The 57671-nt window shown below is 37.3% G+C and carries 57 protein-coding genes (2 of these 57 cut by a window edge); 39 read left to right on the top strand and 18 right to left on the bottom strand.

Going from position 1 to position 57671, the window contains the following annotated elements; all coding sequences use genetic code 11:
* The 21 genes from AC23ME_RS10345 to AC23ME_RS10245 all read left to right on the top strand — a co-directional run.
* Positions 1-647, top strand: partial view of an ankyrin repeat domain-containing protein gene (locus AC23ME_RS10345; protein ID WP_487727679.1) — the 3' end only. Its footprint begins 937 nt before the window's first position; only the last 647 of its 1584 coding nucleotides appear in the window; its start codon lies beyond the left edge, outside the window; it ends in the stop codon at positions 645-647.
* A gap of 31 nt (positions 648-678) precedes the next feature.
* Entirely contained in the window at positions 679-1650 is a 972-nt protein-coding gene (locus AC23ME_RS10340; RefSeq protein ID WP_487727678.1) for an ankyrin repeat domain-containing protein, read from the top strand.
* Between the two features lie 43 nt (positions 1651-1693).
* Positions 1694-2179 carry a hypothetical protein gene (locus AC23ME_RS10335; RefSeq protein ID WP_487727677.1) on the top strand — a complete coding sequence of 162 codons (486 nt, stop codon included), beginning with the start codon at positions 1694-1696 and terminating at the stop codon, positions 2177-2179.
* A 29-nt stretch (positions 2180-2208) separates the two neighbouring features.
* On the top strand, positions 2209-3201 hold the full coding sequence (locus AC23ME_RS10330; protein ID WP_487727676.1) for a hypothetical protein: 993 nt from the start codon (positions 2209-2211) through the stop codon (positions 3199-3201).
* Between the two features lie 224 nt (positions 3202-3425).
* Positions 3426-3878 carry an IS200/IS605 family transposase gene (gene tnpA / locus AC23ME_RS10325; RefSeq protein ID WP_487727675.1) on the top strand — a complete coding sequence of 151 codons (453 nt, stop codon included), beginning with the start codon at positions 3426-3428 and terminating at the stop codon, positions 3876-3878.
* 191 nt (positions 3879-4069) lie between these two features.
* Entirely contained in the window at positions 4070-4219 is a 150-nt protein-coding gene (locus AC23ME_RS10320) for a hypothetical protein (RefSeq protein WP_487727674.1), read from the top strand.
* Between the two features lie 11 nt (positions 4220-4230).
* Positions 4231-4557, top strand: a complete 327-nt coding sequence (locus AC23ME_RS10315; protein ID WP_487727673.1) for a hypothetical protein — start codon at positions 4231-4233, stop codon at positions 4555-4557.
* 93 nt (positions 4558-4650) lie between these two features.
* On the top strand, positions 4651-5307 hold the full coding sequence (locus tag AC23ME_RS10310; RefSeq protein WP_487727672.1) for a hypothetical protein: 657 nt from the start codon (positions 4651-4653) through the stop codon (positions 5305-5307).
* 23 nt (positions 5308-5330) lie between these two features.
* Positions 5331-6230: a hypothetical protein gene (locus tag AC23ME_RS10305; protein WP_487727671.1), complete on the top strand. Its 900-nt coding sequence runs from the start codon at positions 5331-5333 to the stop codon at positions 6228-6230.
* A 51-nt stretch (positions 6231-6281) separates the two neighbouring features.
* Positions 6282-6842, top strand: coding sequence for a hypothetical protein (locus AC23ME_RS10300; RefSeq protein WP_487727670.1), 561 nt, complete (start codon positions 6282-6284; stop codon positions 6840-6842).
* Positions 6843-6930: 88 nt separating this feature from the next.
* Positions 6931-7992 carry an ankyrin repeat domain-containing protein gene (locus AC23ME_RS10295; RefSeq protein WP_487727669.1) on the top strand — a complete coding sequence of 354 codons (1062 nt, stop codon included), beginning with the start codon at positions 6931-6933 and terminating at the stop codon, positions 7990-7992.
* Between the two features lie 23 nt (positions 7993-8015).
* On the top strand, positions 8016-9221 hold the full coding sequence (locus AC23ME_RS10290) for an immunity 26/phosphotriesterase HocA family protein (protein WP_487727668.1): 1206 nt from the start codon (positions 8016-8018) through the stop codon (positions 9219-9221).
* 32 nt (positions 9222-9253) lie between these two features.
* Positions 9254-9865 carry a hypothetical protein gene (locus AC23ME_RS10285; protein WP_487727667.1) on the top strand — a complete coding sequence of 204 codons (612 nt, stop codon included), beginning with the start codon at positions 9254-9256 and terminating at the stop codon, positions 9863-9865.
* Positions 9866-9915: 50 nt separating this feature from the next.
* Positions 9916-10290: an aldehyde dehydrogenase gene (locus tag AC23ME_RS10280; protein WP_487727666.1), complete on the top strand. Its 375-nt coding sequence runs from the start codon at positions 9916-9918 to the stop codon at positions 10288-10290.
* Positions 10291-10331: 41 nt separating this feature from the next.
* On the top strand, positions 10332-10934 hold the full coding sequence (locus AC23ME_RS10275; protein WP_487727665.1) for a hypothetical protein: 603 nt from the start codon (positions 10332-10334) through the stop codon (positions 10932-10934).
* Positions 10935-11199: 265 nt separating this feature from the next.
* On the top strand, positions 11200-11886 hold the full coding sequence (locus AC23ME_RS10270) for a hypothetical protein (protein ID WP_487727664.1): 687 nt from the start codon (positions 11200-11202) through the stop codon (positions 11884-11886).
* A gap of 13 nt (positions 11887-11899) precedes the next feature.
* A complete protein-coding gene (locus AC23ME_RS10265) occupies positions 11900-12481 on the top strand; it encodes a hypothetical protein (RefSeq protein WP_487727663.1) in 582 nt (193 codons plus the stop codon).
* Positions 12482-12563: 82 nt separating this feature from the next.
* Positions 12564-12998 (top strand): hypothetical protein, encoded by a 435-nt coding sequence (locus AC23ME_RS10260; RefSeq protein ID WP_487727662.1) that lies wholly within the window; start codon positions 12564-12566, stop codon positions 12996-12998.
* Between the two features lie 60 nt (positions 12999-13058).
* Entirely contained in the window at positions 13059-13790 is a 732-nt protein-coding gene (locus tag AC23ME_RS10255) for a DUF1266 domain-containing protein (protein WP_487727661.1), read from the top strand.
* A 36-nt stretch (positions 13791-13826) separates the two neighbouring features.
* On the top strand, positions 13827-14351 hold the full coding sequence (locus AC23ME_RS10250) for a hypothetical protein (protein ID WP_487727660.1): 525 nt from the start codon (positions 13827-13829) through the stop codon (positions 14349-14351).
* A gap of 90 nt (positions 14352-14441) precedes the next feature.
* Positions 14442-14849, top strand: coding sequence for a hypothetical protein (locus AC23ME_RS10245; protein ID WP_487727659.1), 408 nt, complete (start codon positions 14442-14444; stop codon positions 14847-14849).
* Positions 14850-14901: 52 nt separating this feature from the next.
* Here the strand turns inward: AC23ME_RS10245 and AC23ME_RS10240 are convergent, their stop codons facing one another.
* Complete coding sequence (locus AC23ME_RS10240; RefSeq protein ID WP_487727658.1) at positions 14902-15603, bottom strand: 4'-phosphopantetheinyl transferase family protein; 702 nt, start codon at positions 15601-15603, stop codon at positions 14902-14904.
* A gap of 157 nt (positions 15604-15760) precedes the next feature.
* Here AC23ME_RS10240 and AC23ME_RS10235 point away from each other — a divergent pair, with 157 nt between their 5' ends.
* From AC23ME_RS10235 to AC23ME_RS10200, 8 genes are all read left to right on the top strand, one after another.
* Positions 15761-16333, top strand: a complete 573-nt coding sequence (locus AC23ME_RS10235) for an RNA polymerase sigma-70 factor (protein ID WP_487727657.1) — start codon at positions 15761-15763, stop codon at positions 16331-16333.
* 66 nt (positions 16334-16399) lie between these two features.
* Positions 16400-17533 (top strand): FecR family protein, encoded by a 1134-nt coding sequence (locus AC23ME_RS10230; RefSeq protein WP_487727656.1) that lies wholly within the window; start codon positions 16400-16402, stop codon positions 17531-17533.
* 187 nt (positions 17534-17720) lie between these two features.
* The gene (locus AC23ME_RS10225; protein ID WP_487727655.1) at positions 17721-21026 is read left to right on the top strand and encodes a SusC/RagA family TonB-linked outer membrane protein; all 3306 of its coding nucleotides are present in this window, start codon (positions 17721-17723) and stop codon (positions 21024-21026) included.
* A gap of 18 nt (positions 21027-21044) precedes the next feature.
* Positions 21045-22502: a RagB/SusD family nutrient uptake outer membrane protein gene (locus AC23ME_RS10220; RefSeq protein ID WP_487727654.1), complete on the top strand. Its 1458-nt coding sequence runs from the start codon at positions 21045-21047 to the stop codon at positions 22500-22502.
* Between the two features lie 9 nt (positions 22503-22511).
* Entirely contained in the window at positions 22512-23615 is a 1104-nt protein-coding gene (locus tag AC23ME_RS10215) for a metallophosphoesterase (RefSeq protein ID WP_487727653.1), read from the top strand.
* A gap of 213 nt (positions 23616-23828) precedes the next feature.
* Positions 23829-24701 (top strand): succinate--CoA ligase subunit alpha, encoded by an 873-nt coding sequence (gene sucD / locus AC23ME_RS10210; RefSeq protein ID WP_487727652.1) that lies wholly within the window; start codon positions 23829-23831, stop codon positions 24699-24701.
* Between the two features lie 277 nt (positions 24702-24978).
* Positions 24979-25158 (top strand): hypothetical protein, encoded by a 180-nt coding sequence (locus AC23ME_RS10205; RefSeq protein WP_487727651.1) that lies wholly within the window; start codon positions 24979-24981, stop codon positions 25156-25158.
* Between the two features lie 129 nt (positions 25159-25287).
* Complete coding sequence (locus AC23ME_RS10200; RefSeq protein ID WP_487727650.1) at positions 25288-25791, top strand: methionine-R-sulfoxide reductase; 504 nt, start codon at positions 25288-25290, stop codon at positions 25789-25791.
* Between the two features lie 164 nt (positions 25792-25955).
* Here the strand turns inward: AC23ME_RS10200 and AC23ME_RS10195 are convergent, their stop codons facing one another.
* The 3 genes from AC23ME_RS10195 to AC23ME_RS10185 all read right to left on the bottom strand — a co-directional run bounded on the left by AC23ME_RS10195 (position 25956) and on the right by AC23ME_RS10185 (position 28206).
* Positions 25956-27143 carry an MFS transporter gene (locus AC23ME_RS10195; RefSeq protein ID WP_487727649.1) on the bottom strand — a complete coding sequence of 396 codons (1188 nt, stop codon included), beginning with the start codon at positions 27141-27143 and terminating at the stop codon, positions 25956-25958.
* A gap of 118 nt (positions 27144-27261) precedes the next feature.
* The gene (locus tag AC23ME_RS10190) at positions 27262-27441 is read right to left on the bottom strand and encodes a hypothetical protein (protein ID WP_487727648.1); all 180 of its coding nucleotides are present in this window, start codon (positions 27439-27441) and stop codon (positions 27262-27264) included.
* 177 nt (positions 27442-27618) lie between these two features.
* Complete coding sequence (locus AC23ME_RS10185) at positions 27619-28206, bottom strand: RNA polymerase sigma factor (protein ID WP_487727647.1); 588 nt, start codon at positions 28204-28206, stop codon at positions 27619-27621.
* Between the two features lie 387 nt (positions 28207-28593).
* Here AC23ME_RS10185 and uvrA point away from each other — a divergent pair, with 387 nt between their 5' ends.
* Positions 28594-31395, top strand: a complete 2802-nt coding sequence (gene uvrA / locus AC23ME_RS10180) for an excinuclease ABC subunit UvrA (protein WP_487727646.1) — start codon at positions 28594-28596, stop codon at positions 31393-31395.
* Between the two features lie 83 nt (positions 31396-31478).
* Positions 31479-32135 carry a LysE family transporter gene (locus AC23ME_RS10175; RefSeq protein WP_487727645.1) on the top strand — a complete coding sequence of 219 codons (657 nt, stop codon included), beginning with the start codon at positions 31479-31481 and terminating at the stop codon, positions 32133-32135.
* Between the two features lie 320 nt (positions 32136-32455).
* On the opposite strand, the gene AC23ME_RS10170 is transcribed toward AC23ME_RS10175, so the two are convergent.
* The 10 genes from AC23ME_RS10170 to AC23ME_RS10125 form a co-directional block, all read right to left on the bottom strand.
* Complete coding sequence (locus tag AC23ME_RS10170; protein WP_487727644.1) at positions 32456-32896, bottom strand: hypothetical protein; 441 nt, start codon at positions 32894-32896, stop codon at positions 32456-32458.
* Between the two features lie 55 nt (positions 32897-32951).
* On the bottom strand, positions 32952-33344 hold the full coding sequence (locus AC23ME_RS10165) for a group III truncated hemoglobin (RefSeq protein WP_487727643.1): 393 nt from the start codon (positions 33342-33344) through the stop codon (positions 32952-32954).
* 216 nt (positions 33345-33560) lie between these two features.
* Positions 33561-34601: a DUF2157 domain-containing protein gene (locus AC23ME_RS10160; RefSeq protein WP_487727642.1), complete on the bottom strand. Its 1041-nt coding sequence runs from the start codon at positions 34599-34601 to the stop codon at positions 33561-33563.
* A 36-nt stretch (positions 34602-34637) separates the two neighbouring features.
* The gene (locus AC23ME_RS10155) at positions 34638-36863 is read right to left on the bottom strand and encodes a monovalent cation:proton antiporter family protein (protein ID WP_487727641.1); all 2226 of its coding nucleotides are present in this window, start codon (positions 36861-36863) and stop codon (positions 34638-34640) included.
* A 486-nt stretch (positions 36864-37349) separates the two neighbouring features.
* Positions 37350-38294 (bottom strand): bifunctional riboflavin kinase/FAD synthetase, encoded by a 945-nt coding sequence (locus AC23ME_RS10150; RefSeq protein ID WP_487727640.1) that lies wholly within the window; start codon positions 38292-38294, stop codon positions 37350-37352.
* Between the two features lie 11 nt (positions 38295-38305).
* Positions 38306-39169: a YitT family protein gene (locus tag AC23ME_RS10145; protein ID WP_487727639.1), complete on the bottom strand. Its 864-nt coding sequence runs from the start codon at positions 39167-39169 to the stop codon at positions 38306-38308.
* Complete coding sequence (gene truB, locus AC23ME_RS10140; RefSeq protein ID WP_487727638.1) at positions 39153-39896, bottom strand: tRNA pseudouridine(55) synthase TruB; 744 nt, start codon at positions 39894-39896, stop codon at positions 39153-39155. Before truB ends, AC23ME_RS10145 begins: the two co-directional genes overlap by 17 nt.
* Before the next feature lie 31 nt (positions 39897-39927).
* Complete coding sequence (locus AC23ME_RS10135) at positions 39928-40722, bottom strand: undecaprenyl-diphosphate phosphatase (protein WP_487727637.1); 795 nt, start codon at positions 40720-40722, stop codon at positions 39928-39930.
* Positions 40723-40802: 80 nt separating this feature from the next.
* Complete coding sequence (locus AC23ME_RS10130) at positions 40803-41030, bottom strand: DUF3098 domain-containing protein (RefSeq protein ID WP_487727636.1); 228 nt, start codon at positions 41028-41030, stop codon at positions 40803-40805.
* Positions 41030-41908, bottom strand: a complete 879-nt coding sequence (locus AC23ME_RS10125; RefSeq protein WP_487727635.1) for a cell division protein FtsX — start codon at positions 41906-41908, stop codon at positions 41030-41032. Before AC23ME_RS10125 ends, AC23ME_RS10130 begins: the two co-directional genes overlap by 1 nt.
* Before the next feature lie 399 nt (positions 41909-42307).
* Between AC23ME_RS10125 and leuS the strand changes: the two genes are divergently transcribed.
* Both leuS and AC23ME_RS10115 read left to right on the top strand, forming a co-directional pair.
* Positions 42308-45088 carry a leucine--tRNA ligase gene (leuS, locus tag AC23ME_RS10120; RefSeq protein WP_487727634.1) on the top strand — a complete coding sequence of 927 codons (2781 nt, stop codon included), beginning with the start codon at positions 42308-42310 and terminating at the stop codon, positions 45086-45088.
* Positions 45089-45297: 209 nt separating this feature from the next.
* Positions 45298-47733: a TonB-dependent receptor gene (locus AC23ME_RS10115; protein ID WP_487727633.1), complete on the top strand. Its 2436-nt coding sequence runs from the start codon at positions 45298-45300 to the stop codon at positions 47731-47733.
* Between the two features lie 170 nt (positions 47734-47903).
* Here AC23ME_RS10115 and AC23ME_RS10110 read toward each other — a convergent pair whose 3' ends face one another.
* From AC23ME_RS10110 to AC23ME_RS10100, 3 genes are all read right to left on the bottom strand, one after another.
* On the bottom strand, positions 47904-49250 hold the full coding sequence (locus AC23ME_RS10110) for a deoxyguanosinetriphosphate triphosphohydrolase (RefSeq protein ID WP_487727749.1): 1347 nt from the start codon (positions 49248-49250) through the stop codon (positions 47904-47906).
* Positions 49251-49311: 61 nt separating this feature from the next.
* On the bottom strand, positions 49312-49767 hold the full coding sequence (locus AC23ME_RS10105; protein WP_487727632.1) for an SRPBCC family protein: 456 nt from the start codon (positions 49765-49767) through the stop codon (positions 49312-49314).
* A gap of 1 nt (position 49768) precedes the next feature.
* Positions 49769-50752 (bottom strand): alpha/beta hydrolase, encoded by a 984-nt coding sequence (locus AC23ME_RS10100; RefSeq protein ID WP_487727631.1) that lies wholly within the window; start codon positions 50750-50752, stop codon positions 49769-49771.
* A gap of 69 nt (positions 50753-50821) precedes the next feature.
* On the opposite strand from AC23ME_RS10100, the gene AC23ME_RS10095 reads away from it, so the two are divergent.
* Both AC23ME_RS10095 and AC23ME_RS10090 read left to right on the top strand, forming a co-directional pair.
* Positions 50822-51793, top strand: coding sequence for a polyprenyl synthetase family protein (locus AC23ME_RS10095; RefSeq protein WP_487727630.1), 972 nt, complete (start codon positions 50822-50824; stop codon positions 51791-51793).
* Complete coding sequence (locus AC23ME_RS10090; protein WP_487727629.1) at positions 51793-52842, top strand: TerC family protein; 1050 nt, start codon at positions 51793-51795, stop codon at positions 52840-52842. Before AC23ME_RS10095 ends, AC23ME_RS10090 begins: the two co-directional genes overlap by 1 nt.
* A gap of 78 nt (positions 52843-52920) precedes the next feature.
* On the opposite strand, the gene ruvC is transcribed toward AC23ME_RS10090, so the two are convergent.
* On the bottom strand, positions 52921-53487 hold the full coding sequence (ruvC, locus tag AC23ME_RS10085) for a crossover junction endodeoxyribonuclease RuvC (protein WP_487727628.1): 567 nt from the start codon (positions 53485-53487) through the stop codon (positions 52921-52923).
* Between the two features lie 109 nt (positions 53488-53596).
* Here ruvC and AC23ME_RS10080 point away from each other — a divergent pair, with 109 nt between their 5' ends.
* From AC23ME_RS10080 to rnhB, 4 genes are all read left to right on the top strand, one after another.
* Positions 53597-54574: a hypothetical protein gene (locus AC23ME_RS10080; RefSeq protein ID WP_487727627.1), complete on the top strand. Its 978-nt coding sequence runs from the start codon at positions 53597-53599 to the stop codon at positions 54572-54574.
* Positions 54552-55685 (top strand): glycosyltransferase family 2 protein, encoded by a 1134-nt coding sequence (locus AC23ME_RS10075; RefSeq protein ID WP_487727626.1) that lies wholly within the window; start codon positions 54552-54554, stop codon positions 55683-55685. The genes AC23ME_RS10080 and AC23ME_RS10075 overlap by 23 nt, the downstream gene beginning before the upstream one ends.
* A gap of 1 nt (position 55686) precedes the next feature.
* The gene (locus AC23ME_RS10070; RefSeq protein ID WP_487727625.1) at positions 55687-56832 is read left to right on the top strand and encodes an ABC transporter permease; all 1146 of its coding nucleotides are present in this window, start codon (positions 55687-55689) and stop codon (positions 56830-56832) included.
* 310 nt (positions 56833-57142) lie between these two features.
* A protein-coding gene (gene rnhB / locus AC23ME_RS10065; RefSeq protein WP_487727624.1) for a ribonuclease HII crosses the window boundary here: on the top strand, positions 57143-57671 show its 5' portion. Its footprint extends 77 nt past the window's final position; 529 of the gene's 606 nt are visible here — the first part of the coding sequence; the start codon lies at positions 57143-57145; its stop codon lies off the right edge, out of view.

Below are 57671 nucleotides of genomic sequence, written 5' to 3'. Positions count from 1 at the left end.
TGATGGAACATCGTTTCGAAATCACTGATTTATTATTGAAAAATGGCGCTGATGCCACACTTCGAGATAGCAAATCATGGCATCCTTTTAGGTATTTGTACACGCCACATTCTAGCGTAAATACCAATTTCGAACGCTTTAAAGAGAAAACTTTTCAAAAGATTTTGAAGGCTTATTTGGCATCAGGTTTCGATATTAATTCACTTGTAGATGACGAAGAAAATACCTTTTTGACCATTTCTGCCAGCTATGGAGACCGTTTAATGCTTTATAATAGCAATACAATTTCTTCCGTAATGGTTGACGAAGCTATTTATTCAGGTGCTGATGTAAATCAAACCAATCGCGACGGCGTTTCGGCATTAATGTACTTATGCTTAGTTGGCTCAGAAAGAGCTGAAAAGAACTTAATTACACTATTAGAACAAGGCGCATCGACCGAGTTACGAGATAAAAATGGTAAAACAGCATTGATGTATGCCATAAATAATTCTGATAAATCTACTGCTAAAACTTATTGCGAGTTAATGGCTGAGTTTGGAAATCTACACATCGATGCGAAAGATAACGACGAAAAATCTGCTTTGGATTACGCCGGAGAACGTGACAACGAAACCTTGGTGGCTTGGTTGTTAGAGAAAATGTAAATCAAATTAATCATACAAAAACCTACATAAAATGGATGCTATTTTTTTAAATGCCTGTAAAAATAACCAGAAAGCAATTGTGCAAACTTTGCTTAAAAAGGGCGGAATAAACCTCGATAAACGTGATGCAATGGGCAATACGGCCTTATATTATTCTTGCCAAAAAGGTGCGAGAGATATTGTGAAGATTTTGGTAGAAGGCGGTGCCGATATCAACTTAGCAAATAACCAAAGTACCACGCCTTTGCACATGGTTTCGCAAAGCGGAAATAAAGAAATTGTGACGGTGTTGTTGGATAACGGCGCTGATATTAACGCTACCGACAAGGAAGGTAAAACAGCTTTGATTTATTCGCTGGCCGAAGGTAGAACAGAATTTACTAAGTTTTTGTTATCCAAAGGTGCCGATAAAAGCATTAAAGATAACGATGGTCATAGTGCGTTGGATTATGCGACCAGCCGTGGCTTACGTGATACCGTAGCCTTATTGGTTGGCGAGGCCGATGAGAAAAACAGTACCGGAAATACGCCATTACATCAGGCGGTTTGGAACAACGAAGCAGAAGTTGTGGGAGAGTTATTGAAAGTGAGTTCGATAAACATCAACGCTGTTAACGATAACGGAGATAGTGCTTTGGTGTTGGCTTGTATGCAAAATAACTTGAGGGTTGCGCAGCAATTTCTTAACGCAGAGGCTGATATGACTTTAAAACGCTTAGATGGAAATTCGGTTTTGCACTACAGCAGTGGTCGAGGTAACAAAGAAATCGTAAAGCTTTTGGTAGAAAAAGGAATGGACATCAACAGTAAAAATAATGAAGGCGAAACACCATTAATTGTAGCTGCTATTTGCGGTTTTAATGAAGTGAGTGGATTGTTAATCGATAATGGCGCTGATGTAAACGAAAAAGATAACGATGAATATTCTGCATTACATTATGCATCTGAAAAAGGATACAATGAGATTGTTGAGCAGTTGATTATGGCTGGAGCGAACTCATAATTAAACTGAACCAAACTATCTATGAACAAACCAAAAACAAACTATGAGTATTAAGGATTTTTTTTCTGGCATTATCAAACCAAACCCAACACAAAATGAGGAGACAAAAAAACGGCTAAAAGAAACTTTTTTAAAAGCCACTAACAAAAGCGAGCTTGGCGATATCATTATCCTTTATGGTTATTTCGAAGGGGATGCAAAAGTTCCATTTGTTAGGTTTAGCTGGGCAAATAGCTACATTATAGGCTTTAACAAAATTGGTACTTATTTAAGTCTTGTCCCTTTTAAAAACGACTTTTCTCAATTTGGCGAACCAATCAACCTGCTTCCCAACAATTTGCAAAGCTTTAAAAAATCTTTCGTGGCACAAGGCTATGTTTTTGTAGATAACGACGATAATAGCTTTACCATGAATGTTGCCAAGTTTACAGGAAACCTCACAGCTTTGCTCAGTCAGAACCAAATCGCAATAGCGCAAGAAAAGGAAGTTGAAATGTTTGCTGACTTCTACAATTTGATGAAAAAATAAGCTGCCCTACATCTAACCTAAAGAAAAACATGTTAAAAAAATGCAAATACAAGATAGACCAGAATGAAATAAGCGTCTATCCAAAATACCAGCTGTTAATCGTTTTCGCTATTATCTATGTGGTATTATTAATTATTCCGGTTGGCCTAATTTTAAGTATGGGTGGTGCCGATATGCCATTGGCTAACATCCTCAGGTTTGTCGGTATTTCAGCTGTAGTTAGCGGATTGATATTTGGCATACCGATGCTGATTTTCGCCAAAAACCACATCTCCTTCAACCTAATAACTTCCGAAGTTTATAAAAAGGGAATTTTTGGCAGTACGAGGTTGATGCATTTTAGTGAAATAGATAGCATTGTTCATAAAAATATGGCAACGCAAATGGGTTATTTCATTAGCATTAAAGGCGATAAATTTGGAAAAGGGGTTTTCCTGCATGCAGCTATTCCTCAGTTTGTAATTGAAGTGTTGCCTAAGCTGCAAAATGCAATTTCTGGCAGTATTACTGCCGTTGCCGAAAATAATGTAGACCTAGCTACTGACAATTTTCAATACTATACGTTTAAGGATGAAAAGTACCATGTACACACCAATCCTTTTAGGCAATTTGGACTGGGTTTAGCTGTAGTTGCTGTATTTTTTTGTGCCACGGTCTACTATTATTTCACTGGAGCTTCTGCCGGTGGTGATGATATGAAGTACATGGTTATTTCTTTTTGTGTACTATTGTTATTGGCTGGTCTGTGTTCTAAACAAGCACATTTCGACGCACAAACCAAGCAGCTGGTTTTTAAGTTCTACGGCGTTACTTTCAAGAAATACTCACTTTCAGCATTTCACAATTTTTCGATTACCCGAAGCACCACCAATGGCATGTATAACGGTACGGATGTGAAATTGCTATTTAAAAAGAACGATGGTAGCACCCAGCAAAGCTTTGAACTACGAGATTTCGGGAAAACCAAAGGGATTGAAAGGTTTATTGATGAAACGGAGCATATTATTAATAGGATTGGCTAGTGGCGGATGTGATTAGCCTAAGGCGTTGCCCTAGGCTGATGTATAAAAGACTTTCAGCCTTTTGGGGTTATTGCGACGTCAATGATTATACGAGATGCGTATCTCCCTGAAAGGGAAATTTATTACAACCCGAGGTATCGCCTTGGGCAGGAATGTAAATGAGAACGCCCTGAAAGGGCAATGTAACAAATTGAGGCTCATGCCTTAGGTAAAATAGAAAAGCTATGTCACAATCATTATCAAAAATGTATGTACACATTATTTTTCATACAAAACACAATCAACCGTTCATTAAACCGGAAGTTGACGAGGAACTTTACGCCTATATCGGAGGAATTATCAAAGAAAACAGTTCCATTCCCATCAAAATAAATGGAACAAAAGACCACATCCACATTTTAGCATCGATGTCAAAAAATATCGCGTTAGCCAAATTTGTTGAGGAGATAAAACGTAATAGCAGTCGATGGATAAAAACCAAAGGAGAAAGTTATAATCAGTTTGCGTGGCAAGGTGGTTATGCAGGTTATTCCGTCAGCCAGTCGGTGGTAGAAAAGGTAAAACATTACATAGAAAATCAAAAGGTACATCATCAAACAAAAACATTTAAGGATGAATACGTACAATTTTTAAAAGAATATGAAATCGAATTTGATGAAAATTATTTATGGACGTGATTATGCTGCTCTTTCAGGGTGTATTTGCTCGGCGTGTTAGCCCAAGGCTATAGTAAATAAGGCTTTCAGCCATTTTGGGTTATGCAATCAGACAAAATACAGGTTCCCTGAAAGGGAAACTTATTATACCCCGAGGTAAAGCCTCGGGGTAAAAGAACAAACAACTTAACAACATCTAACAAAAAAAAATTATGAAAACAATTAAAACAATCCTAGCGGTAGCCTTTGGCGTATTTGTACTAGTGGCATTTTTTTACAACAATGGCAGTGTTAGGCTGGCCAAAGAAATAGAAACAAGCTATATAACGATGGAAAAACCATCGAACTTGAAGGAAGATTAAATGCACCTTTTTTGACGAGAACCGGAGGCGGAACTACCAGCATGGAGTTTGAAGTGTACAACGATTTCATCATCATTTTAAACGGCAACAAAAAACTAACTGTAAACATGAATTATGGCGAAGGCAAAAACTCGATTTTAATTAATGGTGAAAACAGAAAATTTGAAAGTAAAGACGTGGTAGTTTTCGACAAAGACGGCAATAAACTTACCCTTAGCGACAAAGTAAAACTGACGGGTCTTTTGAAATACACCAAAAAAGGTGAGAAGAAAGAAACTCATCCAGATGAGATGGACTACACTTACGAAATCACTAATGTGGTGATAGAGAAAATATAGTTAAACACAATTGTTCAACCGAAATTAACGTGCATGCCAACGGAAATTTTCACTTTAATAGGCCTTTTAATAGTCTTTTACATAGCAGTGTTCATGTTTCAGAAACAGAAAAAAGAAAAGATTGCGAATGCTGTAAACAATTTAAATCTCGATGTAGAATTTGCCAACGTAAGTTCATATCACAACGAATTGTTAAATAAAGATTTTGCTATTGTGCGAAAACAATATTTGGGCACTTCGATAGATGCTTTTATCTCTGCAACAACGGATTATAGCTTGAAAGACCAATTAAAAGATACCGCTAAAAATTCTCTAAAAACTTTTGCCACAGCAGGTATGGTAAGATTTCATACGGTAAATACAACAAAATATTTGGTGATTGTTGGCGATGAGCTACACGTGCTAGATACTGATACCGATGGAAAGATTTCGGAGCGTTTTGTGTTTAAGAAAGACAGCCTGCTAACGGCTTCTATCGAAGAATTAGCCCAAAACAAAGATGCCCAACAGAAAACATTCTCATCTATCGGCTTGAAAGACTTGAAGAAGTATGTACTTAAACTAAATGTAGCAGATACAACAATTTCTCTGATTTTTTACGATTATATCTCGGCTGGTGTTGAAGAAAATGCTGGCTTATCGGCACTTTTTATGAGTGATACCAACTCAATTATTCGAAATAAAGTGGTTGGAAAACACTTCGTGAAAATTATGGGCGAGCGTTTTTCGAATTTAAGAGTAACGTTATAGTAGTAAATATATTGAACAAAACTATGCGGATATATTTTAGCAAAAATATAAGCAATACATCAGGTGGTGGTTTAAATGAACCATTTTATCATTTCGGAAGAATTATTTCTGACAAATTTCAAAGTGAAAACATTACGTTTCCATACGGAGAAATTGAAATTTGTTTGGCTTTCTCATCATCAAAAGAGAAAAATCAACAGCGTAAGGAATGGTTCGAAAAGCTACCGCATTACTATCGTGGCAAAACCATGGTAAGGGTTACTTTACCAATGTTGGAGAAAGAAAAAAATCTTACGGATATGCTAGCTGTAATTGATAGTGCTTTTGAAATCATCATCTCTAAAAAGAAAAAAGACGATGGATATGACGCACAGAAACTTAGGGAAGTGTTATCTCAATTGGGAAAAGAGCTGCATGAAGCTGATTTGTGGGAGTTAAGTGCTAAGTATGAAAAACTTATCAAACAAGAAACCATTCAAGAAAACACTCAAGCAAGAACTGCCCGAGAGCAATCGAACCACGAAAAGAAAAAATTGATTTATGACCTGAGGTTTATGTATTACCTGCCAAATATTGATAGGCTCCATTTCTCCCCTCACGATTATGAAATTTGTGGTAGAATATTAGAAAAGCTTCGGGAGAAAAAGTTCCGACTTCCTATTTATACGCATTTGTATGTAATGGTAGCAGAAACTTTCGAAAACGCTTTACTTTATGCTACTAGTCCAACCGAATGGTTTGTTTATGGTGTTGCAGTATTGGAAGATTATGAGAATTTCTCCCGTAAAAAAGAAGTTGAAAAGCAACGTATTGTATTCGATTTGATAAAAGAGGGATTAAACGATATTGCTAAAATTGATAAGTTGGATATGAAGACGCTTGAGGAGACATTGAACGAAGTGGAGCAAGAACTTTTTAAATAAAACCAACAAAAAGTATAAATGTTATTAACGAGACTGGCAAGTTAAACATCAATGAAAAATAATAACAAGCCCGATTTTATAGATGGAATAGTAGGGAGTTTTAAACCACTATTGCTTCTGCTAGTAGGATTATTTTTTGTGGGTAAAACCATTAAAGACGATTATGAAAAGTACCATAGAACCTATGCGCAAGTGCCAATTAATGCAATTCACAAAATAGATATTAAAGAATTTGAGCTGACAGAATTTACAGTTAAAGAGACCGAATTGAAAGGAAGAGAAAGCGGTGGTGTGGAACTTTACGAAAACCAAAATGACAGTATTTCAAAAGCCACCATAATTGTTGATGATATTCCTGACTTTTTAGAGGTATTTCGTGAAAAACATAAAGTAATTGCACAACAGTTTGAAGGGGTGCACCAAGGCTCTAGAAAAGTGGTAAAAGAATACGTTGCAAATAATAGTTTAAGACATACAAATGGTGAGCTAAAGACCATATTTATTCATGAAGAATATTTTAGTTGGAAAACAGCTTGGTGGCTGTATTCGTTGATACTTTTTGGGATACTGTTTTTGCTCATTATCATATTCGCTCGAATTAGAGTTTATTGATTTATAAATAGGCAAATTGAATACATGACAATAAGACGAACTACTTAATAAAAAACTAACGACCAATTTTAGCAAACATAAAAATGCTATGGCAAAGAAAAGAAAAACACTCCCAAAAGATATTGTAGAGATTATAGACAGCAAAGACTTCGATGCATTTAAGAAAGTCTTTGAAACCAGCGAAATTAATGCAAGAGGCGGTTATGGAAAAACGACGGCGCTGAGTATTTACCGCATACCAAACGAGTATGTGCGATGGTTAATAGAAAACGGCGCTGATATGGAGGCGGTTGATACTTACCAGCGTACTGCATTGCACGAGCAAGCTTCTCTACGTGGTGGCGATATCAGTGTTTTTTTAGAGCTTGGTGCCAACATCCACGCGGTGGATACTTATGGTGATACGCCCTTACATTTTGCAAGTGGAAGTGGCTTTAATCCAGAAGCGGTAAAACTTTTAATTGAGCATGGGGCCAATGTTAAAGCACTGAATTCTTACAAACAAGCGCCATTGGAAAGAGCCTTAAGTCGAGCCAATAATATTGATTTGCCAAATTTGGTAGAAGTTGCCGAACTATTACTAGCGGTGGATAATACCATTACGCAAAAAATGAAAGATGCCGTAACACGCAAAGGCGAAGATTTTGAATTTCACAGAGAGAATTTTAACAAAGATTACCTGCAAGAAACCGACGAAGCGCTAAGCAATTTGTACAAAATTTTTGATGTTACGCCAGTTAAACGCAGAATTATGCATGATGGTGTAACGCCAATTGTAGTGAAAGGTACTTGGCAAGAGCAGTACGAAGAATTATGGGAACTGCTCATTCCATCTAACGGAAGCGCTAACACCGTACAAGGCGAAGTGGTGCGTATTTCCGGAAAAGTGAGGGACGAACTCTACCGAAATGGAGGCGGTAATTGGGACGCAGATTTTCGGAAAATGTTGGATGCACTTTTGGTACATTTTTCATCTGGCAATCCGCTAACCAGCGATGAACTTGCCGAAGCGCAGGAAATTGTAAAATATATCCGCAAAAATGCCGATGGCGACGATGATGATATTCACTTTTTGTGCGAATTGGCTACCAGATGGGTGCAAAAAAATCCAAATCCTGTTAAGTTAGAAAAACCAAATTATAGGAGATAAAACGTAAAAAGCAGACTAGACCTATGCAAAATCTAATTTCAAATGATACAAGAACCTTATTGGGTTTAAAACCAATTGCTACCTCATGGCAAACCTTGCAGAAAGCTGGTTTTAGCTATTATCACGAGCATAACATACTTCAAAAAGTAATTTATACTGATGAAAAAAAAGGCATTAAGGTTTACACAGAATTGGATACCGATATAAAATTGGATAATGCATTGGGTATTATATCTTCAAGAGGAAAAGCAAAGCCTCTTAACCTGCGCAATATCGAAAAGGAGAAATCTAAAGCGCCATCATTATCCATTAACCTAAATCAAAAAACACTGTTGGTAAACTGTGGTGTTAAATGGTTGCCAGAATTGTCGTTCTCTGCTGTAGAAACTTTAGACGCAGATGTGCAAGCACAGGTAGAAAGCCTTTATGGAGAAAAACAGTGGAAAGCTAAAGTTGAGCAACTGTTAAAAAATCCAAAAATTCGCCAGAGCTACAAAGATGGCGATGTGATTTGTATCAGGCTAGATGCCGGAAAATACGTTTATGCGCTATTGATAGGCTCTTTTATGAAACTGCGGAAGAAAGACTTTTGGCCATCAAGACAAACCGGACATTTCTTTTCTAGTTTGATGTGCGTACCAATTGTATTGCGAAAATTCAACTTTGTTACCGATAAAAATGACCTCGGCTTAGACGATATTTTAAAGCATGAATTGCTAAACCCAGAAATTATTATGGACGATTTGCTACTAAGAGGTAGCTTCAAAATTGTAGCCCATAAAAAGTTGGTAGAAGATGATATTTTATTCCCAATGCATTATTCGTGCTATGGAAAACACAGCGGTAGTGGGCAGGCAACCGCATTCGGTATGGGTGTTTTTGATAAAGAAAATCGAAAAAATGTAAAGGCTTGGTTAAAAAGTAGGTTGCCTCATTATAAAGAAATTACCATTGTATTTAACTGGGGATTTGGCGCTGTAGAATTGGATGCAAAGCACTTTGTTAACAATGCGGAAAGCGATGACAATTTTGAAGATAGAAATGGTTTAGGAGGAATGGTTGATGGCTTAGATGGCAAAGAAAAACTCATCAACGCATATACCATTTTTAGCAAAGAAAAACTACAAAGCATTTTTAAAACCATGCACATAGATTGCGAACCAGATTTCGATGCCTTTAATAAAAAATATCGAGGTTTAACTAGACAAGAATACCTGAACAATATTTAAAAAATCAATACAAACACCTAAAGAAAAACAACATGATTATTTTTGGAACAAGAACAAAGCTTTTATCTGCAGTAGGCACGCAACACACCTGTGGCCATTGCAACACTGGTAAATTAAATTTGGTATACACAGGTAGTTATTTCCATGTTTTTTGGATACCAATGTTTCCGCTTGGCAAACAAGGCATGACCCAATGCCCGCACTGCAAACAAACTTTAACCGAAAGAGAGCTCGCTCCGCAAAGTCGCAGTTATGTAAACAGTCAGAAAGGAAGCGCCAAAACACCACTCACCTATTTTTCTGGCCTAATAATAATTGGCCTGCTAATTCTCTCTGTGATTTTAATTAATGCCTTCGATAAAACTGGTGGTTACATCCGCAACCCAGAAGTTGGCGATGTTTACCAAGTAAAGGGCTTTGATGCAAACCAATTCGTTTTGTGGAAAGTAACGGCTGTAGAGGGCGATACCGTAATATTTGCAACGCATAAAGCAAATAATCTTAGTCAGGCAGAAATTACCGAAGAAACGGTTTTTGGAAAACTAGACGCAGATTTTACACCAAGTAATTTGAAAATGGCCAAAAGAAATATTAAAAGCATGACCAAAAACAATAAAAACCTGGTGGCAATATTTAGGAAATAGATAACCTAAGCAAAGCTTGATAATATCTTCATCTATTTAAAATAATAAAAATGAGTTACGATTTAACCCTTTGGAAGCGTTCGGCAAGAACCAAAACTGTAATGATTTACGAGTGCTACGACGCAATTTTAGAAGAAACAGACCATACTGCTATGGACTTTTTTGATGAAGATACTTTGTTCGCCGATTTGGAAATTGAATACGGAAAACGACAAACTGGCTATTTTGGCGAAGATGTAGACGATTGCCCATTTCTATTTTCTAGCGGACGTGGAGAATTTGGGAATTGGATTTTGATGCACCTAAATTCTTCAACGCATCAAGAAACGAAAAACAAGATTGTAAGTATTGCATTAAAACACGGAGTTATGGTTTACGACCCTCAACAAAAGGCAGTTTGGGGAAATAGACGACCCAAGAAGTAATAATAAATAACAAACAATAAATAAAACAAAATCTATCAAAAATGAAAAAAGTAAATCTACTAATTAGCGCAATGGCGATGAGTTTCGCTCTAGCTTCTTGCAGTTCAGACAATGTTGTCATCCAAAATGAAGGTGGTGGTAAGGCTGTAAAAGAAATCATTGCTAAAAACTTCGACCCAGAAAAACAGGTACAAGAATTAGAAATTAAGGCTAAAGAAGAGCTGTACGGCGAGTTGGGCGAAATCAAAATTGTTTACTGGGAAGGCGAAAAACAAATGGAGCATGTTTACAGCGTAGAAAAAGGACTTCAAGAGCCTAAAGAGACCTTTGCTTCTGAGCGTAAAATGACTTTCCAGATGCAAAAAACCAAAACAATGGCAGTTAAGGATTTTGATGTGGAGCCAATCCCTCAAAAAGTAGACGAAGCAATAAAATTAATGCCTGAAGAAGCCGCAACCCACAATTTATACGAATATAGTTTTTCGTTTGATAAGGATGGAAAAGCTAAACAGAACTTCAGAATTAACGCGACTAAAAAGGGCGAAGGAAAAAAACAATCGGGCAGAATGGTAACTACAAATTACTACGAGTTTAACTTCAAATTAGATGATGCTGGCAAAGTTACCATCGTAGAAACTCCATAAAATTTACCGTCTTCTTCGCTATGCGTATTTTATCTTTAGTAACTTATTATTTAAGTTTCCTGGTAGCTTTTTATGCCATTTTTTCAATGGTTTTAAAGCTTTCGCACTACGGTTGGCCGTTTCTAAGCCACTGCAAAATTGAATTTTTTGCGGTGGTTTTAGCCATCGTTTTACGGGTAATTTCTAACAAACTAAGACCAAAAATTCCTCGGCGAGAAGACGGTAGAACTGTTACCAAACACTTATAAAAAAATCAATTAAAATTATGTGGATTATAGCCATACCAATCGTTTTTATCGCTCTTTTTATGCTGTACAGTTTTGTAATTGTACCTAAAATGAATGCGAGCTACGAAGCAAAAATGAACAATGCTTCTAACGATTTTGCACAGCAAATAGCTGGTAACGAAACCCAAGTAAAAAAGCAGTTTATTGAAGAGAACGAGCACATTAAGCCCATCGCTCTGCAAATTAACGACCAAGCTATTGTTGCCGTAATTTCTTGTCAGGAGAAACGCGAAGCCAAAGATTTTTTACGCCAGCAGGCGGTAAATATGGCGGGCAAAGCATTGGGTAAATTAACCGGTGTTGGTGTTAAGGAAGTAGATAATACAGAATATTATTACTTGGCATTAACCGATAGCAACCTGCATTATTTGCATTACTCGGAAAGAGGTCAGTGTAAAGAGCAATTATCTTTCGAAAGAAGCAACATGACTAAACTGGAGGTAGGAAAAGTAACATCAGCAGATATGCTAAAAAACAATGCTTACGTAGGCGAAACCGAACGTTTCAGTTTTGAAAGTGGCGATACGCAGTACAAATTTTTCTTTTATGATAAGATGTATGCGCATCCGTTAGCTAAAAAACACAGTTTAGAAGATGTAGCAAAGGTAAATCATCTTTTTGCGAAGCCATTTTTAGAATTTTTCAATCAATATAAAACAAACTAACATAACACAAACTATGAAAACATTTCAACTAGGAGAAGACAGCGAATTTAAAACCGTAGTAATAGCCGACGGTTATTTCTATGCTTCAAAAATTGCAAACGATAACATTGAAAGTATGCAGCAACAGAGTACAAATCAAATTTTAAAGGTTGCTGTAGATGATATCAAAAAAGTAAAGTTCGAAAAAGACGATGAGGATTTGGAGCTTTCTGTGAGGGGTAGTATTAAGGCTTTGTCGTTCCCCTTTCAAAATGCAGCAGACATACCCTCGTTTGTGCAGCCTTTAAAAGAATACCAGCAATTTAATTATTCTGAAAGCCAAATGGGCTTGTTCGAGGCTATTAAAAACCACCTCATTATTCTTGTGGTAGCTTGGGCCTTTGTAGGTTTTGCATATCAAATTTCAACTGGCGATGGTCCAACCTCGGGAAGACGAAAACTAGGTTTCTTAATCCTTATCGTTCGTTTAATTCAAGACAATTTGGGCAACATAGGCTTATATATTGTATTGGCGTTAATTGCTTTGCTGCCAGTTTGGTTTTTGTACGGAAGATTAAAAAACAAGCCAGCCAAAGTAGAAATCACTCATAAATAGTTTCAAGCTAATGATACAAAGTAGTAACCAGCGAAGCGCATTATAATGATTAATGAATTAGCAAAAAAACACAAAAACCATTATGGAAATTATATTTTCAAAACCGCTAGAAAATGGCGAACACCCAGAAACTTTATCGTTTTTATTAAAAGATTTAAAATTGCTTAAACGTAAATTTTTCATTTTGCTAAAACATAGCGCCACCAACGAGACGCAAAAATATTCGTTACGCTATTTTGGCAGGCAAGAAATACCCGAATTGGTACGCTTGTTTAACGAACAAGATTTTGAAGGTATCCTTAAATTAAAAACAGCACAGCCTGGAGAGGTAGGTGCAACTTTAACCAGTCGATACGTATTGTCGGGCAAAATGGTTTGTTTTCAAGTAGCCGTATCGCCACCAGACGATTATGGAAACTACAAAGGTGTAACACCAGTAACTGTTTACATAGACGATGATAGAAAGCAATTTGTGCGCTATGCACAGCTTTTTGACCAGAACATCTCCTATTCTTAACCAGATATAAGTCTAAATGCCACATCTATAAAAAGTTAAACACGTTAAAAATTAAAAAACATGAATTCAAACATCTATTTTATCATCGGCGGGGTTGCCGTTGTTTTTATCATTTACATAATTTTCTTACAAAAAATGATGAAGAAAAAAAAGCAAAGCGAGCTGGAAAACTTCAACATTAATCATTCAGGAAATCCATTAACAGAAGCGCAAAAGCGACTTTTAACGTTTGGTGCAATTCTGTTTTACAATAGAATGGAGAAAATTTTAGGGATAGCGCCAGAAAAACAATTGGCTACATACGCACACGGTTTAAGCCAACAATGGGAAATCTCTAACTCAGCCGAAGCTAAAGAAACGCTAAATGATTTATTGGCACTGCAAAGAAGTACAGAATTTGCACCTTTTATAGAACAGGCAACTGCCGATGTTGCTAAAATTCAGAAGCAAATTGCTAAAGGTTTGGGAATTGAACTCTCTGTAGTAGAGCAAACCCAATCTGCGTATGGCTGGGATATCTGTCGTGCCGTTGCGTTAGCTAAATGGTGCTACTGGTGTGGTTATTTAACAGAAGCAGAAACTTGGGATATAATGAATAAAGCTGCGGTAATTGCAAATCAGCATGGTAAAGATTGGACAGATTATACCGTTTCTTTCCTGTTAGGTAGAACCATACAAGGTTTCGATTTGGATGATTTAATTATCGAAGCAAAACAAATTCTAAGTGGAAAAGGTCCTGCGTTGCGTAAAATAGAAGACACCGATGTTTACATGAGATATTCATTCTCATAGGCAAATCAATTCATTATCATATTAAAACTAACAACAATGGATAATCTGTTATTCTTTCTAAGGGATAAAAATCGATTAAAATTTCTGCTCAAATGCATATTGATTGGTATGCCAGTATTATTCCTTCTAGGTTGGGCCGTGAATTACTTTGAAGATAAGGAAGCGGAAAAAGGTACAGCTAACGACAAAGGTGGGGTAACCTATTTTTACCGAGATGGCACTAGTGGAAAATTACCAGAGCCTGTAGCAAAGCTCATCGAATTGTATCCGAGTAGTAAAATAACTTATATCAGCGTTTCAACCGATAAACAAAATGAGTTAGAAGGGCATATTTATGCCTTTACACCAGATGCGTTAAGCAAAGTACTAGCTTTCTATAAATCAAAAGGGAAACTTATTAAGCTAACTGATAAAAGGTTGGAGATGGAGCAGAATGGGCAAAATATTGTAGTAGAAGAAGAACATGCTTATGAAGACGATGAAATTCAGGGCGAAACAAAATATCGGATAGCTTTTTACAACAAGGCCACCGTTAATAAATGGAAGAGCTATAACCCTTAAGCTATTAGCTTACTTCTTGAACAAAAATGATGGCATAAAATTCGTTTATCAGATTAAGAAATAATTATGCAACAGCAATATACAACCAATATGATAAAATCTTTGTTTGCAGCTGTTATATTGCTTTTGGGTTGGCATTGTACTACAAAGAACAACGCTTTCCCAAAAGCTTCTTTTGCTGGCAAGTGGGAATATCTGCAAGAGCATAACAATCTTGTACTCCTCATCAAATTTGAGCAAGGAAACGATTATGCAACCATTATAGACATCGGTACAGGAGAAGCGCCACCTTATCAATTGAAAGCGAGAATGCTAAACGATAAGCTTGTTATCTTTCCGCAAACTCATGTAAACGATTTATATATTGAAATGACAGTTAAAGAAAATAAACTGTTCTTTAAAGAACAAATTGCCATTTGGGATGAAAATGGAAAAGCATTACCACCAAATAATGAGAGATTTTTAACTCGTATTTATCAAAGGGTTACTTCAAATTAAACATTATCATGTGAAACCTACATAACGGCGTTTCAAAACGTTTTTTAAAGTATTATTCCCAATTCCAGAAAAGCAACTCTTTTTGGTCGAGAGCAGTTGCTATGCTGGCCACGTAGCGCTCTTCTATCATAAAAGTACGCATTTTAAACACCTCTTTATTCCTCTCCAGATACTCGCCCAAACAATCAATTAAATGTAGGTTGTCGCTTACACCTTCGCCGCTAGCCTTTAAAAGCGCCTCTTTTCTGGTCCACATGGTGTAAAAATTGGTAGGGTTAATGTTATTGTCGCCAATAAAATCGATTTCTTTTTTAGAAAATGTGATGTCTAAAATCGATTTAAAATCAAATTCATCATTCAAATATTCTAAATCTATGCCAACTGGCTTTGGACTAATGGCTATCAGTACGTAATCTCCAGTATGGCTAATGTTAAATTCCACACCGTTAACGGTAGGTTTTTTGTGTTCGTGAAATATAAACTCTACTTCATTTGGCGATTTATTTAAGCTCAGCCCAAGAATGGTTCTTAAGCAAACCTTACTAACGGAATACCGCTCTTTGTCTTTTTGTATAAATATCCTACCTGCTTTTTCCTGTTCTCTTTCCGATAAGATTTCGGGAAGCGTTCTTTTAATTCTAGGAAAGTGGTTGTCAACAGAAATCCGGAAAATGTGAGTTTTGTCTGTAGCTAATAACTGCTTGGTGCTGTATGGCTTCCACGCAAAATCATAGCTTAGCAGGGCGTCTATCATTTTTTAGTTAGTCTTTAGGTTTATTGAGTAGCTGATGAGTAAATATCGTTAAATTTTATTCAGATTTAGGATTAATCAATGCTAAATTTCTCAAATACCAATATATTTATTTAACATTGATGACATTTACCTAAAAACACTGCTTGGCAAGTTTGTTATGCCAATATATACTACCGCTACCGATTTTGAATTAACAGACTTAATGAGGTCTGGAGACCATCTCGCATTTGAAGAATTGTACCATCGCTACAAGACCGTGCTTTATTTACACGCAAAGAGAATGCTAGACAATGAAGATGAAACTAAAGACGTGGTGCAAGATGTTTTTACTACACTTTGGTTAAAAAAATCGGAGCTTCTGATTGCGACTTCAGTGAAATCGTATCTATATAGTTCTATAAGAAATAAGGTATTCAACCTGCTGGCGCATCGTAAGTTCGAGGTTAAATACCTTAATTCTCTAAAAGATATAGCTGAAACAGGCACCGCCAATATTGAAGATGCATTTCGAGAAAAGGAGCTGATAAGGATGATTGAGCGAGAAATTGAGCTTCTGCCTTCCAAAATGAGGGAAATATTTGAGATGAGCAGAAAGGAACATTTGTCTCACAAACAAATTGCTGAAAAACTAAATATTTCGGACAAGACAGTAAAAAAGCAGATTGGCAATGCGATAAAGATCATGAGGCCAAAAATCAAAACCATTTTAGCTGTTTTTCTTTATTTGTAATTTTTTCTACTACCAAGGCTTTTGTCAATTGTCTTAGCAAAAAGATGGCGAAAATCTTTGGATAACATGAGCATAAAAGAAGCTGAAAAGCTATTAGAAAAATACAAATTGGGTACGCTTAATCCCGTTGAGAAGCAATTGCTCGACCAATGGTATGTTAAGCTCGCAGCCGAATCAAATCTAAATTTTGAAGAAGAGGAACTCGAAAGAAATTTAGCGCAAGTTTGGAATGACATCACTGCAGTTACAGATCCAAAGCCTAAAAAAACTTTCGTATGGACGCGGCTTGCAATCGCAGGAGTTGTTCTACTGGTTGCTGGCCTGTCGCTATTCCTCTATCGAGTTAAAACAAACGAGATAACGCAGCAAGCACAAGCAGAAAACATTAAACCTGGAGGCAACCGTGCTACATTAACTTTAGCCAATGGAGATGTCATCACGCTAGATAATGCCGCAAATGGTAAATTAGTTGAACAAAGTGGAATTATTGTTACAAAAACAAAAGATGGGCAGCTGATTTACTCTTTAAAAGATAGACAAGGAGCCGAGCCTACATTTAACACTGTTGCGACCCCCAAAGGCGGGCAATATCAAGTTCATCTTCCCGATGGAAGCAAGGTTTGGCTCAATGCAGAATCATCTTTAAAATATCCAACTTTTTTTACTGGAAAGGAACGTAGGGTAACCTTAACTGGGGAAGCCTACTTTGAGGTAGCAAAAACCTTAGAAAATAGAAATATACCATTTGTGGTATTGGCAGATAAGCAGACAGTCACAGTTTTAGGAACTCATTTTAATGTTAATGCTTATAAAGATGAAGACATACATAAAACAACCTTATTAGAAGGTTCGGTGAAAGTAAGCCATCTAATAAAAGACTATGGAAAAACCGTGGTACTTAATCCTGGTGAGCAAAGCAATATTGGTAAGCAGGGATTAAATGTAACTACGGTAAATGCAGAAGAGGCAATAGCCTGGAAAAATGGTGTTTTTTTATTCAAAGATGCTGATATCAAAAATGTGATGAAGTCAATTTCACGGTGGTATGACGTAGAAGTTGAATACGAAGGACAGATGCCAAACAGGCAGTTTTCTGGAGAAATACATCGCAATCTTAATTTGCAACAAGTATTTGAAATTTTGAGTTTCTACAAAGTTCATTTCCGCACGGAAGGTAAAACAATTATAGTAACTCCTTAAAAAATAAATCAGAAACCAACAAACCAATAATTATGATCAAAAACTACTTAAAAATCTAGGTTAGTAGGCATAAAAAATCCGCAGAAGTGTTGGCGCACGACTGCGGAAATGCCGAATTAACCCCAATCCAGATTCTGGAAAAACAATCTTGCGAATTATTAAAGGAATTAACCTAACAAACAAAAGTATGAATTTTAATACGATTACTATTGCCATGTGTAAAGCATGGCTTCCACAAAAACTACTACTAACTATGAAACTGACTACGATTTTGCTTTTTTTAGCATTGTTTAAGGCAAATGCTAGTTTTAGCCAAATTACACTCAAAGAAAAAAATGCACCCTTCGAAAAGGTTTTATCTACAATAAAAAAACAAACTGGTTACGCTTTTTTCTACGACAATAAAGATGTGCGTTCTACAAAAATTACCTTAAGTGTAAGTAATGCTTCCCTCGAAACCGTATTGAAAGAATTTTCTAAGCAGTTACCAATTGATTTTAAGGTAATTGGCAAAACCATTCTATTGAAGAAAAGGGAAGGTGAAGTCCAATCTGAAAGTATTGCTGCAAAAGTAGCGTATGTAGCTACTATAGTAAAGGGAAAAGTATTAGATGATAAAGGCTTACCGGTACCAGGTGTAAATGTGGTTTTAGTTGGCAAAAATTTTAATCAAGCCACCGCTTCTAAAGAAAATGGTGATTTTAGTTTTTCTGTACCTGCGAGCGGCTCATACACCTTGAGTGCCAGTTACATCGGTTTTAATAGATTTACTCAGGTAATAGAGGTAACGGAAAATACTTTCACTAGAAATATCACACTTACCGCATCTACACAAGACCTAGATGAAGTAATGGTGGTAGCTTATGGTAAACAAACAAGGGCATCGTTTACAGGTTCTGCAAAAGAAATAAAAGGTCAGGTAATAAATGGGGCGCCTAGGGCAAGTTTACAAGAAAGCTTACAGGGAAATATTGCAGGTGTTGTTTCTACCAATGGTTCTGGCCAACCTGGTGCAGTGCCAAATGTGCGTATTCGTGGTATTGGTTCTGTAAGTGCGAGTAGCAGCCCTTTATATGTGGTTGATGGAATTCCTATAGACGCTGAACAGGTTTCTGGTTTAAATAGCTACGATGTAGAAAGTGTAACCGTTTTGAAAGATGCAGCAGCCGCATCTATTTATGGCTCAAGAGCTGCTAACGGTGTAGTTTTGGTAACTACAAAAACTGGTAAAGCAGGTAAAACTGTGATTTCTGCTTCTGTACAATCAGGTGTAAATAATATCGTTCAAATTAAGGGTAGCGAACTACTGAATACTTCAGAAATGATAGAGCTACTGAAAGAGGGATGGGTAAATAAAGGTAATGACCCAAATACCTTCGCTGCAGAAATTGCCTCACAGGGTGTAAATCCAAATATTAATACTGATTGGTTTGACTTGTTGACACGCACAGGCAATCATACTCAAGCAGATGTTTCTATAAGCGGTGGTAATGAAAAGACAAAATTCTATATTTCAGGGAGCCATTACGTAGCAAAAGCTCCGGTTTTAGGAAGTGATTTCGATAGAAGTACTGCAAGTATTAAATTAAGTAATCAAGTATCTGAAAAATTTTCTGTTTCTGGCGGTTTACAAGTAAACAATCGTAATAACAATACGCAAGCAGATGGAAGTACGTTTGGTAATCCTGTTAGGATGTATGCATTAACCCAACCATTTTTAAGAGCTTATAATGACGATGGAACTTACGATTTCAGTTATTTCAATAGGTATAATCCAGTTGCGCAGGTTAAAGAGAGCTATACCACCAGAAGGGCTTATGCGTTATTGGGTAATTTCTTAGCTAAATACAATTTTACTAACGATTTGTCGATTGAAAGTCAATCGAATATTAACTTCCTTTACGGAGAAGATTTTGAATATAATAAGTCTGGTGTTGGAACTTCACGTACAGACGGCGGCAGGGCTACGTCGAGCACCGACCGTGCTACAAATTGGGTAAATACGGCTATTCTTCGCTACAACAAAACATTTGGAGATGTTGGCTTGAAAACCTATCTGGGCTATGAAGCGCAAAAAGTAACCGAAACTGGAAATTTTGTTCAGAGACGTAATTTCTTACCAAACACCTACACGTTAGATAATGCGTCAATTTTAATGGATGGAGGGCAGAATGCTACCGCAAACTCCTTAAATTCTGTTTTTTTGAATGCTTCAGCAGATTATCAGTCTAAATATTACTTAAGTGCCTCGTTCCGTAGAGATGGTTCATCTAGGTTTGGTTCCGACAGACGTTTTGGTAATTTCTGGTCGTTAGGTTTGTCATGGAATATCGTAAAAGAAGATTTCATGCAAAACCAAAAAGCTTTTTCAGACCTGCGCCTGCGTACAAGTTACGGTGTAAACGGCAATCAAGATATCGGAAATTTTGCATCGAGAGCGCTTTATACCGCAACAGCCTATGATAATGCCCCAGGTTTAATTTTTTCAAATTATGGTAATAACCTTTTAACCTGGGAGAAAAATAAGCCCTTTAATATTGGTTTAGACTTTGGTATTCTTAGAAATAAATTAACAGGTACTTTCGAATATTATTCGCGAGAAAGTTCTGGTTTACTGCTAAGCCGTCCAATTTCTGCAACCAATGGTTTAACGAGTTACCTAGATAACGTTGGCGCCATCAAAAATAGTGGTCTGGAGCTAGAATTAAATAGCATCAATATTCAGCCAAAAGGCGATGGCTTTGAATGGAGAACAAGTTTTAATATCTCCACAATGAAAAATGAAATCACTGAGTTAAATGCTCCAATTGTAGGTAGTGGTTACAATAAATTTCAGGGCGGAGATTTTTATCAGATCTATTATCCTGGATACGCTGGCGTAGATCCAGCTAATGGAGAGGCATTGTGGTATACCGATGCAACTAAAACCGCTACTACTACAAATTATAGTTTAGCCAAACCTTTTAATCAGGGGAGTGCATTGCCAGATTTTTTTGGAGGTTTAACCAATAGTTTCAGTTATAAAGGCTTTTCACTAAGCTTCCAATTCTATTTTACTTTTGGTAATAAAACCTACGATAATTATGGTGCTAGCGGTACTTCAGATGGCTCTTTAGGTTTTGCGCCAACGGCAAAAATGACACGCTATACCTACGAGAACAGATGGCAAAAACCAGGAGATGTGACATTGCACCCTAAAATTGTTTATTTAGGAACTCAATCAGGTGCTTCTGGACAGCAGTCTACAAGGTTTTTGTACGATGGTGATTACGTGAGGCTTCGCGAGCTAACGCTAGGCTATCAATTGCCCACAAAGTGGATCAAGCACGCAAAACTATCAAGTGCTAACCTTTATTTCAGGGCTAATAACTTATTTACCTACATCAAAGACGATAGAATTAAGTTTGATCCAGAAGTTGGTATAGATGGTTTTGCAGACAAAAACATCCCTGTTTACAGAACAGCTTTATTGGGCCTAGATGTCAAGTTTTAATCTTTAATAGAAATTGAAATGAAAAAAATACATAAAATATTGGGTTTGGTTTTGATTACATTATCATTGGCAGCCTGTAAAAAAGATTTTTTGGAAATTGATCCAGAGCAACAGAAAGCGGTAGATTTAGTAGTTGTAGATTTACCTACCACTAAAGCTGCAATGATGGGTACCTATACTATGTTACAGAGTGCAGCTTATTACGGTCGCAGCATGGTTGTCTTGCCAGATGTAATGTCAGACAATATGTATATCAGTCGTAGAAACTCTGGCAGATATACCACTTATGATTTATATACTACGCTTACCAATGATGGTACAGCTTCTGGAACTTGGAATACTTTGTACCGAGCTATTGTAAATGCAAATATCATTATTGCCAAAGGCGAAAAATTAACAGTGCCTACCAGCGAGCAACCTGAAGTAAGTCATTTAATTGGCGAGGCTTACACCGTTAGGGCATTAGCTCATTTCGACTTGTTGCGACTATACGCATTGCCTTATAACGCTACGGCTGGAGCAACACATCTGGGTGTGCCTGTGCTCACTAAAAGTGGTACGAGTAAAGAAGATATCATTAATCCTAAAAGAAACACCGTAAAAGAAGGCTATACGCAAATAGTTGATGATTTGAAAAAAGCTATTACATTAATGCCGACTACACCGGTTGGATTTACCGCATCTAACAAAGGCCATATAAGTCATTACGCAGCAAAGGCTTTGTTAGCCAGAGTTTATCTATATATGGAAGATTGGGAAAATGCTGAGTTAATGGCTACTGATGTAATAAGCCCAAATAGATATACTTTGTTAACTAATGCAAACTTGGTAAGTGGCTCAACTAACTTCAGAACACAAAATAATAGCGAAGCCATATTTGAAGTAGTTTATAATAGCACTAGTAACCTAGGTACGGACCGTTTAGCTGCATTCCTGTTTCAAGGTTCTAGCTATGGTGACGGTTTAGCAACCGACGATTTGTATAACGGTTATACTGCTACAGACGTAAGAAGAGGTTTTATGACAAGAGGAAGTAGATCGAATGCAGAAAATCCAGCAAATCTTATAACAAAATATAATAACATCAACACTTTCGAAGAAGGGGTAAAAGTAATTCGATTGTCTGAAGTTTACTTGATACGTGCTGAAGCTAGAGCTAAACAAACAGGTAAAGATGCATTGGCTGCAGCCGATCTAGATGTGGTGGCCAAACGTGCTGATGCTTCAAAAGCTACTACAACGGCTACCGGAACTGCTTTACAAACTTTAATTTTAGAAGAAAATCGTAAGGAGTTTGCTTTCGAAGGTCATCGTTTGTTTGATTTAACTCGTCATAAATTGGCGTTTACTAAATATCGTACCGGTGGTCTAACTATTGCAATTCCGGCAAATTCTAATAAAATTGTATTACCAATTCCATTAGCGGAAACAAATGCAAATCCTAATATGGATCAGAATGATGCATACAAACAATAGATAAATTAAATGAGAGTTATAATAGCTGCTTTTTTATTACTGGCATCGCAATTTGCGATGGCCAGTAATTTCACAGGGAATGAAAACGATGGTCCCTACATTACCTATGAAGAGAGTAAAATTGTTGTAAGAAGTATTTTGGTTGATAAAACAACTGGAAAGCGAAAGTTGAGTAAGCAACAATTTTCTGAAAATGAAAAGAAGAACATTCCAGTGAGGATAAGTTTTTCTAATCATCCAGAGTGGGATTTTTCTGTGAAATTGCAGCCTATTAAAAATGAACCTGTTTCGTTTAAACAACCAGAAAAGATATTGGTGCTTTCTGATATAGAAGGCGAATTCGAAGCATTAAGAAAGCTTTTGCTGGCTAACAAGGTCATAGACGAACGTTATAATTGGACTTTCGGAAAGGGACACTTGGTGATTTGTGGGGACTTGTTTGATAGAGGCAGTTATGTAACGGAAACCATTTGGCTACTTTATAAACTAGAGCAAGATGCAAAAGCAAAGGGAGGCTACGTACATACAATTTTAGGTAATCATGATATCATGAACCTTAGTGGCGACCTGCGTTATTTGGAAAAAAAATATTTGCTAAATGCGGAGTTGATGGAGGTGGATTATATGCATTTGTATAGCAGTAGTTCTGAATTGGGACGGTGGCTGCGTAGTAAAAATCTAATTGAAAAAATTGGAGATAACCTTTGCTTGCATGCAGGTGTAGCACCAGAAATCAATAAACTAGGGCTGAGCTTAAAACAAATTAATGATAGTGCCAGACCATTCTACGACAAGGCCAAGAAAAAAGACTTATTTAAGGATGAGAGAATTTGGAAACTCTTCGATGGGACTAGGTCATCTTTGTTTTGGTACAGGGGGTACTTTGTTGAGCCAAAAGCTACCGAAGCAGAAGTAGACGAAACTCTAGCCATCTACAATGTGAAGAGAATTATTGTTGGCCATACTATTATCCCAACTAATGTTGGTTTTTATTATAATGGAAAAGTTTTGGGTGTTGATGTTAACCAGCATAAAGGACAGCATGAAGGTGCCTTTTACGAAGATCAAAAATGGTTTAAAGTTGGGATAAACGGTTTGAAAGTTAAATTGTAGCATTTTTGGCAACACGACTTTTGACGTGTAGAAAATATTTGGTTAGAGATGGTTTTGTGATTAAGACCGACTTACAGTATAAACTAAGCGAAATCATTAAAGCTAAACAAGAGCCGATGATTTGTAAAGAATTGACTAGTTAGTAAATAATATGCTTTTGCAGTTGACATTCCGTTGCATTTAGTTTAAGTTTGCAACAAAAAAATAGATACAATGAGTGTTTTAGTAAATAAAAATTCTAAAGTAATTGTTCAGGGCTTTACTGGTAATGAAGGTACTTACCACGCTGAGCAAATGATAGCTTACGGTACGAACGTTGTTGGTGGAGTAACTCCAGGCAAGGGCGGTCAAGAACATTTAGGCAAACCTGTGTTTAACACGGTTAAAGATGCTGTAGATAAAGCTGGTGCCGATGTGTCTATTATATTTGTACCTCCTGCTTTTGCTGCTGATGCCATTATGGAAGCTGCTGAAGGTGGTATTAAAGTGATTGTTTGTATTACAGAAGGTATCCCTACAAAGGATATGATTGCTGTAAAATCTTATATTGCAGATAAAGATTGCCGTTTAATCGGTCCTAACTGCCCAGGTGTAATTACTGCTGATGAGGCTAAAATTGGTATCATGCCAGGTTTTATCTTCAAAAAAGGTACTGTTGGTGTAGTTTCTAAATCTGGTACTTTAACTTACGAAGCGGTAGACCAAGTAGTGAAAGCTGGTTTGGGTATTACTACGGCTATCGGTATCGGTGGTGACCCAATTATTGGTACACCTACTAAAGAAGCGGTAGAGTTGTTAATGAACGATCCAGAAACTGAAGGTATCATCATGATTGGTGAAATTGGTGGTGGTATGGAAGCTGAAGCTGCTCGTTGGATTAAAGAACACGGTACTAAGCCAGTTGTAGGTTTCATCGCTGGTCAAACTGCGCCTCCGGGACGTAGAATGGGTCACGCTGGTGCTATTGTTGGTGGTGCTGATGATACAGCTGCTGCAAAAATGGCAATTATGCGTGAGTGCGGTATCACGGTAGTAGAAAGTCCAGCTGAGATTGGTGCTGCTATGGCTGCTTTGTTGAAAAAATAGTCTCGACAAAATATATTTTTAGAAAAGCGCCCCGACGTAAAGTCGGGGCGCTTTTTTTGTTAAACGGGTATTTTGTATCTTAGATGAGTTGGTTTAATTGTCAATAGACTATGAAGAAATATTTGTCGCTCATTTTATTAATTTCTCTATTTGTATCTTGTAAAAATCTAAAAAGGATGATATTACTGCCTGCGGTGTTATCAACCCAATACAAAATTTAACTTGGCTAAATCAAAAAGTTAAATTGTTTACTGGCGGGTCTGAATCGAATGGAGTAGTGCTTTATAAGTATAAAGACAACGAAATTATACAGGTTAACCAAGCGGTTTCAAGTAAGGTTTACGATGTTTATAACTGTAATGGACAGGTGATTATGTTCGACGATGCAAATGGATTTGATAGTTACATTGCTAATCGTAAAAAGGTTGCAGTACTTTACGGAACTTGGGAATATTAAACTATAAGGCAGCTTTAAAATCCTTACTTCCACATGAAAATCTAAAAACGTTTATTGGTTATATTTGTATGAGGCGACCGAGAAATCTAAACGTATTGCGCTTACGTATATCAATAAAACAATGATGGTATGAAATTAATAGCCCCTAAAACATTTGTAGCTTTAGCACTGTTAATCGCAACAAGTGTGTCTGCCTGTGCACAGAAGCAGAACGAAGAAAAAAAACAAGCGTCTAACACAGTCTCAAAAACAACGAAAAAAATGGAATGGAATAAATTAACTAAGGAAGAAGAACGTATCATCGTTGGCAAAGGAACAGAATATCCTGGCACTGGTAAATACGATAAGTTTTTCGAAAAAGGTACTTATATCTGCAAAAGATGCAATGCACCCTTATATAAATCGGACAGTAAGTTTGATGCGCACTGTGGCTGGCCAGCTTTTGATGACGAGATTAAAGGTGCTGTAAAACGTATTCCAGATGCTGATGGCTCGCGTACTGAAATAGTTTGCGCTAACTGCGATGCCCACTTGGGCCACGTATTTATAGGTGAGTTTTTAACTGCAAAAAATACGCGTCACTGTGTAAATTCAGTATCGATGAGTTTCGTGCCTGATAAGAAGGAAGAATAGGTGAAGGTATTTAATTAGAAAATCTCGATAAGATTTAAAAAGCGGAATAGACTTACAGTTTACTCCGCTTTTTTATAAGTAGTCGTCAATGACGCATTTTTCAAAATTTAAATGTACTTATATTCCTTATGTGATTTAAGCTAAATAAGCTTCTACAAAAAAATCTAAGCCGCTGCATTATTAAAACTTTGTTCAGCCTTCGTTTTGGCAAATCTCCTAATTAACCAAAAAGCAAAAAACGAACCCGTTAACGCCATTCCAGCACCAACTAGCGATGGATAGTTGTAAGTATAATTGTAAACCAATGGCAAACCGCCAAATAGTGCTCCCAAAGCATTGCCAATATTAAAGCTTGCTTGACTAGCCGATGCTGCAATCATTTCCGAATCTTTAGCTGTTCTAATCATTAACATTTGAATTGGCGCTGCCGAAGCAAATGCAATTGCTGCAGTTAAAAACGTAGTCACTAAAGCCAATACTGGATTGATAGATACGAAGAATACAATGACTAGAATCAAGCACATCGCTAACAAAAGCGACACGCAAGCCTTAGCTGGTGAAAACTTATCGGCTAAGTAGCCGCCAACAAAATTTCCTACTAACATACCAAAGCCAGCAAGCATTAAAATATAGGTAACGCTACTTTCGGCAAAACCGGCCACTTTGGTCATTAATGGATTAATATAACTTATCCAACAAAATAAACCGCCAGTTCCAATAGAAATCATTAAAATGATGATCCAAGCTTCACGTTTAGCAAAAAAGCTCAATTCTGTTTTTAAATTTTTGTTTTTAGGCGCAGGAAGAAACGGAAGCCAATATTTAAGGCTTAGTAAAGTGATGATACCTACCACAGCTACAATAGCAAATGAATATCGCCATGAGTAATTATGACCTACAAAAGTGCCCAGAGGTACACCAAACAAATTGGCGATTGTTAAGCCTGCAAACATTAATGAAACTGCCTGTGCTTCTTTTCCTTTTGGTGCAATGCGACTGGCAACTACAGAGCCTACTCCAAAAAAAGCACCATGAGGCAAGCCCGAAAAAAATCTTGCGATAAATAAGGTAGTGTAGCTTGGTGCAAAAGCAGAGATGGCATTAAAAAGGGTAAATAGACCCATCAGAGAAAGCAATATATACTTAGGCGGATATTTTGCAGCAATGATAGCCAATAATGGTGCGCCAACAACTACACCTAAAGCATAGGCAGAAATCAAATGTCCAGCTTCTGGAATAGTAATGGAAAGATCTTTGGCGATATCTGGCAGCAGGCCCATCATTACAAATTCTGTAATGCCTATGCCGAGACCACCAAGGGTAAGGGGGATTAATTTTTTGTCAATTAACATTCTTAGTGTTTTGTTTACACTAAGCAAAGGTAGCCGAATTTATTTTAGGGTATTGTCAGCGTAGGGTTAATTGTGTCTTAAAATAATAAAAGTCCCGATTTTGTGTCGGGACTTTTACTTAACGCTTTTGAGCGTGCTTTAAAATCTTTGCTATCGTTTCTTCCGAAGGCTCTTTAAATAACTCATCTAACTTAGGTTTGATGGTTTTGTAAAAGTTCTGGTCAGAAGAATCTCCCTGTTCCAAAGCCTTAGATTTTGATAGGTTTTTTAAGTTGGTTTGAGTAAAGGTTTTTGTCATACGCATTTATATCTTTTTGTTTAGATTGTAAACGCTGGCAACACACCTTTATTTTATCACATATTATAGTTAATTCTAATTTTTTTAAAAATTAATATCAATTGTAGGTTAAATATTAGTTTAATTAGTGTTAGTGTAAGTTATACAACATGAATAGTTATTGTAATATTTTTGTGATTATCCTCGGCTAACGCTAACCTCTTTTACATTCATCATTTTACGAAGGTTGCTTAAAGCATAGCGCATACGTCCCAAAGCAGTATTGATACTCACATCGGTAAGCTCAGCAATTTCTTTAAAGCTTAAATCTGCATAGTGGCGCATAATTAACACCTCTTTTTGCTCATCTGGCAAAAACTGTATCATCTTACGCAAATCGGTATGTGTTTGCTCACGCAACATACGTTCTTCCGCACTTTCCTCATGAATTTGGATCAGGTTAAGCACATCTGTGCCATCCGCACTGGTAATGGTAGGTGTACGTTTCTCCTTCCTAAAATAATCGATCACCAAGTTATGCGCAATACGCATCACCCATGGTAAAAACTTACCCTCTTCATTATAACGGCCAGAGCGCAAGGTGTTAATTACTTTGATAAAGGCATCCTGAAAAATATCTTCTGCCAGATATTGATCCTTAACCAATAAATAAATTGAAGTGAAAACTTTGGATTTGTGCCTACGTAAAAGTTCCTCGATTACGCTTTCGTCGCCACCGATATATAACTTCACCAAATCCTGATCACTAACCTGTTGTAACTTCATAGGAGTGTGTTTGATTAAACCCATCTTTATTAAATAATAAACACGTAAATTTTTAATCTATAGCTTTTCTCCTTTTATTTTTTTGTTAGTGAATGATGATTGTTCTTGTGTTACAATTTCAAAAGAAACACTTTTTTGTGATATTCAAAGAATTAAATTGTTAAAAAATGTAAAAACATGAAATAAACAATCGAAAAGTCAATGGTGTATCTAACATAAAAGTTTCAAATCAGCGTCTAAATGCCCAAAATGTAACGTAGGATATTTATGACAAATTCTGTACCAATAGAATTAAAGGTTTTAAGTTAGTTAATGATATCATCAGACTTTGAAGACATAACTTTTCAAATTATAACTTATCTTTGTAAATTATTCGAGAGGTAATCAATGAGCAAGGAATTAGAGAAAGATCCGCATCAACATATCATCATTAAAGGCGCTAGGGTACACAACCTTAAAAACGTTGATGTAGCTATTCCAAAGAACAAATTTGTGGTTATTACGGGCATGTCTGGTTCAGGGAAATCATCACTAGCTTTTGATACGCTATATGCCGAAGGGCAGCGAAGATACGTAGAGAGCTTATCGGCCTACGCCCGCCAGTTTATGGGGCGCATGAACAAGCCGGATGTAGATTATATCAAAGGAATTGCTCCAGCTATCGCTATCGAGCAGAAAGTAATTACCTCAAACCCTCGTTCTACGGTTGGTACCTCTACAGAAATTTACGATTATTTAAAATTACTCTATTCGCGTATCGGTAGAACTTATTCCCCAATTTCGGGCGAGCAAGTGAAAAAAGATACTGTAAGTACTGTGGTAGATTTTGTTGCGGCATTGGCAGATGATGAAGTGGTTACTATTTTCAGTCCATTGCACCCTCAAAATAATAGAACGCTAAAAGAAGAACTAGCTATTTTACTGCAAAAAGGCTTTTTACGTGTTTCTTATTTAGGAGAAGTACGTAAGATCGAAGCTATTTTAGAAGACGATACCGTTAAGGATAAAGAGCTGACAGAAGCAGACCAGGTTTTCATTTTAATTGACCGTGTTGTGGTGGCAAAAGACGATGAAACCATTAGTCGCATCGCAGATTCTGCACAAACTGCTTTCTTTGAAGGTAAAGGCGATTGCTATATTGAAAATGACGGGAAACGCACTTTCTTCTGCGATAGATTTGAGTTAGACGATTTAAAATTCGAAGAACCTACACCAAATTTCTTCAGTTTCAATAATCCTTATGGTGCTTGTAAACGTTGTGAAGGTTATGGAAATGTAATTGGTATCGACGAAGATTTGGTAGTTCCGGATAAAAGTAAAAGTGTTTACGATAGTGCCATTGCACCTTGGCGTGGCGAAAAAATGGGCGATTGGCTAAAAGCTTTCATCAAAAATGCAGACAAGTTCGATTTCCCAATTCACAGACCTTTCAGCGACTTAACCGAGAAGCAACAGCAATTACTTTGGACAGGTAATAAATATTTCAGAGGCCTGGATGATTTCTTTAAGGAACTGGAAGAGCAAACCTACAAAATTCAATACAGGGTAATGTTGTCGCGTTACCGCGGAAAAACAACTTGCCCAGATTGTAAAGGAACTCGTTTACGTAAAGATGCTTCTTACGTTAAAGTTGGGGGTAAATCAATCTTAGAATTGGTTTTAATGCCACTTTCTACCATTTTGCCATTCTTCGAAGGTTTAGAATTAACTTCAAACGAGCAGAAAATTTCTAAGCGTTTATTGGCAGAAATCAGCAGCCGTATTTTATATCTCAATAATGTTGGTCTGGGTTATTTAACCTTAAACCGTTTATCAAACACCTTATCTGGTGGCGAAAGTCAGCGTATAAACTTGGCAACCTCGCTAGGCAGTAGCTTGGTAGGGTCTGTTTACGTGTTAGATGAGCCAAGTATCGGTTTGCACCCTCGAGATACGCACCGTTTAATTGGTGTGCTGGAGTCGTTAAGAAACGTTGGAAACACCGTTTTGGTGGTAGAGCACGAAGAAGAAATGATGAAAGCTGCCGACCATTTAATTGACATAGGCCCTGAAGCGGGTACACAAGGTGGGAATTTAGTTTTCAGCGGTACTTACAATCAAATCATTAAAGACAAAAAATCACTTACAGGAAGATATTTAGCAGGACTGGATAGTATAGAAATCCCTAAAAAACGCAGAAACTGGAAGGACCATATTTTAATTAAAGGAGCTAGAGAAAATAACCTGAAGAACGTGGATGTTAAATTCCCTCTGGGTATTTTTACTTGCGTAACGGGTGTTTCGGGTTCTGGAAAAACGAGCTTAATCAAACGAATTTTATATCCTGCTTTGCAGAAGGCTATTGGTAATTATGCTGGCGAACAAACGGGTTCTTACGATGGTATTTTTGGAAACATCGACTTGGTACAACAGGTAGAAATGGTAGACCAAAACCCAATCGGAAGGTCGTCACGTTCTAATCCTGTAACTTATGTAAAAGCTTGGGACGATGTAAGAGCATTATTCTCTGGTTTGCCAGCAGCAAAAGCAGCAGGTTTAAAGCCAGCAGCATTCTCATTTAACGTAGAGGGTGGTCGTTGCGATGTTTGTCAGGGCGAAGGCGAAGTGAAAATAGAAATGCAATTTATGGCCGATATTTATTTACCATGCGAAGCTTGCGGAGGAAAACGCTTTAAACAACAGGTGTTAGATGTTACTTATCAGGATAAAAACGTATCTGATATTTTAGATATGACCATTGACCAAGCTGTTGAGTTTTTTGCGAAAGAAACTAAAATAATGGCTAAGCTGCAACCATTGGTTGATGTTGGTTTGGGGTATGTTCACTTGGGGCAATCTTCAAATACCTTATCGGGTGGCGAGGCGCAGCGTATCAAATTAGCATCGTTTTTAATTAAGGGAAACAATGCACAAAAGGCGGTTTTCATTTTCGATGAACCAACTACAGGTTTGCATTTCCACGACATCAAAAAATTATTGAAAGCACTAAATACTTTGATAGAACAAGGTAGCACGGTAATTGTTATAGAGCATAATATGGACATGATTAAGTGTGCAGATTGGGTAATAGACATTGGTCCAGAAGGGGGAGATAAAGGTGGAAACGTAGTTTTTGAGGGTAAACCAGAAGATTTGTTGAAGGTAGAAAACTCTTACACCGGCCAATTTTTAAAAGCACATTTGGCTTAAATTTGAGAGGTGAGATCAACAATAAAACCTTACAATTACTAAAACCAAACAATGAAAAAAATTAACAATATATCAATCTATTAATGCTCGTAATCACATTCCTAATTGGCGTTGCGCTTAACGCGATGGGATACATCCCACCGGGAAATATTAATCTCACTTTGGCACAGCTTACCATTAATAGGGGCATGCGCCAAGCTTGGGGATTTATACTTGCCTTTTCAATTGTTGAGGTGTTTTTTACCTTCGGCATGATGCGTTTTGCCCGTTGGATTTCTAGCGATGTAGATATCGATACGATTAAGGTTGGTAATTTCCAGTTAAGCTTTTTGGTAGATGTTTTCATGATCATTCTTTTGATAGTAATGGGAACTTTAGCCTGGAAAAATCGTGATCAGGTTCATCAACCTAAAGCAGCCGAAGATAGCAGGAAAGGAAGTGTACTATACGGCGTTATTTTAGGGGTTTTAAACCCTGTACAGATACCATTTTGGCTATTTTTTGGTAATTATGTTATCTTACACGAATGGATCACCACCAGCTATCCGTCCTTGATTATATTTAGTTTAGGTTCTGGCGTTGGTTCTACATTAGCACTGTTCGGTTATGCGCATTTTGCCAAATTTATTCAAGAAAAATTCACGCTCAGCAGCCGATTGATTAATAAATGTATTGCGATATTTCTTTATTGCTTGGCACTTTATTTAGTCATTAAGCAAATAGTTATTCATTTTGGGTAGTAATTTTATTTGAAAAGGTGCTACACTTTTTCATCGGAAATTTCAGCCCTGCTGTTCGCTACTATCTTTTTGTTAACTCATTCCGTCATTTCGACTGAAGGGAGAAATCTTATGGTTAACTCTTCTATTAAACAGATTTCTCACTGCGTTCGAAATGACGCATCAAAAAATATATCCGCTTCCATCAGGTTTAATCTACAAAGGTTGTTACTGTCACTTTGCGGTCTTTGCGAAACCCTTCTCTTTCTTCGCGGTTTGTATCTTAACCGCAAAGTAATGCTGAGTATTCGCTAAATGACGCAAAGAAGATGTTCGTTAGCTTACACCTTCTCCAACTTAAACAACTGCGTTCCGAAAATAAAAAGGGAAATAATCTTAATTCCTTCAGCAATTACATAGTATAAGTGAAGGTACGAATGCGCAACAGGTTTATCTTGAATGTAAAGTTCTGCTCTAGCATCTAAAGCTGGTAGCAGCCAAACGGTTTGTAAAATCAATACTATAACCACCAAAATATAGAAAGGGCTAATGCTAATCTTTTTTACAACCCTAATGTTGCTAATCAAAATTGCTACTGCAAATACCCATTCCACTTTGTTTAATGCCGCAAATACTAATCGGCCTATGCCTAAACCAATAGGTAACGTAACACCTGGAGCTCTAAACTTTAACCAAGCTTCTAAAAAACTAATGGCACACACAAAACCTATCCAAGTAAAGGAGCAAATAAGTGCAATGGGCTGTTCTACTTTAGACTTCATTTTAGTAGCAAGTATTTAGTATCTAGTATCAAGAAAAGAAAAAACAATGGATAACTTAAAGCAGCGGTTTCGCATCGTTGTTACGGTAATACTCAATTTTATACATAAACATTTCTGCCATTTTGTAGCCTCTCCATTTAGCTTCGCTGGCTTTTTCTCCAGCAAAAAACTCATCTAAAGTGCCGTTCCATATTTGCAGCCAAGTATCAAAATGTAAAGCTTCTACAGGTAATTTGGCATGCGGAGGGAACGGACTTCCTGTATAAGTATGAACTTCCAAAAGTACAGTTTGCCAAAAGCGATACATCTTTTCTAAGTGTTCCGCCCATCTATCGCCAATTCTTTCATTAAAAATTGGACCCAATAATTCGTTCTCCCTTACTCGCGAATAGAAAGTGTTTACCAATAATTGAATATCTTCTATTGTGCTGATATCTGCCAATGCCATTTACTGAAGTTTAATGCTCAAAGATACGGCTTATTGCGCTTTTGTTTTTATGACGGAGGTCATGTTATTTGTTAATGATAATCATGAAAATGACCAATACCCAAGCACCAATGATTTGAGAAATAAACAAGTACCAATAATCAATTAAATAGCGGCGCTGCAACTATAAAACCATTAACCATCAACAATTAATCATTAACAATGACCCCTCAATCATTATTTACTTATAAATTCTCCACTCCAAATTTTTTCTGCTTTGCGACCAATGAGTACAAACGAAACACCGAGTATCATAAAGAAAACCGCTTTGTGCCAGCTATCCCAGAAATATTCGAAATAGCGGGTGTATAGGTTGATGAACAGGAAAATAATCCCAAATTCCCTAAGCATGGCATCATTACGTTTTAGCCCGATAATAATTGCCAGCACGCATATTACGGCTGAAATAATTGCCCAGTAAAAGAGTGTAATTTGTTTGATGATATACCATTCTTCCAAAGTGCCATAATTGCCAAATATAGAAAGGAGTAACAATGAGGTGAATAAGTATAGTAAACCGGCGAAGTAGGTAATATCGAAGAAATAAGCTAATTGTTTACTTCTCCTTAAAAGTAAAGATGATGCCGTTAATAGTAAGCCAAAGAAAACGAAACGCAAAGGATAATTAAGCCCCAAGAAATACCAATTCCATTTAGAAAGGTAGCCAGTTTCTGTGCCAAACCAGGCGCCCAGAGCCAGTAGTGCAAAGGCCCAAATCAATCTTGATTTGAAGAGGTAAGCTAATGTCAAATAAATGATGACCGAGAAGAAAATCAATAATGAGAAATGGTTGCTGCCATTGTCGATAGCTTTCCCTAAATAGGCAATAGCATTTGCAGTTAGCATCACTCCTGAAAAGATAATTGCCTCGTTGCTAAATACACTCTGCGGGTTTTTCCTTTTTCTTCTAACACCTAAAATATAGCATCCAGCTGCGGCTAATGCAGAAACTATACTGATGACAATGTTAGGTGTGTTGTAGAGGTTTTTAAGGTAATCCAATAGCGATTTATCAACCAGTAACGCACTTAAGGCAATTACTCCGCAAGCCATTGCAATCCAGAAGGAGTATTGAGCCAAACGTCGCCAATCGAAAATTTTTGGTTGATAACTTTCTTTCAATCTATTGATGTCGGTATCTGTCAACAACCTTTCCGATTGCCAATAGTCTAGCATTTCATCCAAAAACTCACTTTTATCCTGGTCTATTTTTTTCATCAAATGTTATTTGACAATAAATATAGTCTTCTCTATCTATTTCAACAATTCTGGAATACGTTTGTTATTTCCAACTATCCAAACGATATCTTCATTCTCAAAAACCAAATTAGAATCAGGATTTAAAATACGCTGACCATCCCTCTCGATACCAACAACCAGGCCTTGCGTTTTTTCCCTAATGCCGCTATCTCTAATGGTTTGCCCAAAAACGGGCGATTTGCTATTGATCACTATCTTCTGTAATGACATATCCTGTTTAGGGAATGTTGTATCTTCATCAATTTCTGTATGATCGCCTTCAAAAAGATGTTTTACACTCGCTAACTGGTCATCTGTCCCAATTACTAATACTTTGTCGTTTGGATACAAGCGCTCATCACGTTTCGGTGTAGGTATCATGATTTTACCACGTTCAATCATGGCGATGTTAATTCCGTACTTTTCCCTTACCGCTAAATCTACCAATGTTTTTCCTACTAATTTAGACTCTGGAGCTACCGTAAGTTCTAACAAGTGAGTATCCCAAGGTAAAATTTCTGGCTGTTTTTTAGCGGTCTCTCTAGCGTTAAGGTTGTAGAAAAACCTGTTCTCCATACGCTCGTAAAAGCTTTGCAGTTTGCGGGAAAATACCACCATTACTGCGACGATTAATCCAAGGGCAATGCTCGCAGCAACCCAAGTATCAAAGAACTCGTACATTAAAAAACCTACAAAAAAGATACCCAGTGCAATCCTAAAAACTTCGATAGCAATTAAAGGTCCGCGGGTATATTTTTTATTTAACCAAAGGTGCGAGTAGGCAACCTTTTGTATTCTCTTGATAGAAAGTGCCCATAAAAAAGGCGACATAATGATGAAAGATACAATTACGCTGATGATTACACCGTTGCTACCATTGGTGATGTTTTTAACGACAAACGGATGTAAATATCTAGAGGCTAATACTACAATTGCAATGATAATTACCGAGTGAATAATGGTGTTGAAAATGTAAGCCCTTAACAGTACTTTCCAGTCGCTCAAGGTAGTTATACCTTCGGTACTGCTACTATATCTACTGATAGCGTCTAACCATTTTTGAGGTAAGATCTTTGCTAAAAAGCCGTAAAAATTCTCTGAATATTTAATAAGATATGGCGTAGTAAAAGTTGTAATTGCTGATACTGCTACGGTAATAGGATAAAGAAATTCGCTGGTAACTTTTAAGCTTAAGCCCAAAGTGGCAATGATGAAAGAGAACTCACCGATTTGCGTTAAACTTAATCCGGTTTGTACCGAAGTTTTTAGTGGTTGGCCCGAAAGCAATGCACCACCACCAGTTGTAATTAATTTACCTACAATAGTGATACCAGTGATGATCAAAATTGGTTTCCAGTAAGCAATCAAAATACTTGGATCAATCAACATCCCTACAGATACAAAGAAAATTGCTCCAAATAAATCTTTTACGGATTTGGTGAGGTGCTCAATTTTCTCCGCTTGTGTGGTTTCTGCCAGAATAGATCCCATGATAAATGCACCTAGGGCAGGAGAGAAGCCTACCTTCACCGCTAAAATCACCATCACTAAACACAATGCTAACGACACAACTAAGAGCATTTCGTCGTTCATCAATTTCTTGGTAAGTTTTAGGAAAGTTGGGATGATGAAAATTCCACCTAGAAACCAGAGGATAAGGAAAAAACTTAGTTTAAGGATAGAAATTAGCATGTCTGCTCCTGCAAACTGCTGGCTAACCGCAACGGTAGTTAGCAATACCATAATTAAGATGGCCGCTAAATCTTCTACAATAAGGGCTCCAAAAACAAGATTTGCAAACTTTTTGTGCTTTACACCCAGTTCATCAAATGCTCTAATGATAATAGTTGTAGAGGAAACGGAAAGAACGGCGCCCAAGAAAATGGCATCCATGGTTTTCCAGCCCATTAGCTTACCAGCAAAGTAGCCAATTAAACACATTCCAATAATTTCTACTAAGGCAGTTATAGAGGAGGAACCACCAACTTTGACCAGCTTTTTGAAACTAAATTCGAGCCCTAAACTGAAAAGCAAGAAAATTACCCCAATTTCTGCCCAAATAGTAATATTGGCATTATCTGAAACAGTAGGGATAAATTTGAAATGTGGACCAACCAAAAGTCCAGCAATGATGTAGCCTAAAACTAGTGGTTGTTTAATTTTTTTGAATATAATAGTGGTAATACCACCAGCGGCAAGTATCAGTCCTAAATCTGCAATTAGTACAGGTAAGTGTGTCATTTAGCTAAAAAAATGTTATTGGGTTGTTTAAATTTTGATCATCAGAATGAAAACAATGTCACCAAAAGGCATGCTTGGAATATAAATAGCTGAAAATATATTGATAACTAGATTTTTCAAAAATAGACCATCCTATGGTTTGACTAACCACTGGTAGAGCAGGCTTAGTTTTAATGCTTAATGGTAAATCTGGTAGAATGCTTTGAGAAAAAAGCATTCTAACTTTTGTGAAATTAAGCTTGATTTTGTTGTAGATTGAAGCTTTTTTGCTTTTGCCACTGTTGATGCTGCCACAGATACTAGTTCGCAAATCTTTTTGTGCATACACAGGTGTTTCGCTAGCAGATAACGAAGAATAACATAACGTTAACCAGACACAAAACAGCAGCACATACTTCATAGCCCACAAATTACAAAAAAATGTTGGTTTTTTGAAGCGTTGGAATAAACTAAGCGGCTTCTGGTAACGAAAAAGACAATAAAATGTTATTTTCCTTCAAAAAAAGATAATGTGTCTTCTTTGTCTTTTTGGAGCTGTAGCTTTAAAGTGTCTAATCCGGTGAACTTTACGTCGTGCCTTAAAAAAGCTAAGAAATTCATCTTGATGTTCTGCCCATAAATTTCTCGGTCAAAATCAAAAATATTCACTTCGATATTTCTGGTCATACCGTTAATTGTTGGCCGCTGACCAATGTAGGCCATGCCCCTATAGGATTCCGGGTTTTGCTCTTCGCCCATTTCTACAGTCACCGCATAAATTCCATCTCCTGGAATAAGCTTGTAGGTTTCTGCCACGAAAATATTTGCTGTCGGAAAGCCAATGGTTCTGCCAATTTTGTCACCCTTAATTACGGGGCCGTAAATAGAAAATGCGTAGCCTAAATATTCATTTGCCAATGCAATATCGTCTTCAAGCAATGCTTTTCTGATTTTAGTAGAACTTACCGCAACATCGTTAATGTCTTGTTCAGGAATTTCTTCAACACTATATCCAAAAGCTTCTGCATTTTCTGCTAACGTCTGAATATTTCCTAATCTATCTTTACCAAATCGGTGATCGTAACCAATGATAATCTTCTTAGTTCCAATGGTATCTATCAAAATGTTTTTGATATAATCGCTAGCACTTAAGTTCGAGAAATCTCTGGTAAAAGGGGTGATAATTAAGTGGTCTACGCCTAAGCTAGCTAATATTTTCGCTTTTTCATCAATGGTATTAATCATCTTCAACTCCTGATTTTCAGGATCGATAATCATCCTCGGGTGCGGAAAAAAAGTAAGTAAGACACTTTCTCCACCTGATGACTTTGCTAATTCGCACAACCTTTTGATAATTTTTTGATGTCCAAAATGTACACCATCAAACGTGCCGATGGTGACTACAGCATTAGCTAATTTCTTAAACTCCGAAAGTTGAGTGTATATTTTCAAAACAATTAATCTTAATGGAAAGCCTGGCGTTTAACCACGCCGCCTTTTAAATCTGCAATTTGTTGTTGTACTACAAACGCATTTGGGTCAATTTCGTTTATTTTATCTTGCAGTTTGCCCAATTCTAACTTAGTAACTACGGTATAAATAATGTCGATGTCTTTCTTTTCCAAATATCCACCTTCGCCTTTGTAGATGGTTACACCACGTTTCATTTCGTTAATGATATAGGCTTTAATGTTGTCATTTTCTTCCGAAATTATAGTAACACCAGTATAAGCTTCCAATCGGTTTACAATAAAATCGATGGTGTTGGTGGCAGATAAATAAGTTAGGATGGCATACAGTGCAGTATCAATATTGATGAAATAGGCTGCAAAGAGAAAGATCACAATGTTGAGGATGAAAATGATATTTCCTACAGTAAGTTGACTGTTTCTACTGATGTACAAAGCCAGAACTTCTGTTCCATCAATTACACAGCCGCCACGCATTGCTAAACCAATACCACCTCCTAAAAAGAAACCGCCAAAAAAAGCGACTAGAACTTTTTCGTGGGTAATGGGTTGAAATGGAATAAAAATTAAGCCTAAAGAAAGTGCTGCGATGGCAATGGATGTTTTAAGTGCGAAAGTTTTCCCTATTTGTTTATATCCCAAAATAATAAATGGAATATTAATAATAACGATAAGATAGGATAGGTTCCATTTGGTTAATGTGCTTATCAGTAAGGAAATACCGGTTACTCCGCCATCGATAAAATCTTCTGGCATTAAAAAGCTTTTCAACCCAAAACACGCTGAAATTACGCCAAGGCACATGAAAAGAATTTCCCTAGCCATGCGTTTGCTATCGGTTTTATTGAGCTTTTGCATCAGTTAATGAATTTGCTTTTGTTTCTTCTCTTTTTTCACGAAGATAAGCAATCAAATCTGGGAGCTCATAAGCTCTGCTCAATAAAAAATTACCGCTTCTCGTACGTGTAAGTTTGGACATATAAGCGCCGTTGTTCAATTCTTTTCCAAAATCAGAAACTAGCGAACGAATGTAAGTGCCTTTGCTGCAAACTACTCTGAAATCAACCTCTGGCAATGCAATTCGGGTAATTTCAAATTCATTAACGGTTACGAAACGCTTTTTTAACTCCACTTCTTCGCCCAAACGAGCTTTTACGTACAAGCGTTCGCCATTTACTTTTACTGCAGAATGTGCTGGCGGATATTGTGAAATGTCGCCTTTAAATTGTTCGGTAGCTGCGTAAATTTGTTCTTCGGTAATGGCTGAAAAATCAAAAGTGGCATCCACTTCGGTTTCCATATCGTAAGATGGGGTAGTGGCTCCTAAAACCAGTGTTCCGGTGTATTCTTTTTCTTCCGCTTGGAAAGTATCGATTTTCTTAGTGAGTTTTCCTGTACAGATAATCAACAAACCTGTTGCCAGCGGGTCTAAAGTACCAGCGTGGCCAACCTTTAACTTATGTGGTTTCAGTGAATTGCGGATTTTCCCCACAACGTCAAAAGAAGTCCATTGGTAAGGTTTGTTAATCAGCAGGAGTTCGCCTTCTGCAAAATTAAAGTCTGGAAATGTGGTGTTTTCTTGCAACTGAATTTAATTAGGCCGCAAATTTACGAATTTAAATGATGGATAGTTCGTGACCCGAAAGTAATAAGACCAGAATAATCAATCCGACAACGATACGATACCATCCAAAAGCTTTAAAACCATGTTTAGTAAGGATATTAATGAAGGTTTTGATGGCAATAATAGCCACGATAAAACCAACGATGTTACCAATAACTAAAAGGTTAATTTCTTGGCTTGAAAACGTATGACCTTCTTTCATGAACTTGTATAATTTCACAACAGAAGCTCCCAACATCATAGGAATAGCTAAAAAGAAAGAAAATTCAGCAGCTGCTTTACGGGTAAGGTTTTGCGTCATTCCGCCAACAATAGTACTCGCAGAACGAGAAGTGCCAGGAATTAAGGCTAAACATTGGTAAAGTCCGATGATGAAAGATTGTTTGTAACTAATGTCGTCTGAGTTTTCGATTCTCGGTTTGTTGAACCATTTATCGACAAAAAGAAGGATAACACCGCCAACAACTAACATTACAGCAACCATTAATGGGCTTTCCAACAGCGAGTCTATAAAATCGTTAAGTACCAAGCCTAAAATTGAAGCTGGTATAGCAGCTACAACCAATTTATAGTAGAAGTTTAACGATTTAAAGAAGCGTTTAAAATACAAAACCAGCACAGATAAGATGGTGCCAAGTTGGATAACAATAGTGAAAAGCTTAACGAAAGGAGTTGGTTCCATGTTCATCAAGGCCGTTCCTATAATCATGTGGCCAGTAGAAGAAACGGGCAAAAACTCAGTTAATCCTTCAATAATAGCAAGGATAATTGCTTGTAGATAATTCATTATGGGATTTTACGATGTTAGTCCCGATAAATATCGGGATACGATTTCTAGGATAATCGCCTAGTTTTCGTTTTAAATCTCTATTTCTTTAAAATGGCGTAAATACCAAATCCGAAACCAAAAAGCACAGTCATAGGAGCGATAAGCGTTCTTCTAGTGTCGTAAATGTCACCATCTGCACCCATCATCAGTATAAAACCAACTACAACGATAGCTATGCTGATGATTAACAATTGATAGTTTTTCTTAGTGAAAACCAATTCTTCTGTTTGTTTCTGCGTTGCAGAAGTTGTTTTTTTATCTGACATTATCTGTAAAGGTCGTAAATTTTTAAACGTAAATATTTGCTCACTGCAAACCAAGTGCTAATTGCAGTAATGAAAATACCAATTGCCACCATGCTAATAAATACTAAACCAAACTCGGTAAAGTTTCTTAGGATAACGATTTCTGGTAGCTCTTGTTGAGCGTAGTATAATAATCCTAAAAGGATGATAATTGCTATAAACGATGCAATAATGCCGTGTAAAGCCGCAACTAAAATAAATGGCTGGCGAATGAAATTTTTGGTAGCACCAACTAACTGCATACTCTTAATTAAGAAACGCTGAGAGAATATTGCTAAACGAATGGTGTTGTTAATCAACGCGATAGCAATAACTAACAGGATGGCTGCAAAACCTAATACAATTAAGCTAATGGTATTGATATTCTTGTTCACCATATCAATCAGCGAGCTTTGATACACCACTTCTTTTACAATCGGATTTTTCTCAATGCTCTTTCTCAATGCATCAATGTTTTGGTTATTGGCATAGTCTGCCTTCATGTAAACATCGATAGTAGAAAGTAGTGGGTTATAACCTAAGAAATTTACGAAATCTTCACCTAAATCTTTGGTCAAGTTGTGTTGAGCAACTTCTTTATTTACGTATTGCGTTTGTTTAACCGCAACATTATTGTCTAAACTCTTTTTAAAAGCAAGTACTTCGGTTTCCTTTGCACCTTCATCAACTATAATGTTAAGTACGATATTTTCTTTAACGTAGTTAGATAAGTTCTTGGCGTGCACTAAAATTAAACCAAGCATACCCAACATCAACAACACCAACGCAATACTAAAAATAGTAGATACGTATACGGTTTTGGTCTTTTTAGCAGCCTGACTTACTTCGAATTCTTCCATGTGTACTTAATTGTTTCTGCGAAAATAAGGAAAGATAACTTAAATCTTAAATTAATGATGGCTTAATTGTGTTTGCTAATAGGTAAAGTTGTGGAAATGATGGCGAAGTTAGATGGAGTTTAACATTCTTTAACGGTTGTTTGTCCGTAAAGGTAGGAGTGTTACTCATTGCATCCTTGATTATTAGTGCTTGGATATTGGTTATTTACTTCCCCGCAGATTTCCGCTGATGTTTCCGCAGATTTAAGAAGATTTTGCAGCGGCGATATATTACATATTTGATTATTGGTGCTTGAATATTGGTTATTTAATCATTCACTCATTTAGTCATTCAAAATTCACTCATTCAAATCTGTTATTTTCCTTACCTTTGCACGTTATTTAGAAAACAGCATATCAATGGATTATCAATTTGCAGCCATAGAGCAAAAGTGGCAGAAATACTGGGCAGAAAATCAATCGTTTAAAGCCGAAGCCAATTCAGACAAGCCGAAATACTATGTTTTAGACATGTTTCCGTATCCTTCGGGTGCAGGTTTGCACGTTGGTCATCCACTAGGTTATATAGCTTCAGATATTTTTTCGAGATACAAACGTTTAAAAGGTTTCAATGTATTGCATCCAATGGGTTACGACTCGTTCGGTTTGCCAGCAGAGCAATATGCTATCCAAACTGGTCAACATCCGGCAGTAACTACAGAAACTAATATTGCAACTTACCGTCGTCAGTTAGACCAAATTGGTTTTTCTTTCGATTGGAGCCGTGAAGTTCGTACCAGCGACCCAGCTTATTACAAATGGACGCAGTGGATTTTCATGCAATTGTTCAATTCTTGGTACAACCTAGAAACGGATAAAGCAGAGCCGATATCCACCCTAATTCATAAATTTAATGAAGCGGGCAGCACCGATATAAAGGCTGCTTGCGATGAAGATACTAGAAACTTCTTGCCTACAGATTGGGCTACTTTTTCGGAAGAAGAAAAACAAGTAGAGCTATTAAAATATCGTTTAACTTATTTGAAAGAAAGTACAGTGAACTGGTGCCCAGCTTTGGGTACAGTGTTAGCTAACGATGAAGTTAAAGATGGTTTTTCTGAGCGTGGTGGTTTCCCTGTAGAGCAAAAGAAAATGATGCAGTGGAGCATGAGAATTACTGCTTATGCCGACAGACTTTTGCAAGGTTTAGATACTATCGATTGGCCAGAGCCGATGAAAGAAATGCAACGCAACTGGATTGGCAAGAGCGTTGGGGCATCGGTGAAGTTCAAAGTAGAAAATAGCGATAAACAAATTGAAGTTTTCACCACACGTGTGGATACGATTTTTGGTGTTTCTTATTTGGTGTTAGCGCCAGAGCACGAGTGGGTAGCAGAATTGACTATGTCAGCACAAAAAGCTGATATCGAAAATTATATCTTGCAAACTAAAAAGAAATCGGAATTGGACCGCATGGCGGATGCTAAAACCGTTTCTGGTGCGTTCACGGGTACTTATGTGGTTAATCCGGTGAGTGGCGAGCGTGTACAATTGTGGATTGCCGATTACGTATTGGCGGGTTATGGAACAGGTGCGGTAATGGGCGTTCCAAGTGGCGATCAACGCGATTGGTTGTTTGCAACGCATTTCAATTTGCCGATTATCCAAATTTTGGATGCGCAAAAAGACATAGACCAACAAGCTGATGCTACCAAAGAAGGTAAGTATGTTAACTCTGGTTTCATCAACGGGATGGAATACAAAGAGGCAGTTGCTTTCTTAAATCAATGGTTAGAAGACCAAGGTGTAGGAAAAGCGAAAGTCAATTTCCGACAACGTGATGCTATTTTTGGTCGCCAACGTTATTGGGGCGAGCCAATTCCGGTATATTTTAAAGATGGTTTGCCTTATTTATTGAAAGAAGAGGAGTTACCATTGGTATTGCCAGAAATTGATAAATATTTGCCAACTGAAACTGGCGAACCACCACTAGGCAGAGCCGAAGGTTGGAAATACGAAGACAGATACGAGTACGAGTTATCTACTATGCCAGGTTGGGCAGGAAGTAGTTGGTACTGGTACCGTTACATGGATGCAAAAAATGATAATGCATTTGCATCAAAAGAAGCAGTAGAGTACTGGAAAGATGTGGATTTGTATATCGGTGGTTCTGAGCATGCCACAGGTCACTTATTGTATAGCCGTTTCTGGAACAAGTTTTTGAAGGATTTAGGTTTTGTGCAAGAGGAAGAACCTTTCAAGAAGTTGATTAACCAAGGGATGATACAAGGTAGAAGTAACTTTGTTTATCGTGTGGTTGATGAAGAGGGGCGTGGTACCAACACTTTGGTATCTGCTGGATTAAGAAAAGATTACAAAACCATCGCTCTACATGTGGATGTAAACATTGTAGAGAATGATGTTTTAGATATTGAGAAATTTAAAGCTTGGAGAGATGAATTTGCAAATGCTGAATTTATCTTAGAAAACGGCAAATACGTTTGTGGTGTAGAGGTTGAAAAGATGTCAAAATCTAAGTTCAACGTAGTTAACCCAGATGTGTTAATTGCACAATACGGAGCAGATACGTTGCGTATGTACGAAATGTTCTTAGGGCCATTAGAGCAAAGCAAACCTTGGAACACCAACGGTATTGAAGGTGTATTCAAGTTCTTGCGTAAGTTCTGGCGTTTGTTCCACAACGAAGCTTGGGAGTTTACTGTAAGTGATGCAGAGCCAACCAAAGCGGAGTTAAAAGCATTGCACAAAATCATTAAGAAAGTACAAGATGATATCGAAAGATTTTCATTCAATACTTCGGTTTCTAGCTTTATGATTGCGGTTAACGAACTGACTGATTTGAAATGTAACAAACGAGCAATTCTGCAAGACTTAGTAGTCGTGTTAGCTGCTTACGCACCACACATCTGCGAAGAATTGTGGTCGTTGTTAGGTAACAAAGATCTAACTACAGCTCAATTCCCAGTTTTCAACCCTAATTATTTGGTAGAAGATGAGTTCGCTTATCCAATTTCTATCAACGGTAAAATGAAGATGAACTTGAATCTAAGCTTAACTTTAGAAGCGAAAGAAGCGGAAGAAGCAGTTTTAGCTAACGAACAAGTCCAAGGATTTTTGAATGGTGCTGCGCCAAAGAAAATCATCTTTGTAAAAGGAAAGATTGTGAATATTGTAGTTTAAACAACTTCATAAGTCTCAAACTAAAAATCCCAAATGAGTAATGCTTGTTTGGGATTTTCCTTTTTATACCAAACCATTCGCCGCCTAAAAAATGCAATTCACCGAGAGTTTCCTACAAGTTGTGAGAAATTACTTTATCGGCCCTGTAACAAAATATACCTTTGAAAGACTAATACGTACAAAACAACACAAAGAAATTATTAACTCTAATGAAAAAACTACTACTCATCTGTTTCACTTTACTAACGGTAATCACTGCGAAAGCTCAGTTCCCAATGATGGGGGGTGGCAATGCCGCTCCAAAAGTGACTGGTCGTATATCTGCAACTATTATCGATTCATTAACTAAACAACCTGTAGAATATGCTACAGTGTCGGTAATCAATACAAAAACTAATAAGGCTGTAAATGGTGGCTTAACCGATGCAAAGGGTAAAGTTGCAATTTCGGGTATTGCTCCAGGCGACTATAAAATGGTAGTTGGTTTTATCGGTTACACCACTAAAAATGTAATGGTTAAAACTACGCCAGAAAAGCCAGATAATAACTTAGGTAATATTGTGCTTGCCGGAAGCGCTAGTACGTTGGCCGAAGTAACTATTGAAGGTAAGAAAAACGTAGTGGAGAACAAGATAGACCGTATGGTTTACAACGCAGAAGCTGATGCAACCAACGCAGGTGGAGATGCAACTGACGTAATGCGTAAAGTACCAATGTTATCTGTTGATATGAATGGTAACGTTCAATTACGTGGAAGTGCAGTTAGGGTTTTAATTAACGGCAAACCGTCAGGAACTATGGCAAATAGCGTAGCTGATGCTTTGAAAATGATCCCTGCAGAGCAAATCAAAAGTGTTGAGGTAATCACTAATCCATCAGCAAAATACGAAGCAGAAGGTTCTGGTGGTATCATCAATATTATTACTAAAAAGAGTAATGCAGAAGGTGTAAGTGGCTCGGTAAATGCATCGGCAGGTACGCGTCAAAATAATGGTAACTTCAATTTAACCGCTAAAAGTGGTCGTTTTAGTGCCAATACAGCTTTAGGTGGTAGCTTTGCTTATCCTCAAGAAACGAGAACATCATTCTTAAATACAACTTCTTCAGGTGATGTACTACAAAACGGAATGTCTGACTGGAAAAGAGAAGGCTTTAATGGTAGCTTAGGTTTGGATTACGATTTTAATGCTTACAACAACTTAAGTACAAATGCTAAATACAACAGCTTCTATAATGGTGGACCTTCTGGATCTAGTATATTTACAAATAATGTTGCAGATGGAACTGTGGTTGGTAGAAGCGATATGGGTAACAATAACTTAGATTGGAACTTAGATTACAGACGCACTAGCAAAAAACAAGGCGAAGAATTTTCTATCGCTGGTCAGTTAATAAGAGGTAGAAACACTAATGAGTTTGTAAACGATCACCTAGATGCATTTGGTGTGAGAGAATCTTATACAGAAAGCAGCAACGTAGGTAGAAATAGAGAATACACCTTACAGACGGATTATGTATATCCTTTTAGTAAAACTGTTACTTTCGAAATAGGGGCGAAAGGGATTTTAAGAAATATCAGAAGTGAATTTGCTAGAAATTCTGCTCAAGATTTCGATTATGATCAAAATGTAGGAGCTGCATATTCAACTATTGCTTTTGACTTAACAAAAAAGATCAAGTTTAAAGGGGGGATTAGAGGCGAGTACACAGAAATCGGTTTTACAAATGCCAATGGCGTGCCAGTTAAAAACGATTATTTTAACTTGTTTCCAAGTGCTATACTTTCGCAAACTATTAACGGTATGACAACCATAAAGTTAGCGTATAACAAAAGGGTGCAACGTCCAAGTTTAGCTTTTTTAAATCCTTTTCTTAACGATACCAATCCATTCAATGTAATGCAGGGTAATCCGGATTTGGATCCAGAGCTAAGCCATAACGTAGAACTTGGATATTCGACTTTCATTAAAGGCTCTATGATTAACGCTTCGTTATTTTATAGAAATACAAGAAATGTGATTGAAAATTTCAACAGAGAGTATGTTTCTCCAACTACTGGACTAGAAGGGGTTTTGACTACCTATAACAACATTGGAACTACACAGAGTTTTGGTGCAAACGTTTTTGCATCTTATAATCCAACTCCAAAATGGACTTTAATGACCAACGTAGGTGTAAATACTTATGAAATTGAGAACAACGATCCTAATAGAATTGGAATGCACGAAGGAACTTATTTAAATTATAACTTCTTTTTACGTTCTGCTACTGCATTTAAAGGTGGTTGGAATTTAGAATTGTTTGGTGTAGTGAATTCACCTCGTTATACTTTCCAAAGCAAAACAGATCCAATGTTTTTCTATGGTGGTGGCGTGAAAAAGGATTTGATGAAAAAGCAAGCCTCTTTAGGATTGAGTTTGTTGAACCCTTTCAATAGAGATCTACATATTAAAACAGTTTCGCAATCTGGTCCATCTTTTGCGCAAACATCAAACATTTATTATCCGCTACGTCAAATTAGCTTAAACTTTAGCTATAAATTCGGTAAGTTGAAATTCACTGAGAAAAAGAAAATCAAAAATGACGACGTGAAGCAAGACCAACAACAAGGTGGCGGCATGGGCGGCATGGGACAAGGTAAATAAAATCTAAAGTATAAAATAGAAAATGGTCGATGCTTTATCAGCATCGACCATTTTCTATTATTATTGATCTCGTCATTGCGAGGTACGAAGCAATCTTACTATTAAAGAATAAACTACGCTTTAAGATTGCTTCGTACCTCGCAATGACGTAATGCTGTTAGGCGAACATGCTAAGTCACCGATGGGAATGAAATACCCTTGATTTTACCATACAGTTCAACTGCATACAAATCAGTCATTCCAGAAACAAAATCTAATACGCTTTGTACACGTGAATACAAATCTTCCTTTTCGGTATGAAATTGTTTTGGGATCAGCTGTACCAACTTTCTGTAGTAATGGGTATCGTTATTTACCAACGCAGGTACAAATTCTTCTAACAAACCAGCCATCACTTTGTAACCCGAAACCTCTTTGGCAATAACAGACTGGTAGTTGTAGATTTTTTCTACAGAGATTTTCTCGATAGTTTTCCAAGCCTGTAAGTAATGCTGAGGCAGTGCATCGGTTAAGCTCTTATTAAAAGTACCGCTTAAAATTGCCTTTTGCTCATCGTAAAAAATACGAGAACATTCACCTATTAAAGTGCTGATAGCTTTTGCACGTAATAATCCTACTTTTGCATCATCATCTTCCAAATCATTTTTTAAGCGCTCTTCAAGTTTATCGCTGTTGCATAATGGCAATAATAGTTCCTTAACTTCATCAAAACTTAGTATCTGCAAACGGTGCGCATCTTCTAAATCAATAATTCCGTAACAGATATCATCAGCCGCTTCTACCAAATACGCCAATGGATGACGAAAATACCCCAATGGATTTTCACCATCTTTAAGCATACCTAATTCCTCAGCAATCTTTCTAAAAATCTCCTTCTCAGATTGAAAAAATCCATATTTTTTGCGGTGTAGTTTCGATTTTTCTCCTCCAATAATTGATTCGCAAGGATACTTTCCGATAGCAGCAAGTGTAGAATAGGTTAGTGCATAAGCGCCATTTCCTTTTCCTTCAAAAGGATGAGTAAGGATGCGGATGGCGTTGGCATTACCTTCAAATTTTGTAAAATCTTTTTTCTGTTCTTCGGCTAATTGATCTAGGTAGAATTTGCCTTCGCCGTTGGTGAAATATCTCGAAATCGCAGCTTCGCCAGAGTGACCAAAAGCTGGGTTCCCCAAATCGTGCGCCAAAGCTGCTGCGGCTACAATGTTGCCTACTTCGCTCATTAAAGGTACTTCGCTATCAATATTTGGGTTATCTTTTTTGGTTTGATTATAGAAAATCCTCCCCAAAGAACGACCAACACTTGCTACCTCTAAGCTGTGCGTTAAACGATTGTGAACAAATACGCTGCCCGGTAAAGGGAAAACCTGAGTTTTGTTCTGCAACCTTCTAAAAGGCGAAGAAAATATTAACCTGTCGTAGTCTATTTGAAATTGCGATCTAGCTTCGTCTGTATCTCTCGGCGACCTATCTTCGTGTCCCCAACGCTTTGCCGAAAGCAAATTTTTCCATTCCATCATATAAAAAAGCGATATTCTTAAAATTGCATCGCAAATGTACGTTTATCGACCTAATAAATTATTTTTTCAAAAACTTATCGCCAATTAAATTAAGTTTCAAGCCATGCTCTAGATACGCCTTTAAGCCGTCCAGTACGGTAGTAAATCCTCCAGTAGAATCTTTAATGATTGCTATCAAATCATCACCTGTTTGATGAAAGCCATAGTTTTTGATCACTACATACGTGCTATTATCATCACCTGCTTCGAAACTAAAGTCTATTGTAGTAGCAGGTTCATCCCACTCGGCAATAATTTTCCGATCTGGAACAATTTCCTTTACCAAAACATCCGCAGATGCGCCATACATTTCCCATTGCCAATTTACGCTTTTGCCAACTTCTAGCTTGCCAGAAGATTTTGTGAACCAAAAATTCGTAGTAATGGAAGGATCGATGAAGGCATTAAAAACTTCTTTGGCTGGCTTTCTAATGAGCATTTGAGTTTCTACACAAGGTTGGTTTTTGTTTTCCATATTAGTTGACGTGTTTTTTCGCAAAGCTATTTATTGCCATTTCTACGCTAGCTAAATCTTTCGATGTAATGTAAGAACCAACTACATGGTTTCCGGTATTAGGTAAGGCAAGTTTTTCTTTTTTATCCACTGGTGTGCCCAATGCCTCAAACATTTCTAGCATAGCTGATACCTTTACTACTGGATCCTGCTCCTTCTCGTTTTTGTAGTAGTAAAGCATTAATGTTGGTTGTTTCACTTTTTCAAAGGTCTGTTTGGTCATTGCACTTTCCAATAATTCTTGCAGTTGTACTACAGACTCTAAACGGTAATGATCGTACCAAAATTTCTTGTAGATTGGAGTTTTTCCGTCTAACACGCGTTCATCGCCACCACTTACTTTTCTGGCAATTTGCAACCCCCAGGGATTATTCAATAACCAAACTTTATCATCATTAATAGCAATATTTGGAGAAAGCAATACCAAGCTATGTACTTCTGGGTAAGCTGCGGCTAATTGCAAGGCTAACGTTCCGCCAGTAGAAGTGCCAACTAAAATTACTTTCTTGCCTAGCTTTTTGCCAATTGCGAAAGCTTCTTTGGCGGTTTCCCAGATTTTGTCTGCAGTAAAATATTGCATTGGTGCAATGGTGTCAATGCCATGATCTGCCAAACGAGCCAAGTAAAGATTAGCCTTAATTGATTTGGCAAAGTTGATGTGAACTGGATTGCCTTCTTCTTTTGAGGCCGAAAATCCGTGAAGATAAACAACAGCGTATTCCGTTTGCTGATGGTTAATGCTGTCTACCCAAACTATTTCAGCTTCGTTTCCAGGTTTTATTTTGTGCCTGCCTTCTTGAGATTCAATGTAAGTTTCAAGTTTTTCGATACTTGGCATAGAAGGTAATGCCGCTTGATATTTAGCTTTTGTGGTGCTAGGACCAGCGAAGTAAACAATGATTAATACGATAAAAAGCGCTACTAGAATTTTAAAGAAGGTCTTCATGCGAATAGTTTCATTAAAAATACGCCTTTTAATAGAAATTCAGCTAAGTTTGCAAACACATTTTTGCCAATGTCTCAAATAGATCGAATTAAGCAACCTATTGCCGCAGAAATTGATGCCTTTGAAGTGAAATTCAAGGAATCGATGCAGAGTAGTGCGCCCCTGCTTAACAGAATTACTCATTATATTGTAAAGAGAAAAGGGAAGCAAATGCGACCTATGTTTGTATTTTTTGCAGCCAAACTTTGCGGTGGCATTGTAGAATCTACACACAGAGGTGCCGCTTTGGTAGAGCTATTGCACACGGCAACTTTGGTTCACGATGACGTAGTGGATAATGCCTACGAGCGTCGCGGATTCTTCTCTATCAATGCACTTTGGAAAAACAAAATTGCGGTTTTAGTAGGTGATTATCTGCTTTCTAAAGGCTTGCTGCTTTCGGTAAACAACAACGAATTTCAATTGTTGAAGATTGTATCTGAAGCGGTACAACAGATGAGTGAAGGTGAGCTTCTACAAGTGGAGAAGGTACGCAGAATGGATATCAGCGAAGAGTTGTATTTCAACGTGATACGTCAGAAGACAGCATCGTTAATTGCTTCTTGTTGCGCTTGTGGGGCAGCTTCTTCGGGTGCTTCGGAAGAAGATATTGAAAAGATGCGTTTGTTTGGGGAGTTAGTTGGTATTGCTTTCCAGATTAAGGATGATACTTTTGATTTTGGAACCGATGATGTTGGTAAACCTTTGGGTATCGATATTAAAGAGAAAAAAGTGACTTTGCCGTTAATTTATGCTTTAAACAGAGTAGAAAAGTCAGAGCGTAAAAACATCATTAATTTGGTTAAAAATCATAATGACGACCCGAAGAAAATACAGCAGATCATCGATTTTGTAAATGCGAACGAGGGAGTGCATTATGCCAACCAAAAAATGCTAGAATATCAAAACAAGGCATTCGAAATTTTGGATACATTCCCAGATGGAGATGCAAAAACAGGTTTACAACAACTGGTAAAATATACAACAGAACGTAAAAAATAATGTCGCACGAGTTATTATTCATTGGCGGATTTCTACTTTTCATCGTATTTATCCTTGCCCTAGATTTAGGTCTTTTCAGCAAAAGAGAACATGTGGTAAGCTTAAAGCAAGCGGGCATCATGAGTTTCATTATGGTGATGCTGGCACTTGGCTTTTATTTATTACTCGTTTTAAAAGGCGACTATCTACATGGGATAGACAGCATGGAGCGGTTGAAGGAAGTGATCGTAGCACATAAACACCCTATATCCATTATTCCTGGTAATTTCGAAGCTAGTTTAGCTTTGTATAAGCAAAATCTTGGTATAGAGTTTTTAACTGGTTATGTTGTTGAGTACGCTCTGTCGGTAGATAATATCTTTGTGATTGTACTGATTTTCTCTGCTTTTTCAGTTCCAGAAAAATACTATCACAGGGTTTTATTTTGGGGGATTTTAGGAGCAATCATCATGAGGTTTATCTTCATTTTTGTTGGTGCAGCCCTAATTAATCAATTCGAGTGGATTTTATATGTGTTCGGAGCTTTCCTAGTTTTTACTGGGGTAAAGATGTTTTTCTCGAAAGACGAAGATGAAAAGATCGATCCTGAAAACCATCCAGTAGTTAAATTTGCGTCGAAATTTTTCAAAATTCATCCTAGGTATGAAGGCAAAAATTTCTTCCATAAAATAAATGGCAAGAAGCACGTAACGCCTTTGTTTTTGGTATTACTGATTGTAGAATTTACTGATTTAATTTTCGCTGTAGACTCAATTCCTGCAATTTTTGCAGTAACTAAAGATGCTTACATCGTGTTCTTTTCCAATATTTTTGCCATTATGGGTTTACGTTCTATGTTCTTCCTTTTGGTGAATATCATCCATAAATTTCACTACTTAAAAACGGGTTTGGCAGTATTGCTTACTTTCATCGGTGTGAAAATGTTAGGTCACGGTTATTTGAAAGCTTGGGGTTTCACTACAGAACACTCCCTAATCATTATTGTGGGTATATTGGCGTTAAGTATTGTTGCTTCGTTGGCGTTTCCGAAGAAAGTGTTGGAAAAGTAAGGTTTTTGTCCTCATCCTGAATTTATTTCAGAATCTGTAGTTTTATTAAGATGAGAGGAATTAGTATTCTAAATTTAATTACTTCACCCTTTTTTTATTATCACTCACAAAAGCTTCCCAGCCAGAGTACGATTTACTTTTTCCACCACCGGTAGGAATTCTTTGGAAAGAATGACAAACAGCTGCCGCCAAACCATCGGTAGCATCTAAAAATTCTGGAGTTTCTTTAAAGTTTAATAGTCGTTGCAACATTGCGGCAACTTGCTCTTTTGTGGCAGTTCCTTTTCCGGTAATAGATTGCTTAATTTTTCTTGGCGCATATTCAGCTACCGGAATATTTTTAGAAAGTGCAGCGGCCATACAAATTCCTTGTGCTCTACCCAGTTTCAGCATTACCTGTATATTTTTTCCATAGAACGGAGCTTCAATTGCTAAAGCATCCGGTTTGTAGGTTTCTATCAAAACCATTGTTTTTTCGAAAATGCGTTGAAGTTTAAGGAAATGGTCGTCTAAATGGTCCATCCGAACAATGCCCAGGGTAATCAATTCCATCTTACTGCCTTTCTCCAAAATTACGCCATATCCCATAATTGCAGTTCCTGGATCAATCCCTAAAATAACACGTTCCTTTTTTTCAACAACCATAGCACAAAAATAGAACTTATTTATTCAATCTCTTGTTAATCTAAAAATACCCTAGTAACCATACGCAACTCAAGTTAATTACCCATATTTGCATTACAAAAGCGAAATTTTGACATCCAGTTATAAAAAAATACTAACCACCTTTATCAAAGTAGCCGTTGTGGCTTTTGCTTTTTGGTTCATTTACAATAAGCTCACTAAACATAACGATCTTAAAGAATTTGTAAAGTTATTGGAAGCTATTCCCGACCAACAGATTTGGCTGGTGATGGGTAGCACCTTTTTGCTGATGCTTTTTAACTGGAGTTTAGAAGCCGTTAAATGGAAACAGCTGATCGAAAGGGTTGAGCAAATCAGTTTATGGCGAGCAATAGAATCGGTTTTTTGCGGTTTAACCTGGGCAGTTTTTACGCCAAACAGATTAGGAGAATACGGTGGTAGGGTGTTCTTTCTATCTCCCAAAAGAAGAATTATTGGCGTAGTTGCTATGACGGTTGGAAACATTGGTCAGTTAGTGCTCACAAATGTATTTGGGGCCATTGCTGTCTGCGTTTTTGTACATGGCTTTATTCCATTAGAACCCATTATTTTTGCAGCAGTTTGTGGTTTGGCAGCAGTGTTCGCTCTGTTTTTTCTGATATTCTATTTCAATATTAAGTGGCTAAACGGCTTATTGCTTTCCATAAAGTTCACAAGAAAATACAAGAAATTTTATTCGGTATTGGCCCGATATAAAAAGAAAGAGTTACTACAGATTTTATTGTTTTGCCTGGCAAGATACGCTGTCTTTACCACACAATACATCATCATGTTTTTGTGGTTAATTCCAAATTTAAGCGCTGCAGATATCATCATGTTAGTACCTATTTTATTTTTTGTACAATCTACCTTACCATCTTTAGATTTACTAGATATTGGCATTAGAAGTGTAACTGCGCTGTTCTTCTTCAAATACGTAACTACACAAAATACAGCCGTTGTAGCATGTATTGCGAGCATTTGGCTTATCAATATCATAATTCCTGCTATCTTAGGCTCATATTTCGTTTTTAAACTCAACTTCTTTGGAAATACTCGACGCGATTAATTACTTCTCTGCTTTTTTAACCCTCATCTATGTGTTTGTGGTCATCACTTTCATTATCGGGTGGATTAGAATTAAGCCGTATTTTAAAAGCTCGAAACACCCATCAACCATTGTTTCAATTATCATTGCAGCACGTGACGAAGAAGATAAGATTGCCAAGACAATTGATGATGTGTTGGCACAAAGTTATCCGAGAGAACTGTTTGAAGTTATTATTATCGATGACCATTCTACAGACCGTACTGCAGGAATTGTTAGGTCTTACGAAGGTGTTCACTTAATACAATTGAACGAAGAAAAAGCACTCAACTCCTACAAAAAAATGGCTATCCAAACAGCAATTGGCCAAGCCAAGGGCGATTTGATTATTACTACAGATGCCGACTGTAGAATGGGAGCACAGTGGTTGGCAACCATTGTCAATTATTACGAAGCAACTGGCTGCAAAATGATTTCATCGCCTGTGGCATATTTTGAAGAAAAGAGCTTTTTTGAACGTGCACAAGCGTTAGAGTTTGCCTATTTGATAGGTTTGGGCGCATCAACCATCGGCAATAAAAATCCGAGCACTTGCAACGGAGCAAATTTAGCTTACGAGAAAAAAGCATTCTTTGAGGTTGGCGGTTTTAAAGGGATTGATGATTTGGCCAGCGGCGATGATGAACTGCTGTTGCACAAAATGTCGGCTATTTACGGCGATAAAATTGGCTTCCTTAAAAACAAGGATGCCGTAGTTTACACCCATGCAAAATCAACTGTTAGCGAGTTTATTCAACAGCGTAAACGTTGGGCCTCAAAAAGTACCCGCTACAAAGATAAATCGGTAATTATTTTAGGCGTAAGCGTTTGGTTGTTCAACCTTAGCATTATCGTAAACGCTTTATTGGCGATATTTTTTCCCGTAAGTACGATACCTTTTCTAGTTTTTCAATTGGCAGCAAAGCTGGTTTTCGAGTTTGTTTTCCTTAATAATATGATGGATTTTTTCAAAAGAAGAGCGCTGTTGTGGTGGTTGCCTATTTTAAATGTTTTGCATATCATCTACATTGTTTATATTGGCATTGCCGGAAATTCGGGCAAATATAATTGGAAAGGCCGCATGGTAAAATAACATGGCAAATACTACACAATCTGCTAAGGTTTGGAAAAAGTTTAAACGAAATACGCTCGCTCTAATTGGCCTTATTTTTATAGTTTTAATGGTAATTATTGGTGCACTGGGTTATTTGATAACACCAGACCAAACGCCCTACGCCAATACTCAACAACTACAAATTGGTAAAGAAAAACCAGGTAGTAAGTTTAAATTCTTAATTGTTCAAAGGTATAACAACGTAAAAGACGTCGGTTTTTTTGAAAAGATGTTGTACGGCCAGCCAGCAAAATTTAAAAGTGTACCAATAACATCGTATAAAATTGTGAACGATGAGGTTCATGCTTACGAGTACATTGGCGAAGAAAAAAATGCTACTCCAACAGTATATAAACTTAAAGAGCTTTGCCACAGCTGTACGCTGCCGAGCAAATTAGGTAGTACGCAAATGCTCTTCGAACAAAAGAATATCTACGAGCAAAAATTTTGGTTAGGTACAGATGTTTACGGCAGAGATTTACTTAGTCGCTTAATTCTGGGCATAAGGGTTTCGCTTTCTGTAGGCCTAATGGCAGTACTTATTTCTATGTTTATTGGCGTAGGTTTGGGTGCAATTGCAGGTTTTTACGGTGGTAAAATAGATGCAGCCATCAGCTGGTTTATGAATGTAATTTGGTCATTGCCGTCGCTACTTTTGGTCATCGCTATTTCTTTTGCCCTGGGTAAAGGTTTTTGGCAAATTTTCATCGCCGTAGGTTTGTCTACTTGGGTAGATGTGGCACGTTTAGTCCGCGGGCAGGTAATGGCGTTAAAGCAAGTTGAGTTTGTGGAAGCCGCAAAAGCATTAGGTTTTTCTAACAGCAGAACCATTATTAAGCATATTTTGCCAAACATCGCCGGACCAATTTTGGTAGTAGGTTCGGCAAATTTTGCGTCCGCTATTTTGCTGGAAACAGGTTTAAGTTTCTTGGGTTTTGGTGCGCAACCGCCAATGCCAAGCTGGGGTACCATGATAAAAGAACATTACGGCTATATCATTATGGATGCCGCTTATTTGGCTATGTTGCCGGGTTTGGCCATCATGCTTACTGTTTATGCCTTCAATTTAATTGCCATCGGTTTACGCGATGCCTTTGATGTAAAAGGTCAAAACACTAGCGTTTAAATTTGTTTGAAAAGCAGTTTCTGTACTAATCGGCACCGAAAGTCCCGCTTTACGCTTTATTCGCTACGCTCATGTTCGCTTCAATCGCGTTTAATTTGCAGTGCCTTTGCTATTTCTACGTTTAAAAGCACAACATGAAGTTCATTAAACCCGATTGAAACGGCAGCCCCGAGAGCGCTTGTCGAACGAGGGCTACAGTGTAAAGCGGACTGACGTTTTTAACAACACCGCCATTGCTTTTCAAAAAAATAACGAATTATAATCTTCATCACTATTGCGAGTAAGACTTTAGAAGTGCTATTTTTGTAATATGCTGTTAAACTGTTATCAAATAGAGTTAATTGAAGCTGGCTGCGATGAAGCTGGACGTGGCTGTTTAGCTGGTCCGGTGGTGGCTGCGGCGGTAATTTTGCCGAAAGATTTCTATTTGGAAGGATTAACGGATTCGAAGCAATTAACGCACAAACAACGCGACGAACTTCGCCCAATTATAGAAAAAGAAGCCTTGGCTTGGGCTGTTGCAATGGTAGACCACGAAGAAATTGACAGAATTAACATCCTCAATGCTTCCTTTTTGGCGATGCACAGAGCTTTAGATCAACTTACCCTGAAGCCTGAATATTTAGTGATTGATGGTAACAGATTTAAAGCTTATCAAGACCTAAAACACGCTTGTATTGTAAAAGGTGATGGTAAATATTTGAATATCGCTGCAGCTTCTATTTTAGCAAAAACGCATCGTGACGAGTATATGGCCAATTTGGATATCGATTTTCCAGCTTACGATTGGAAAAAAAATAAAGGATATCCAACTATTGCACACCGAAATGCCGTTATCA

Source organism: Pedobacter sp. T50_32, from assembly GCF_057652195.1.
The sequence above is the reverse complement of the archived record's forward strand: the minus strand, read 5'-3'. Positions and strand labels throughout refer to the sequence as shown.

Excerpts from the sequence above, each read along its gene's own strand:
- AC23ME_RS10340 (WP_487727678.1), top strand. The coding sequence starts at position 679 with ATGGATGCTATTTTTTTAAATGCCTGTAAAAATAACCAGAAAGCAATT.
- AC23ME_RS10335 (WP_487727677.1), top strand. The coding sequence starts at position 1,694 with ATGAGTATTAAGGATTTTTTTTCTGGCATTATCAAACCAAACCCAACA.
- AC23ME_RS10330 (WP_487727676.1), top strand. The coding sequence starts at position 2,209 with ATGTTAAAAAAATGCAAATACAAGATAGACCAGAATGAAATAAGCGTC.
- tnpA (WP_487727675.1), top strand. The coding sequence starts at position 3,426 with ATGTCACAATCATTATCAAAAATGTATGTACACATTATTTTTCATACA.
- AC23ME_RS10320 (WP_487727674.1), top strand. The coding sequence starts at position 4,070 with ATGAAAACAATTAAAACAATCCTAGCGGTAGCCTTTGGCGTATTTGTA.
- AC23ME_RS10310 (WP_487727672.1), top strand. The coding sequence starts at position 4,651 with ATGTTTCAGAAACAGAAAAAAGAAAAGATTGCGAATGCTGTAAACAAT.
- AC23ME_RS10305 (WP_487727671.1), top strand. The coding sequence starts at position 5,331 with ATGCGGATATATTTTAGCAAAAATATAAGCAATACATCAGGTGGTGGT.
- AC23ME_RS10300 (WP_487727670.1), top strand. The coding sequence starts at position 6,282 with ATGAAAAATAATAACAAGCCCGATTTTATAGATGGAATAGTAGGGAGT.
- AC23ME_RS10295 (WP_487727669.1), top strand. The coding sequence starts at position 6,931 with ATGGCAAAGAAAAGAAAAACACTCCCAAAAGATATTGTAGAGATTATA.
- AC23ME_RS10290 (WP_487727668.1), top strand. The coding sequence starts at position 8,016 with ATGCAAAATCTAATTTCAAATGATACAAGAACCTTATTGGGTTTAAAA.
- AC23ME_RS10285 (WP_487727667.1), top strand. The coding sequence starts at position 9,254 with ATGATTATTTTTGGAACAAGAACAAAGCTTTTATCTGCAGTAGGCACG.
- AC23ME_RS10280 (WP_487727666.1), top strand. The coding sequence starts at position 9,916 with ATGAGTTACGATTTAACCCTTTGGAAGCGTTCGGCAAGAACCAAAACT.
- AC23ME_RS10275 (WP_487727665.1), top strand. The coding sequence starts at position 10,332 with ATGAAAAAAGTAAATCTACTAATTAGCGCAATGGCGATGAGTTTCGCT.
- AC23ME_RS10270 (WP_487727664.1), top strand. The coding sequence starts at position 11,200 with ATGTGGATTATAGCCATACCAATCGTTTTTATCGCTCTTTTTATGCTG.
- AC23ME_RS10265 (WP_487727663.1), top strand. The coding sequence starts at position 11,900 with ATGAAAACATTTCAACTAGGAGAAGACAGCGAATTTAAAACCGTAGTA.
- AC23ME_RS10260 (WP_487727662.1), top strand. The coding sequence starts at position 12,564 with ATGGAAATTATATTTTCAAAACCGCTAGAAAATGGCGAACACCCAGAA.
- AC23ME_RS10255 (WP_487727661.1), top strand. The coding sequence starts at position 13,059 with ATGAATTCAAACATCTATTTTATCATCGGCGGGGTTGCCGTTGTTTTT.
- AC23ME_RS10250 (WP_487727660.1), top strand. The coding sequence starts at position 13,827 with ATGGATAATCTGTTATTCTTTCTAAGGGATAAAAATCGATTAAAATTT.
- AC23ME_RS10245 (WP_487727659.1), top strand. The coding sequence starts at position 14,442 with ATGATAAAATCTTTGTTTGCAGCTGTTATATTGCTTTTGGGTTGGCAT.
- AC23ME_RS10240 (WP_487727658.1), bottom strand. The coding sequence starts at position 15,603 with ATGATAGACGCCCTGCTAAGCTATGATTTTGCGTGGAAGCCATACAGC.
- AC23ME_RS10235 (WP_487727657.1), top strand. The coding sequence starts at position 15,761 with ATGCCAATATATACTACCGCTACCGATTTTGAATTAACAGACTTAATG.
- AC23ME_RS10230 (WP_487727656.1), top strand. The coding sequence starts at position 16,400 with ATGAGCATAAAAGAAGCTGAAAAGCTATTAGAAAAATACAAATTGGGT.
- AC23ME_RS10225 (WP_487727655.1), top strand. The coding sequence starts at position 17,721 with ATGAATTTTAATACGATTACTATTGCCATGTGTAAAGCATGGCTTCCA.
- AC23ME_RS10220 (WP_487727654.1), top strand. The coding sequence starts at position 21,045 with ATGAAAAAAATACATAAAATATTGGGTTTGGTTTTGATTACATTATCA.
- AC23ME_RS10215 (WP_487727653.1), top strand. The coding sequence starts at position 22,512 with ATGAGAGTTATAATAGCTGCTTTTTTATTACTGGCATCGCAATTTGCG.
- sucD (WP_487727652.1), top strand. The coding sequence starts at position 23,829 with ATGAGTGTTTTAGTAAATAAAAATTCTAAAGTAATTGTTCAGGGCTTT.
- AC23ME_RS10200 (WP_487727650.1), top strand. The coding sequence starts at position 25,288 with ATGAAATTAATAGCCCCTAAAACATTTGTAGCTTTAGCACTGTTAATC.
- AC23ME_RS10195 (WP_487727649.1), bottom strand. The coding sequence starts at position 27,143 with ATGTTAATTGACAAAAAATTAATCCCCCTTACCCTTGGTGGTCTCGGC.
- AC23ME_RS10190 (WP_487727648.1), bottom strand. The coding sequence starts at position 27,441 with ATGACAAAAACCTTTACTCAAACCAACTTAAAAAACCTATCAAAATCT.
- AC23ME_RS10185 (WP_487727647.1), bottom strand. The coding sequence starts at position 28,206 with ATGAAGTTACAACAGGTTAGTGATCAGGATTTGGTGAAGTTATATATC.
- uvrA (WP_487727646.1), top strand. The coding sequence starts at position 28,594 with ATGAGCAAGGAATTAGAGAAAGATCCGCATCAACATATCATCATTAAA.
- AC23ME_RS10175 (WP_487727645.1), top strand. The coding sequence starts at position 31,479 with ATGCTCGTAATCACATTCCTAATTGGCGTTGCGCTTAACGCGATGGGA.
- AC23ME_RS10170 (WP_487727644.1), bottom strand. The coding sequence starts at position 32,896 with ATGAAGTCTAAAGTAGAACAGCCCATTGCACTTATTTGCTCCTTTACT.
- AC23ME_RS10165 (WP_487727643.1), bottom strand. The coding sequence starts at position 33,344 with ATGGCATTGGCAGATATCAGCACAATAGAAGATATTCAATTATTGGTA.
- AC23ME_RS10160 (WP_487727642.1), bottom strand. The coding sequence starts at position 34,601 with ATGAAAAAAATAGACCAGGATAAAAGTGAGTTTTTGGATGAAATGCTA.
- AC23ME_RS10155 (WP_487727641.1), bottom strand. The coding sequence starts at position 36,863 with ATGACACACTTACCTGTACTAATTGCAGATTTAGGACTGATACTTGCC.
- AC23ME_RS10145 (WP_487727639.1), bottom strand. The coding sequence starts at position 39,169 with ATGCAAAAGCTCAATAAAACCGATAGCAAACGCATGGCTAGGGAAATT.
- AC23ME_RS10135 (WP_487727637.1), bottom strand. The coding sequence starts at position 40,722 with ATGAATTATCTACAAGCAATTATCCTTGCTATTATTGAAGGATTAACT.
- AC23ME_RS10130 (WP_487727636.1), bottom strand. The coding sequence starts at position 41,030 with ATGTCAGATAAAAAAACAACTTCTGCAACGCAGAAACAAACAGAAGAA.
- AC23ME_RS10125 (WP_487727635.1), bottom strand. The coding sequence starts at position 41,908 with ATGGAAGAATTCGAAGTAAGTCAGGCTGCTAAAAAGACCAAAACCGTA.
- leuS (WP_487727634.1), top strand. The coding sequence starts at position 42,308 with ATGGATTATCAATTTGCAGCCATAGAGCAAAAGTGGCAGAAATACTGG.
- AC23ME_RS10115 (WP_487727633.1), top strand. The coding sequence starts at position 45,298 with ATGAAAAAACTACTACTCATCTGTTTCACTTTACTAACGGTAATCACT.
- AC23ME_RS10110 (WP_487727749.1), bottom strand. The coding sequence starts at position 49,250 with ATGGAATGGAAAAATTTGCTTTCGGCAAAGCGTTGGGGACACGAAGAT.
- AC23ME_RS10105 (WP_487727632.1), bottom strand. The coding sequence starts at position 49,767 with ATGGAAAACAAAAACCAACCTTGTGTAGAAACTCAAATGCTCATTAGA.
- AC23ME_RS10100 (WP_487727631.1), bottom strand. The coding sequence starts at position 50,752 with ATGAAGACCTTCTTTAAAATTCTAGTAGCGCTTTTTATCGTATTAATC.
- AC23ME_RS10095 (WP_487727630.1), top strand. The coding sequence starts at position 50,822 with ATGTCTCAAATAGATCGAATTAAGCAACCTATTGCCGCAGAAATTGAT.
- AC23ME_RS10090 (WP_487727629.1), top strand. The coding sequence starts at position 51,793 with ATGTCGCACGAGTTATTATTCATTGGCGGATTTCTACTTTTCATCGTA.
- ruvC (WP_487727628.1), bottom strand. The coding sequence starts at position 53,487 with ATGGTTGTTGAAAAAAAGGAACGTGTTATTTTAGGGATTGATCCAGGA.
- AC23ME_RS10070 (WP_487727625.1), top strand. The coding sequence starts at position 55,687 with ATGGCAAATACTACACAATCTGCTAAGGTTTGGAAAAAGTTTAAACGA.